Genomic DNA, 57,671 nt, shown 5'->3' with positions numbered 1-57,671 from the left:
TCCACCATGGCGCCGAGACCCACCCGGGCGAAGCCGGCGAGCCGCCCGGCCAGCTCCGTGTCGAACAGTTCCGTGGGCCGCATGCCTATCTCGCGGAGACAGGGGAGGTCCTGCCCCGCGGCGTGCAGCACCCACTCCGTACCGGAGAGCGCGTCACCCAGCGCGGAGAGGTCGGGGCAGCCGACCGGGTCGATGAGCGCGGTACCCGCGCCCGCGCGGCGGAGCTGCACGAGGTAGGCGCGCTGGCCGTAGCGGTAGCCGGAGGCGCGCTCGGCGTCCACGGCGACGGGGCCGGTGCCGGCGGCGAAGGCCGCGACCACCCGGTCCAGTTCCGCGGGGGAGGCCGTCACGGGGGGAATGCCCTCACGGGGCTCCAGCAAGGGGACCGGCGCGTCATGGACGGGGGCGTCCGGGGGAGCGCCCCCGGGAATGCGCAGCGTACGGTCTTCTGCGGTCTCTTGGGCGTCGGTCACCGGTCCAGGGTATCCATGGATCGCGGACGCCCGCCGACGGAACGTTCCGTCGGCGGGCGCGGCAGGCCGGAAGGCGGTGGGGAAGGGGGGCGGGCGGGGCTCAGTGGATGATCCCCGTGCGCAGGGCGACGGCCACCATGCCCGCGCGGTCACCGGTGCCGAGCTTGCGCGCGATCCGTGCGAGGTGGCTCTTGACGGTGAGCGCCGACAGCCCCATGGAGACGCCGATGGCCTTGTTGGACTGGCCCTCGGCCACCAGCCGCAGCACCTCGACCTCACGGCCGGAGAGTTCCCGGTAGCCGCCGGGGTGGCCGGGGGCGCCGGGCGGGCGCCGGTGCATCCGGGCCGCGGCCGCGCCGACCGGCAGGCCGCCGGGGCGGCCGGGGAGGCCCAGGTTGGTGCGCGTGCCGGTGACGACGTATCCCTTCACGCCGCCGGCGAGCGCGTTGCGGACGGCGCCGATGTCGTCGGCGGCGGAGAGGGCGAGGCCGTTGGGCCAGCCGGCGGCGCGGGTCTCGGAGAGGAGGGTGAGGCCGGAGCCGTCGGGGAGGTGGACGTCCGCGACGCAGATGTCGCGGGGGTTGGCGACCCGGGGGCGGGCCTCCGCGATCGAGGACGCCTCGATGACGTCCCGGACCCCGAGCGCCCACAGATGACGGGTGACGGTGGAGCGGACACGGGGGTCGGCGACGACGACCATGGCCGTCGGCTTGTTCGGACGATAGGCGACCAGGCTTGCGGGCTGCTCGAGAAGAACGGACACCAGGCCTCCTGCTGGGGTGCGGGGAAGAGCGCGGTACGAAGGGGTGGGTCAGGGGTGGTCCCGGAGGGGGACACCTGCTCCTTCGGCAGCATTCGGGGGAGGCTTTAGCGAAAGATCACGATTTAGTGAGTAACAATTCGGGCAATTCGAGTAATTCGGACGACTGCTCGATGGTGGGCCGGGGGAGGGGCAGGAGGGCGGGAACGGGCGGGCGGCGTGGCCCGCGCGGCCCGGGCCGGTGCGCGCCGGGGCCGGGCGGTTTCCGGAAAGGGCGTTCGCGAGTGGTCCCGGTGGTACGGCGGCCGAGGACCGGGGGAGAAAGGGCCGGCGGGAGGGGACGGGATGCCGGTCCCGGAGCCGCCCAGGACACCCCGCTGCCGGACGGGATCGGGGCCGGCGGAGCCGGGGCCGGCGGGCGTCGGCGGGGCCGGAACCTCGGCCGGCGGGGCCGGGCGAGGTCGGGGGGCCGGGGGTCAGCGCTGCCGGGGCCCGCGGCGCTGAGGGAGGGTCACCACGGCCGCGTCCACGCCACCCGTGGGCGGCAGGCCGCCGATCTGGCAGAGGAGTTCACACCAGGCGGTGAGATGGGCGCCGGTGTCGGGGGCGCCGCCGCCGTCCTCGCGGGGCGTCCAGGAGGCGCGGATCTCGATCTGGGTCGCCGGGGGCCGGTCGCCCAGCCCGCCGAAGTAGTACGAGCCGGCCAGGGTCACCGTCCCGCTCAGTTCCTGGTGCGCCACCCCGCGGCTGTCGAAGGCGCCCGTCAGCCAGGACCAGCAGACCTCCGGCAGCAGGGGGTCCGTCGCCATCTCCGGTTCCAGCTCCGCCCGGATCAGCGTGACCAGACGGAACGTGCCCTGCCAGGCGTTGTGCCCGGCCGGGTCGTGCAGCAGGACGAGCCGGCCCTCGGCCAGTTCCTCCCCGTCCTGGACGACGGCCGCCTCCACCGCGTGCGCGTAGGGGGCGAGCCGGCCGGGGGCGCGGGCGGGGGTGACCTCCGTCTCGGGGCGCAGGCGCGCGCCGTTCAGCCCGTCGACCGCCTTCCGGAACGCGGCCGGTGTCTCGTCCCCGCCCCCGTGGTCCGGACCGTCCGCACGCTGTCCCTGAGGTCCCTGAGCCGCAGCCATGCCGGGAAGACTAGGCGGAACGGGGCCCGCAGCCGCGCAGGACACCCGGAGCCCGGGGAAAGGTGGCGGCGCCGAGGGGGCCCGCGCCCGGGCCGGGGGGTGAAAGCGGCTGAAATATGGGGAGACGGCCGCGCGGTGCGGAAGGGCCGGGCGGGGAGCGCGGCCCCGGCCGGGCGGAGCGGGAAGGCGGGGAGCCGGGTCCGGCGGGGCGGGCCGCGAGGGGGCCGGCGGAGCGGCGGCCGGGCGGAGCGGCGGGCCCGGCGCGTGCGAAGATTCCGGGGTGACCACCGACCAGCCCCGAGTTCTCCGCTCGGACCGATCAGGGGGGCTCCTGTGACGGGCCAGCAGCACGACACCACCGGAATCACCGAGTCGGCCTTTCTGAAGGCGTGCCGCCGGGAGCCCGTCCCGCACACCCCGGTGTGGTTCATGCGGCAGGCGGGGCGGTCGCTGCCGGAGTACCTCAAGGTCCGCGAGGGCATCGCGATGCTCGACTCCTGCATGCGGCCCGACCTGGTCACGGAGATCACCCTGCAGCCGGTGCGGCGCCACCGCGTGGACGCCGCCATCTACTTCAGCGACATCGTCGTCCCGCTGAAGGCCATCGGCATCGACCTCGACATCAAGCCGGGGGTCGGACCGGTGGTCGACCGCCCGTTCCGCAGCCGCGCCGACCTGGAGCGGCTCCGCCCGCTGGAGCCGGACGACGTCGGCTATGTCAGCGAGGCGGTCGCCATGCTCATCGGCGAGCTGGGCGCCACCCCGCTGATCGGCTTCGCCGGGGCGCCGTTCACCCTGGCCAGCTATCTCGTGGAGGGCGGGCCGTCCCGTAACCACGAGCACACCAAGGCGATGATGTACGGCGAGCCGGAGCTCTGGGCGGACCTGCTCGACCGGCTGGCGGACATCACCGCGGCCTTCCTGCGGGTGCAGATCGAGGCCGGTGCCTCCGCCGTGCAGCTCTTCGACTCCTGGGCCGGTGCCCTGGCGCCCGTGGACTACCGGGACTCCGTGCTGCCCGCCTCGGCCAAGGTGTTCGACGCGGTCGCGGGGTACGGCGTGCCGCGGATCCACTTCGGCGTCGGCACGGGCGAGTTGCTCGGGCTGATGGGCGAGGCCGGCGCCGATGTCGTCGGGGTCGACTGGCGGGTGCCGATGGACGAGGCCGCGCGCCGGGTCGGGCCCGGCAAGGCGCTCCAGGGCAACCTCGACCCGGCGGTGCTCTTCGCTCCCCGGGAGGCCGTCGAGGCCAAGGCCGACGAGGTCCTGGCGGCCGCGGCGGACCTGCCCGGCCACATCTTCAACCTCGGTCACGGGGTGCTGCCGTCCACCGACCCGGACGCGCTGACCCGGCTCGTCGAGTACGTGCAGGAGCGCAGCGCCCGCTGAGCCGGAGCCCGCGGGGCACCGGGCGGCACGGCGGGAGGCCACGGGCGTGGTTCCGGCCGGGCTGCCGGTACGCCCGGCACCGGGGCACCGGGGCGCCGGGAGCACCGTCAGGCGGGGCGCGCGGTGGGCCGCCGGTCAGGGCGGTCCGGGCCCCAGCAGCGTGACGGCCCCGTACACCGCCGAGACCAGCGCCGCGACGGCGCAGATCAAGGTGGCGCGGGCCGGCTGCTGCCGGGCGATCACCACCGCGGCGGGCAGCAGCAGCGGGAACGCGGGCATGATCAGCCGTGGTTTGGAGCCGAAGTAGCCGGAGCCGGCCAGCGAGACGGCCACCACGGTGAAGGAGTACACCAGCAGCGGCAGCGGCTGGCGCTGCCGCACGGAGAGCAGCAGCAGCCAGCCGAGCAGCCCGAGCGCCGCGCACAGGGCGAGCCCGGCCGGGGGATGCGCCCGCAGCTGGAGATGGACGAAGGCGGCGAGCGCCCGGCCCCCGTCCAGGCCGTTGCCCCAGCCCGCCTGCACCGCGAAGTAGCCGAACGGGTCGCCGCGGCGGACGGCCACGTAGAGGGCGTAGAACGCCAGGCCCAGCGGGGCCAGGGCCAGACCGGCGAGCGCCGGCGCGTGCAGCCGCGGCAGCATCCGGCCGGGGATGCCGGCCCGCCAGGAGCGGGCGAGCAGCAGGGCGGCGGGCACCGCGACGGCCAGGACCACCGCCACCGCCGTCGGCCGGGTCAGCCCCGCGAGCGCGGCGAGCGCGCCGGCCTCCGGCCACCGGCCGGTGAGCAGCGCGTACAGGGCCCAGGCGGCGAACGCCGTGAACAGCGTCTCGGTGTACGCCATCGACTGGACGAAGCCGGTGGGGGTCGCTCCCCACAGCGCGGCGAGCACCGTCCCGGCCGCCGGGCCGTGGAGCCGGGCGCCGACCGCGTAGATCCCCCAGGCCGCGACGAGTGAGGCCGTCCAGCCGATCAGCAGCCCCGCGCCGCCCGGCCCCACGGGGACGAGCGCCGACACCAGCCGCTCCAGCGCGGGCAGCAGCGGGAAGAACGCCAGATCCGAGTGGGCCCCGCCGGGGGTGAGCACGGTGTAGCCGTAGCCGTGCTCCGCGATCCGCGCGTACCAGACCGCGTCCCAGCGCCTGCTGAGCACCTCCGGCACGTCCCGGCCGCCGGCCGCCGCCGCCACGGTCAGGACCAGCAGTCCCGTGAGACGCACGGCCGCGTAGGCCAGCAGCGCGGGCGCCGCCTCCCGGGCCGCCGCCTCGACGCGCTCACGGAGGGGCGGCCCGGGACGGACGGCCGGTCGTGCCTGAGTGCGTTCGAGCATGGGGGCGATTATCACCGAGCGGACCGTCCCGGCCCGGCCGCTCGGGGAAATACCCCCGGACGTGGGATGGCGGGGGCGGCGGAGGTGTGAACCCCGGGTGGCGGTGGCCCGAACTCCCTGGTGAGGCGTCAACTCGGCGCCGATCGGCGGGAGGTGGGGCGGAGCCGGCGGGTGCTCAGCCGTGCTGGGCTCCCGGCCGGGAGACGGCTCTCCGTGGGGCCTTTGTCGCGCGTTGTTCGCCGCGTGTTCGCCGTGTGGCCGTCCCCCGCGTCCGCCGGAGGCTGCCGCGGGTGCCGCCGGGGCCCCGTCCGCCGGCCCCGGCCGCCGGGCCCCGGCCGCCGGCCCCGGCGCGGGCAGCCGGCCGGGGCCCGGTCACCGAGGCCGGGGACGCCCGGGACGGGTGCACCCCCGGCCGCGGAGAAACAGTTGGCGGGCCTCCGGACCCGGGGCGGGTACGGCGGCCGGACCGCGGGCACCTCGGCGGATCCCGCCGGGCGGCGCTGGGCCGGGGCCGGTCGCCGGGCGGTCCGGCGGTCCCGGCGTCATCCCGGCGGTCCCGCTGTCGCCTCCGCGTCAGCGGCCCCGGAGGTCGCGGCTCACCTCCGCCGCCGCCCGCCGCGCGGCGACCAGCACCGGGTCCCACACCGGGGAGAACGGCGGCGCGTACCCCAGGTCGAGGCTGGTCATCCGCTCCACGGTCATGCCCGCCGTGAGGGCCACGGCCGCCACGTCCACGCGCTTGCCCGCGCCCTCCCGGCCCACGATCTGCACCCCGAGCAGCCGGCCCGTGCGCCGCTCGGCGAGCATCTTCACCGTCATGGAGCGCGCGCCCGGGTAGTAGCCGGAGCGGCTGGTCGACTCGGTGGTGACGGTCACGAACTGCAGGCCCGCGGCCCGGGCCTCCGCCTCCAGCAGCCCGGTCCGGGCGATCTCCAGCTCGCAGATCTTGCTGACCGCCGTCCCCACCACGCCGGGGAACGTCGCGTAGCCGCCGCCGACGTTGGTGCCGATGACCTGGCCGTGCTTGTTGGCGTGGGTGCCGAGGGCGACGTGGCGCGACCTTCCGGACACCAGGTCGAGGACCTCCACGCAGTCACCCCCCGCCCAGATGTCCTCCCGGCCGCGCACCCGCATCGCCAGGTCCGTGAGCAGCCCGCCGGAGGAGCCCAGGGGCAGCCCCGCCTCCCGCGCCAGGGTGGTCTCGGGCCGGACGCCGAGGCCGAGGACGACCAGGTCGGCGGGGTACTCGCCGTCCTTGGTGCACACCGCGCGGACGCGGCCGTCGTCCCCGGTGCGCACCTCGGTGACCTCCGCGCCCGTCACCGTCTCGATGCCGAACTCGCCCATCGTCTCGTGCACCAGGCGGCCCATGTCGGGGTCGAGCGTGGACATCGGCTGCTCGTCCCGCTCCACCACCGTGACGTGGCAGCCCCGCCGCCGCAGCGCCTCCGCCATCTCCACGCCGATGTATCCGGCGCCGACGACCACCGCCCGCACGCCCTCGGCCCGCTCGCCGAGCGACTCGGCCAGCGCGCGGCCGTCGTCCAGCGTCTGCACCCCGTACACCCCCTGCGCGTCGATGCCGGGGATCTCCGGGCGGAGCGGGCGGGCGCCGGTGGCGATCACCAGGTCGTCGTAGCCGACCCAGCGCTCCGCGCCGGGGCCGGGGTGGTCGAGGTCGCGCACCCGGACGCGCTGCCGCCCGGTCTCGATGGCGGTGACCTCGGTACGGAGCCGGAGGTCGATGTCGCGGGCGCGGTGCTCCTCCGGAGTGCGCGCGATCAGCGCCTCCGGGCCGTCGACGACGCCACCGACCCAGTACGGGATACCGCAGGCCGAGTACGAGGCGAAGGAGGAGCGTTCGAACGCCGTGATCTCCAGCTCGTCCGGGCCCTTCAGCCGGCGCGCCCGCGACGCGGCCGACATGCCGGTCGCGTCGCCGCCGATGATGACCATCCGCCTGGGTGCCGCCATGTGTCGTCCTCTCGCCCGGGGCCTGTGCCCGCCACGGTAGACGGTAGGCCGCCTGCCCGGTCACGCCCGGTGGATGCCCCCGGATGCCCGGATGCCCGGAGACCCCGAGGCCCGGGCGTCCCGGTCCCGGGGGCCCGGCGCGGCGGCACCCGGGGGCGGGATCCCGGGCCGCGTCCGGGGCCGGGAGCCGCTCTGAGAGAGTGGGGGCATGAGCGAGACGGACGACGGGACCGGGGCGGGGACCGGCCGCGGCCCGGCGGCCGGCGGGGCCGGACGCGGCGGTCATGTCGTGGTCGTCGGCGGCGGGATCGCCGGACTGGCGGCCGCGCACCGGCTGCTGGCGGGCGGGGCGCGAGTGACGCTGCTCGAAGCCTCGCCGCGGCTGGGCGGGAAGCTGCTCGCCGGGGAACTGGCCGGGGTGCCGGTGGACTTCGGTGCCGAGTCGCTGCTCGCGCGCCGCCCGGAGGCCATCGGCCTGGCGCGCGCGGTCGGCCTGGCCGAGCGGCTCCAGGCCCCCGCCACGGCCACGGCGGCGCTGTGGACGCGGGGCGCCCTGCGGCCCCTGCCCACCGGGCACGTCATGGGCGTACCGGGTGACATGGCGGCGCTGGCGGCCTCGGGCGTGCTCTCCCCGGAAGGGCTGGAGCGCGCGCGGCGCGAGCCGGAGCTGCCCGTGCGGCCCCTGCCCGCCGGCTCGAACCGCTCCGGCACCCCGGGCACCCCGGGCGGTCCCGGCGGTGCGGTCCCCGGGGAGGGCCGGGAGGGCCGGGACGGCGGCGAGGGGGAGGACCCCGACGTCGCGGTCGGCGCGTACGTGGCGGAGCGGTTCGGCCGCGAGGTCGTGGACCGGCTCGTCGAACCGCTGCTCGGCGGGGTCTACGCGGGGGACGCCTACCGGCTGTCGCTGCGTGCCGCGGTGCCCCAGCTCTACGGGGCGGCCCGCGAGGGGCGGATGCTCACCGGGGCGGTGCAGGAGCTGCGGCGGCGCTCCGGGGCTGCCACCGGACCGGTGTTCCTGGGGATCGAGGGCGGCGTCGGCACGCTGCCGGAGGCCGTCGCCGCCGCCTGCCGGGCCGGCGGGGCGGAGATCGTCACCGGGGCGGCCGTACGGGAGCTGCGCCGCGCCGGGGCGGGCTGGCGGCTGGTGGCCGAAGGCCCGGGCGCCGGGGAGGCGGGTGCCGCCGCGGCCCGCGCGGGCGCGGCCGTCACCCGGCGGTCCGTGCTGACCGCGGACGCCGTGGTGCTGGCCGTGCCGGCCGCCGCCGCCGCGCGGCTGCTCGCCGGCCCGGCACCGGCCGCCGCCGCGGAGCTGAACACCGTGGAGTACGCCTCGATGGCGCTGGTCAGCATGGCCTTCCGCCGTGCCGATCTCGGCGGCCCCGACGCTCTCGCCGGACCCGCCGGACCCACCAGCCTCGCCGGACCCGCCGGACCCGCCCCTGGTGCGCGGGGCAGCGGCTTCCTGGTGCCGGCCGTCGAAGGGCGGGCGATCAAGGCGGCCACCTTCGCGAGCCGGAAGTGGGGCTGGATCGGCGCGGCCGCCCCGGAGCTCTTCGTGATCCGCACCTCCGTCGGCCGGCACGGCGAGGAGAGCGAGCTGAAGCGGGACGACGCCGGTCTGGTCGAGGTCTCCCTGCGGGATCTCGGCGAGGCCACCGGGCTCCGCGCCCGTCCCGTCGGCACCCGGGTCACCCGCTGGCGGGACGGGCTGCCGCAGTACCCGGTCGGCCATACCGGCCGGGTGGCGCGTATCCGTGCCGCCCTCGCGGACCTGCCCGGCCTGCGGGTCTGCGGTGCCGCGTACGACGGAGTGGGCATCCCGGCCTGTGTCGCCGGGGGCACCGCCGCCGCCGAGGACGTCCTCGGCGGTCTGGCCACCCTGGCGCCGGGCACCGCGCCGGGAGAAGGAGAATGAGGGCATGACTGCTGAGAAGAGCCCGAACGCGGGGAAGAAGGCCAAGGACCTCAACGAGGTCATCCGATACACGCTCTGGTCGGTCTTCCGGCTGCGGGACCTGCTCCCGGAGGACCGCGCGGGGTACGCGGACGAGGTCGAGACGCTGTTCGAACAGCTCGCCGCCAAGGACGTGGTGGTCCGCGGCACCTACGACGTCTCCGGCCTGCGGGCCGACGCCGACGTCATGATCTGGTGGCACGCGGAGACCGCCGACGCCCTCCAGGAGGCGTACAACCTCTTCCGCCGGACCCGGTTCGGCCGCGTGCTGGAGCCGGTCTGGTCGAACATGGCGCTGCACCGCCCCGCCGAGTTCAACAAGTCCCACATCCCGGCCTTCCTCGCCGACGAGCGGCCGCGCGAGTACGTCAGCGTCTACCCCTTCGTCCGCAGCTACGAGTGGTACCTGCTGCCGGACGAGGACCGCCGGCGGATGCTCGCCGACCACGGCAAGATGGCGCGCGGCTTCCCGGACGTGCGGGCCAACACGGTGGCCTCGTTCTCGCTCGGGGACTACGAGTGGCTGCTCGCCTTCGAGGCGGACGAACTCCACCGCATCGTCGACCTCATGCGCCACCTGCGCGGCTCCGAGGCGCGGGCCCACGTCCGCGAGGAGGTGCCCTTCTACACCGGGCGCCGCAAGCCGGTCGCCGAACTGGTCGCCGGGCTGGCCTGAGCCACCCGCCGGGCGCCCGCGGCCGGGGCGGTCCGCGCCGGACGGCCCTCCCCGGGCGCCGGGCGGCCCCCGCCACGGCCGTAGGGTCACCGGGCCGGTGTCAGGGCCGGGGCGAGGCGGCGGAGCAGGGCGGCGAGCCGGTGGCGCGGCGGCGGCACGGGGCGTGCGCGCTCCCGCCACCAGCGGTGCAGACGGCGCAGGGCGGCGGGGTCCGGCGCGCCACCGGGGCCCGCGGTCTCCCCGCCGGCTCCACCACCGGTGCCGGTGCCTGCGCTGCTGCGCGTGTCGAGGACGAAACGGGCGAACTCCAGGGCGTCACGGCGGTATCCGGTCACCGGGGGCCGGACCCGCGCGTAGCGGGCGAAGAGTTCCGGGAAGTGGGGCCCCAGGATGCGGGGCAGTTCGGGCGCCACCCGGGCGATCACCCCGGTCCGCTTGGCGACGAGGGCCCGCCGCTGCACGGCCAGCCGCCCCGGGTCGAAGCCCGCGGGGACGGGACCGTCCGCGACCAGCGCCGCCAGCAGCGCCGTCTGCGCCACGGCCAGCCGCAGCCGGGCGGGGTCCTCCGCGTCCGGGTCCCCACCCCGCCCGCGGCCATCGCGCTGCCGGGGAACGGCGTGCCCGGGGGCGGGGCGCCCAGGGTGGGCCGGAGAGGGGCCGCCGGTTCGCCCGCCGGGGGCGGGCCGCGCCGTGGGGGCGGACGCGGGTGCGGGAGACGGCGCCCGGGTCACCGCGGGGGCGGCGGCGGAGCGGGCGCCGGGGGGCTCCGGGCGCTCCCTGCCGGATCTGTACCCACCGCCCCCGTCGGCGTCCCCGGTGCCGGAACCGTCCCTGCCGGTCGCCGTGTTGCCGGGCCCGCTGGTGACGGTGTTGACGGCGGTGTTGACGGCGGCGGTGGCGGGGGCCCGGGGGACCGCCGCGTCCGCCGCCACCGCCGCGGCCAGCCCGGCCGCCTCGGCCGCCGCGGCCAGACCCGCCTGGGCCGCCGCGCTGACGTCCGGCGGAGACGCCTCCCGGACCGGCCGCGGCGCGCGCGCCGGCCGATGGACGGCCGGCCCGGTGGCGTCCACGCCGGCCGTGCGCCCGGTGCCGCCGGTGCCGACCGAGCGGCTCCCGCGGCCCCCGCGGTTCTCGCTGCCCCCGCGGTGCCCGCGGTCCGGAGTGGTGGTGCCGCCCGAGTCCTGCGAGGCGCCCGGGCTGCTCGTGCCGGCCGCGCGGGGGGCGCGGTCGGGACCGCCGCTTCCCCCGCCACGGCCGGTGCCGCCCGTACCCCCCTCGCCGCCCGTGCCGCCCCTGCCTGCCGTGCCGCCCGGGCCGTCGTGTGCGGGAGCCGAGCGCGATTCCCGCCCCCGCTCGTGGGCGGACCGGCCCGGCCCACCGGGGCGGGCGGCGCGGCCGGCACGGGCGGATGTCACCACCTCGCGGATCGCCGCCAGTTCCCGGGCCAGCTCCGCCGGGCCGGGGAAGTCCTCGTCCCGCTCCAGCAGGACACCGGGCGGATCCGCGCGGGCGCACAACTCGGCGAGGATCCCCAGAACCTGGGGCGGCACCGGGTGGGCGTGGCTGTCGTGCCAGACACCGTCCCGCTCGACCCCGCCCGCCACATGGACGTAGGCCAGGGCCTCCCACGGGAGGGCGTCGAGCGCGGCGATGGGGTCCTCGCCCCGGTTGACGTGGTTGGTGTGGAGGTTGGCGACGTCGATCAGCAGCCCGACGCCGGTGCGCTCCACCAGTTCCGTGAGGAACCGGCCCTCCGTCAGCTCCTCGTCCGGCCAGGTGACCAGCGCCGCGATGTTCTCCAGCGCCAGCGGCACGGGCAGCGCCTCCTGGGCGATGCGGACGTTCTCACAGAGCACGTCCAGCGCGTCCCGGGTGCGGGGGACGGGCAGCAGGTGCCCGGCTTCCAGCGGGGGCGTGCCGGTGAGCGGGCCGCCGCCCCGGACGAAGGCGATGTGTTCGGTGACCAGCGGGGCGTCCAGGGCCTCGGCGCACGCGGCGAGCGCGGTGAGGCGGGACGGGTCCGGCCGGTCGGGGCCGCCGAGACCGAGGGAGACCCCGTGCGGGACGATCGTCGTGCCGCGCTCCCGCAGCCGCCGCAGAGCGGCCGGGAGCCGACCGGGGCGGAGGTTCTCCGCGACGGCCTCGACCCAGTCGAGGCCGGGCAGCTCCTCGACGGTGCCGGCGATCTCCGGCCGCCAGCCGATTCCCGTGCCCAGTTCCGCGCGTCGTGTGCCCATCCCCGTGCCTCCTTCGCCCGCCGTTCTCCGCCGGGTGCCGGCCGTCTGCGGGGAGACATCGCCACCGCGCGGGGCGGTGAACCGCGGGAGGGGCGGTTCCAGAGGTTGATTTGAGCTAATCGCCCCGGTGGGCCGGCGCCCCGGACGTCTCCGGGGAGGCCTCGCCGACCCCGGCGAGCGCGGCATCATCCGTATCGGTGACGGGGTCGTCGCCGGTGACAGCGTTCTGCCCGACGGCCGGACCCTCACCGGACGCAGCCGGGCAGGCCCTCCGGGCGGCGGCCCCGGCGCCGGCCGTCTCCCGCGCAGCCGCCGGCCCCGCCCTCGGGGAGGGGCCCCCGCCACGCGCGGTGGACCGCCGGCGCTCACCGCCCTCGCCACGCGCCGGAGAACCCACCGGACGCCGTCCTCCACGGGAACGGACGGTGCGTCCCGGCGCTCCCCGGACCACCCTGGGGGCTTTGACCCGGCGGCTCGCGAGGATGCGGATACGCGGCCGCCGCCCGTGCTCCCCGGGGGGCGGGGCACGGGCGGCGGGCGTGGGACGGGGCGGCAGGGATCGGGGCGGGGGGAGAGGCACGGGTCCGCGGCCGGTGGCGGCCGGTGGTGGCCGGTGGTGGCCGGTGCCTGCGGACCGGGCCGGCGTGGGGGGACGCCGAGGCGGGGACGGGGAGGAGGGATGTGCGGCGGAGGGGTGGCCGGGTGGGTGGTGGGGGGCCACCCCTCCGCCGCAGTGGCACCGCGGTCGGCCGCCCTAGCGGACCGCGGTGCCCGTCTCGGGGCCTACGGGGCTGCGCCGGCGGGTGCTCCGGCGCCGGGGGCGGGCTCGTCGCCCGCGCCGCCGGCCTGACCGTCACCCTGGCCGTTGTTGCCCGCCGAACCGTCGCCCGGGTCGTCACCGGGTGCGGTCGTCTGCGGCGCGGCGGACGGCAGGGAGGTCACGTTGAGGCCCGGGGGCGGCTCGACCGGCACGGGGGAGGCGATCGGGCCCCCGTCGGGCGGCGGTGGTCCGGAGGGGCTGACCGTGTTGGCGTCCGCCTCCTCGGCGGCGATGGTCTCGAAGTCGACCATCCCGGTGTTCTCCAGCATGGTGATGTGGTCCAGCACGGTCACGTTGGCGGCGTCGGCCATGTCACGGACGAGGGTGTTCCGGGTGTTGTGCCGGACCTGGCCGATGACCCCGAAGACCTTGCCGTGCGCCATGCGGAGCAGGTTGGCGAACTTCCGCTGGTACTCCTCGCCCTGGGCCTCGTCCATCTCCCGGAGCCAGCCCTTCTGCTGCTCGGTGGGCTCGTTGGGGAGCTCCACGCCGAGCTTGCCCGCGATGTCCCGGACCCGGCGGTCCAGGTCCGCGTGGCCGACGATGAGATGGTCACCGGCGTCGCGGATGGCCTGCGTGGGGGCCCGCTCCATCGCCTGCCGCCCGGCGGGCAGTTCCCAGAGGCCGGCCAGCCTGACCTTGACCAGGAAGTCGCGGTCGAGCGCCGACAGCGGTCCCCACTTGGTGTTCACCGTGGAGGCGTTGAGATTGGCGACCCCGGTCCCGGACCGGTCTTCGTACGTCCAGATCGGATAGATGAGCACGCCGATCGTCGCGGCGATCGCCACGAGGATGGCGGCGGTTCCATTGATGCGTCGCAAGATGTCTCCTGCCGGGGCGGCGCACTCGTGGAGGCCGGTCCGGACCACCGGTCCGCCGACCGGGGTGCCGCACCGGCCCGGCGCTGACTGTGGTGGACGGGCCAGGTGGTGCCCGCCGTCGGAGGGGAGGTCCCCGGGGCCGGCGGCGTCAGGGGGAGATACGCGGGCGCCGGGAGGGGTGTTCAAATCGCGGCCGTCCGTCTTTCCGCCGGAGCGGGGACGGCGGTCCGCCGCGACGGGCAAGAGGTGTCCTCCGGCGTCACGCCGGTCTCTCCGGGCGGCCGCCCGCGCCGGCCGCCGTCGGCTCGCGGACCGGTCGCCCGTGGCCGGGGCGGTGGCGGTGGGTCCGGTGGGGCGGACCGCCGAGGCCGCACGGGTGGACGGGTGGACAGCCGCGCGGAGGGACGGCCGCGCGGAGGGACGGGTGGACGCGGACAGGCGGCCGGACGGGTGGGCGAGACGGCGTGGGGGCCTCCTGCCGGGATCACGGGACGTCGCGGAGGGCCGGCGCGGAGGATCTCCGCGCGCCTCCCCGGCCCGGGCCGGTGTCTGCCGGCGGCGGCCGGCGGCCGGCCCGGTGCCGGGGCACGACGGCCGGGACCGCCCCCGGGCGCCGTCAGCGGTCGCGGAGCGCCGGGTGGTCCGCGACCACCGTGCAGGTCCCCGGCGCGATCTCCGTGAAACCGGCGTCCCGCACGACGGGGAGCCCGGCGCCGGTGAGTCCGGACCAGTCGCCGGGGGCGGCGGAGCGGACCGCGAGCGGGAAGCCCTCCGCGCGCCAGGCGGCCCGCCCCGCCGGGGTCAGGCCCAGCCAGGCGAGCTGGGCCCCGTGCCCGGCCTGGGCCATCGCCTTGCCCGCGGACATGCGGATCCCGGGGTTCAGCCAGAGCACGGGAAGCCCCGCCGCGGGGGCGGGTGGTGGCTCCGGGTCGTCCAGATCGGTGCCCGAGACCTGGAGTCGGGCCAGTTCTTTCGGCCAGCCGTCGAGCGGTACCGGCGGATACACCCGGACCTCGGCCGCACCGCCGGTGACGGTGATGCCCGGCAGGGCCTCCGCGCGCCGCCACTCGGCGCCGCGCGCCCGGCGCACCACCTTGCGGATGCGCGCGTCCTGCCAGGCGCGCACGGCCGGATACCAGACGCCGTCCGGATGGGCCGCGCGTTCGTCGGAGAGCAGGGTCGGCACCGCGCGGGCCGCGGCCTCCAGCGCGTCGGTGCGGGACGGTGGGGCGGCCTTCTCGATCCGGACCACCAGGGGGAGGACGAACTGGGGTGCGGCGTCCCGGTCGGCGGCGCCGGGGCGGAAGGCGCCGGTGCCCGGGCCGGTCTCGTCACGGGGCCCGGGAGCGGCGCCGGGTACCGGGCCGGTGCCGGCGGCGGTCCGGGGGACGGAGGCCGTCCCCGGACCGCCGGTGGTGCCCGGGCCGGGCCCGGCGGCGGGGCGGCCGTGGGCGTCTGGGGTGGTCATCGGGCCAGTCTGCCAGCGCCGCCCACCGGACCCGGCCAGGCCCCGGACCGAGCCGCCACCGGCGGGGCAGCGGAGCACGGGCGTGGGTTCGGAGCAGCGGCAGCGGCAGCGGTTCGGCGCGGCGGCCGGGGACGGGTGCGTCCGGCCCCGGCTGCCGGCCCCGGGCGGGGCGCCGGAACGGTCCGGAGGGGAGGTTCGGGCACGTGAGCGCAGGCGGCGGCCCGGGCAGCGGTACGGGCCCGGGCACGGCGACCGGACCGGGGCCGGTGCCTGCCCGTCCCCGGCCGGAGGCACCGGCGGGGGACCGGCGTTCCGGTACCGGTCCGGAGGGCGGGTACCCCGGGGGTGTGCCTGCCCGCTTCCGGAGGCCGGCGCCGGAGGGGAGCCGCCGCGTGGCGCGCGGCGGCTCCCCGGTGGTGCGGCGGCTCGCCGGTCAGCCGCGCCAGGGGCCGGTGACGGCGAAGGTCGTCCCCGGCTCGTAGCAGTTGACGTACATCGTGCGGCCGTCCGGGGAGAAGGTGACGCCGGCGAACTCGCCGAACCCCGGGCCGTCGTCGGATTCGATGAGCTGGCGGTTCCGGGCCACCGGGTACACCGTGCCGCGCCGGCTCAGCCCGAAGACGTGCTGGGCGCCCTCGCCGTCCTCGCAGACCATCAGTCCGCCGCCGGGGGCGAGCGCGATGTTGTCGGGTTCCTCGCCGGGCTTCTCGAGGTCCGTGTCCGGGCCGAAGGCGATCACCAGCGTCAGCCGGCGCCGCGCCGGGTCGTAACGCCAGACCTGCCCGTAGTGGTCGGCCGCCGAGCCCTCGTCGCGCTTGGCGTAGCTGGAGACGAAGTAGACACAGCGGCCGCCCCAGTAGCAGCCCTCCAGTTTCTGGGCGTGGGTGATCCCGCCCTTGCCGAAGTCCTGGAAGCGGATCGCCGTCTCCCGGGCCAGGGGGTCTGGCACGGGTACCCAGGTGATCCCGTCGAACTCGGTGCCCGGTTCCTGGACGACGGAGAGGTCCGGCACCCCCGGCACGCGCATGGCCTCCAGGGTGCCGCCCGCCCGGAGGGAGCCGCGGCCGCCGAGGGGTTTCTCCGGGTGGAAGCGGTAGAAGAGGCCGAACGGTTCTTCGAAGGCGTCCTCCGTCTCGTAGACGGTGCCGGTGCGCGGGTCGATCGCGATGGCCTCGTGCTGGAACCGGCCCATGGCCGTGAGCGGGACGGCGCCGGTGCGGCGCGGGTCGTAGGGGTCGACCTCGAAGATGAAGCCGTGGTCCTTCTCGTAGCCCTCCTCGCCCGCGCGGAACTCCGTCTCCTCACAGGTGAGCCAGGTGTGCCAGGGGGTGGTGCCGCCGGCGCAGTTGGTGGAGGTGCCGGCGATGGCGACGTGCTCGTCGCGGACGCGTCCCCGGCCGTCGACCACCAGGGTGGTGCAGCCGCCGAGCGCGACGGGGTCGTAGGTGAGGCCCGGCACGGCCGGTACGCGGATCTTGTCGTCCAGCCGGTTCTCGTGGTTGCGGACGAGGCGGACGCCGTCCCGGCCGGGGCCCGGTCCGGGGGAGCCGGGGGAGCCGGGGGAACCAGGAAAAGCAGCCATGCCGTCGTGGTTGCTGGGGACGGGACCCTCGCCGGAACGCATCGGTTCGCCCTCGCGCGAGAGGACGGTGTAGCGGAACCCGCGGGGGAGGTCGAGCAGGCCCTCCGGGTCGGGGACGAGCGGGCCGTAGCCGTCCCGGCCGGGGCCGGGACCGTGGGCGTCGGCAGTGCCGGCGAACAGTTCCGAGACGGTTCCGGTGAAGGCGATGGCGGCGCCTACGGCCCCTGAACCGGCGAGGACTTGACGGCGTGTCGCGGACATCGGGTTCCTCCCTGCTGGCGGACAGGAATTGACCCGGCCGTGTGTAGCACGCAACCGACTGTTCGGAAACCGGCCACGCCGTGACGATTCTGCGGGCACCGGTACCAGGACCTGTGCCCCTGCCGCCCCGGGCCGTCCCGGGACGGCGGCGGCGACGGCGCCCGGACGGGTGCACGGGGCCACGGGAGGCGGGCAGGAACGGCGGCGGGGTGGCGGGTGCGGCGCCGGACTCCGTGGCCGGGAGCGGCCGGGAGCGGCGGGGAATGGCGGGGAAGGGCCGGGAATGGCGGGGAGGCCCGCGAGCCCTGACGGCCGGGGCCGGGGCCGGGTCCGCGGACGGGGCCCCGCCCCCCGCCGTGGCTCTGTCCCGGCCGCCGACGCGGAGCCCCCGGTGCGCCGGAGCCGGGCCCCGGGCGTCCCGCGGCGGTGCCCGGAGCCGGCCGGCCACCGGTGGCCGGGCTCAGTCCTCCGGCCGCGCCCGGTCCCTGCCCGCCCGGTCCCCGTCCGCCCCGTTCCCGTCCGCCGGGTCCGTCAGCCGCCGGGCGTCCCGGGCCAGCGCCGTCAGCCGGGAGATGGCGCGGAAGTACTTCTTGCGGTAACCACCCTTCAGCATGTCCTCGCCGAAGAGCTGGTCGAAGGGGACGCCCGAGGCCAGCACCGGCACCTCGCGGTCGTACAGCCGGTCGGCCAGGACGACCAGGCGCAGCGCCGTGGACTGGTCCGGCACGGGGTGCACCCCGGTCAGGCAGACCGCGCGCACCCCGTCGGTGAGAGCGCCGTAGCGGCTCGGGTGGACCCGGGAGAGATGGCCGAGCAGGGCGGGGAAGGTGTCCAGCGAGGCGCCGCCGGTGGCGTGCGCGGCCCGCTCCACCTCCTCGTCCGTGGCCGGCGGAGGCGCCTGCGGCAGACCCCGGTGGCGGTAGTCCTCGCCGTCGATCCGCAGCGGGCGGAAGTGGGCGGAGAGGCCCTGGATCTCGCGGAGGAAGTCCTGGGCGGCGAACCGGCCCTCACCGAGCCTGCCGGGCAGGGTGTTGGAGGTCGCGGCGAGCCCGACGCCCGCCTCGACCAGCTTGCCCAGCAGGGTGGAGACGAGCACCGTGTCCCCGGGATCGTCCAGCTCGAACTCGTCGATGCACAGCAGGCGGTGGCCGCCGAGCGTCCGCACCGTCTCCTGGAAGCCGAGGGCGCCGACGAGGTTCGTCAGCTCCACGAAGGTCCCGAACGCCTTCCGCTCCGGCTCGGCGGGCGTGGCGTGCCAGAGCGAGGCGAGCAGATGGGTCTTGCCGACGCCGTAACCGCCGTCCAGGTACACACCGCGGGGACCGGCGGGAGCGGCGGGTTTCCGGCCGCGGCCGAACCAGCGGCGGAGCCCGCCCTCCGGCTCCGGGCCCGGGCCGAGCCCGGCGGCGAAGCCGCTCAGCACCTCGACGGCCTCGGCCTGGCTGGGCTGCGCCGGGTCCGGCAGGTAGGTGTCGAACCGCGCGCCGGCGAACCGCGGGGGCGGCACCATCTCCGCGACCAGGCGCTCCGCGGGCACCCGGGGCTCACGGGAGCAGAGCGACAGCGGCGCCTGCCCGGTCTGCCCGGCGTGCCCGGTCGGCTCGGTCGGCGGGGCGAGCGCGGCGGGCGGGGTGTCCGGGCCGGCGGTGGTCGGGCTGGATGCGGCGGAAGGATGCACGACACACCAGCGTAACCGCACGCCCGTCCGGGCAGGGCCCCCGTCCTGCCGCAGCGCGGTCCCGCGCGCACCGCGGCGCGGGCGCCCCGCGCGGAGGCGGGCCCGGGGCGGAGCTTCCGCCGTCGCCGGCGGTGCCTCGCGCGCCCCGGAACACCCCTCGGCGGGCGTGAAAGACTGCCCGGCATGCGACGCCTGTTCCCCCCGACGGCCGAGTCCGACGCGGCTGACCTGCACGGACCGCACGAACCGCGCGAGCCACGGCCCCCGCACGCCGGGCGTACCTGGGGCCTGGACGAACTCGCCGAGGCCTACGCCTATCCCGGCGAATCCCCCGGCGGATCCCCCGGCGGCTCTCCCGGCGGGACAGGTGGCGGGGCGTGGCTGCGGGGCAACATGGTCGCCTCGCTCGACGGGGCGGCGCACCACGGCGGCCGCTCCCAGCCGCTGTCCTCCACCGCGGACATGCGGATCTTCGGGGTGCTGCGGGCCCTGGCCGATGTCGTGATCGTCGGGGCGGAGACGGCCCGGGCCGAGGGATACCGCCCGGCCCGGGCCCGGGAGGCGTTCGCGGAGCGCCGGGCGGCGCTGGGGCAGCCGCCCGCACCGGCGATAGCGGTGGTCAGCACGGGACTGGAGCTGGACTGGACGCTGCCGCTCTTCACCGCACCGGCGGTCCCCACCCTCGTCCTCACCGGGGAGGCCGCCGCCGCCCGCCACCCCGAGCGGGTCCGGCGCGCGCGGGAGGCGGGCGCGGACGTGGTGACGGCGGGGCCGGGCGAGGGCGTGGACCCGGCGGCGGCCGTGCGGGCGCTCGCCGGGCGGGGGATGGCCCGCCAGCTCACCGAGGGGGGCCCGCGGCTGCTCGGCGGGTTCGCCGCGGCCGGGGTGCTGGACGAGCTGTGCCTGACGGTGGCCCCCGTGGTCACCGCGGGGGCCGCGCCCCGGATCACGGCGGGCCCCGCGATGGCCGTGCCGGAACGATTCGCTCTGGCGTCGGTCCTGGAGGAGGACGGATATCTCTTCACCCGCTACCGGCGGGTGCGGGGAGACGGGCCGGACGCACGGGGATGAATGGCGACCGGCGGGTCACGGGGAGGGGGAGGGGCCTGGGGGCTCGCCCGGGACGCCGGGTGGCGGTGGCCGATCCACCACCGGGGGTTATCGTTCCGCTCGGTCCCGCAGGCCGGACCCGTGTGTACGCACCCCGTGTGAACACGCACGGGGCAGGATGGTTTCTTTAGGGCCTCGGGCCCGCGAGGAAGAAGGGCGCCCCGTGTTCACCTCCGTACTCATGATCGAGAAGCCACTGGTGCCCGCCGACGTGGAGCTCGTCACCACGCTCCACGGCGCGGAACCCGTCGCCTTCGTCGTCCTGATGCAGCCGCACGGCGACCAGGACCGGCTGCTCCGGGCCCTGGACGACGTCGCGCTCGGCGAGCTGGGCCGCGCGGCGCGGGAGACCGCCGAACCGGAGGGGGGCGAGGCCCGTGACCCGGCGGAGCGCGCCCTGGCCGACTCCCTGGAGGCGCTGCGCGCGGCCGGCGCCGAGGCGGTCGGGCAGATCGTCGAGGAACATCCGCTCGACCTGCTGAGAGGCGTCGTCGAGCAGACGGGCGCCGACGAGGTCCTGGTGCTCACCGCGCCCCGCCTGGTCGAGGAGTTCTTCCACCGCGACTGGTCCTCCCGCGCCCGGCACAAGGTGGGTGTCCCGGTGCTCAAGCTGTACGCCCACACCGCATAGGCTGAGGCCGCTTACGCACACCGGGCCCGTCGGGGCCCGCGGCGACCCAGGAGACCAGGAGAAACGCGCATGGCATCCGCTGTCCCGTCCGCCATGGACCGCCCGCACTTCATCGGCATCGGCGGCGCGGGAATGTCGGGGATCGCGAAGATCCTCGCCATGCGCGGGGCACGGGTGGCGGGCAGCGACGCACGGGACTCCGCCACGGCCGGCGCACTGCGCGCGCTCGGAGTCACCGTGCACATCGGGCACGCCGCCGGGCACCTCGCGGACGACGCGAGCTGCGTGGTCGTCTCCAGCGCCATCCGGCCCGACAATCCCGAGCTGGCCGAGGCCGCCGGGCGCGGCCTCCCGGTGATCCACCGCTCCGACGCCCTCGCCGGCCTCATGGAGGGGCTCCGCCCGGTGGCCGTGGCCGGTACCCACGGCAAAACCACCACCACCTCGATGCTCGCCGTCGCCTTCGGCTCCCTCGGCCTGGAGCCCTCCTACGCCATCGGCGGGGACCTGGACCTGCCCGGGTCCAACGCCCTGCACGGCACCGGGGAGATCTTCGTCGCCGAGGCGGACGAGAGCGACCGCAGCTTCCACAGCTACGACCCCGAGGTGGCGATCGTCCTCAACGTGGAGCTGGACCACCACGCCAACTACGCGTCCCTGGAGGAGATCTACGAGTCCTTCCAGGTGTTCGCCGGATGCATCCGGCCCGGCGGCACGCTGGTGATCTCCGCCGACCAGCCCGGCGCGCGTGAGCTGCGCAGCCGCGTGGCCGACGCTCCACGGCCCGGCCAGAATCTGCGGATCGTCACCTACGGGGAGGCCGAGGACGCCGACATCCGCATCGTCAACATCAACCCCCGGGGGCTGACCAGCGATGTCACCGTGCTGCTGGACGGGCGGGCGCTGACCTTCACCGTCTCGGTGCCCGGCCGCCACTACGCGGGCAACGCCGTCGCCGCGCTCGCCGCCGGCGCCGCCCTCGGACTCGCCCCGGACGAACTCGCCGCGGCCCTCGGCAGCTACACCGGCGTCAAGCGCCGCCTCCAGCTCCAGGGGACCGCCGCGGGCGTCCAGGTCATCGACTCCTACGCGCACCACCCCACCGAGATCGCCGCCGACCTGGAGGCCATCCGCGGCAGCGCCGGTGACGGCCGGGTCCTCGTCGTCTTCCAGCCGCACCTCTTCAGCCGTACCCAGGAACTGGGCATCGAGATGGGCGAGGCGCTCACCCTCGCCGACTCCTCCGTCGTGCTCGACATCTACCCGGCCCGCGAGGACCCGGTGCCCGGGGTCACCAGCGATCTGATCATCGACGCGGCCATCGCCAAGGGGGCCGACGCGCGCGCCGAGCACTCCATGGAGGCCGTGCCGGAGCTGATCGCGGGAATGGCCCGGCCCGGTGATCTGGTTCTCACCATGGGGGCCGGTGACGTCACCGAGCTGGGGCCGAGGATCCTGGCCCGGCTCGCGGACTGAGCCCGCTCCGGCCGGGCACCGTCCCACGGACGGACCGGTCCGGCGGGCACCGCCCGCCGCCGGCGGGGAACGTCGGCACCACGCGGTGGCGCGCACCGGCGCCACGGGTGCCGGGCGGCCCCGCGAGCCCCGGCGCCCGGCCGCCGGTACGGAACACAGGCACGAGGAGAGGACCCCGCAGATGCCGTACGAGATCGAGAAGACCGACGAGCAGTGGCGCGCGGAGCTGTCCCCGGCCGAGTACGCCGTACTCCGCCAGGCCGGCACCGAGCCCGCCCACACCGGGGAGTACACCGACACCACGACCGAGGGCGTCTACTCCTGCCGGGCCTGCGGCGCCGAGCTCTTCCGCTCCGGCACCAAGTTCGCGTCGCACTGCGGCTGGCCGAGCTTCTTCGACCCGAAGGACTCCGACGCGGTCGAACTGGTGGAGGACCGCTCGCACGGCATGGTCCGCACCGAGGTGCGCTGTGCCCGCTGCGGCTCGCACCTCGGCCACGTCTTCTCCGGTGAGGGCTACCCGACCCCGACCGACCAGCGGTACTGCATCAACTCCATCTCCCTGCGGCTGGCCCCCGCCGACGAGAGCTGACCGTGCGGGGCTGACGCGCCTTCCCGGACGGGCCCGCGCCAGGAGGGCGAGGGCCGGGGCCGCCGTGTCCGCCGGCGCGGACTCCGCCCGTCCGCGGGGGCGGCGCCGGTGTGCCCGCCCCGTCATGGCGCGGTTCCCCCGAGGGGCCGCCGGTCCGGCGGCGCGCCGCTCCCGGCATCCGCCGGCCGATGGCGCACGGCTCGGCCCGCCGGGGGCACCGCCAGGACCGCCACGGACTCCGGAGGCAGCCGCACCGCGCCGTCCGCCCCCGGCGGGTCGCAGGGGTGCCAGGCGGCCAGCACCTCCGCGTGCGGGGCCGCGGCCGGGATCCGGGCCGCACCGTCGGAGGAGAGGTTGACCACGGTCCGCAGGGCACCACGGGTGAGGCAGAGCCAGCGCGCCTCACGGTCGTAGGTGACGCGAACGGTCGAGAGGTCCGGGCCGGACGGCTCCGGGCGGGACCGGCGCAGTGCGATCAGCTCCCGGTGCCAGGAGAGCAGCCGGGCGTGGACGGCGTGGCCCGGCTCGTCCCAGTCGAGCACACTGCGGTCGCGGGTCGCCGGGGACTGCGGGTCGGGGATCTCCTCCTCGGCCCAGCCGTGGGAGGCGAACTCCCGCCGTCTGCCCCGCCGTACGGCCTCCGCCAGCTCCGGGTCCGGGTGGTCGGTGAAGTACCCCCAGGGTGTACGCGCGCCCCACTCCTCGCCCATGAACAGCATCGGTGTGAACGGGGACATCAGCACCAGCGCGGCGGAGCAGGCCAGCAGACCGGGGGAGAGGCCGGCGGCCCTGCGGTCCCCCAGGGCCCGGTTGCCCACCTGGTCATGGGTCTGGGCGTAGGCCAGCAGCCGGTACGCCGGGGTGGCGCGCGGGTCGAGCCCGGCCCCGTGGGTGCGCTCGCGGAACCCGGACCAGCAGCCGTCGTGGAAGAAGCCCCCGGAGAGGGTCTTCGCCAGGGCCGCCAGCGGGTCCCGGGCGAAGTCCGCGTAGTAGCCCTGGCTCTCGCCCGTGAGCGCGGTGTGCAGGGCGTGGTGGAAGTCGTCGTTCCACTGGGCGTGGATCCCGTGGCCCCCCGGGCGGGGGCCGGTGGTGCGCGGGTCGTTGAGATCCGACTCGGCGACCAGGAACAGCGGCCGTCCGGTCTGCGCCGCCAGCGCGTCCACGGCCTCCGAGAGTTCCGCGAGGAAGTGGCGGGCCCGGTCGTCGCGCAGGGCGTGCACCGCGTCGAGCCGGAGACCGTCGATCCGGTAGTCGCGCAGCCAGGCCAGGGCGCTGCCGAGGAAGTAGGCACGGACCTCGTCGGAGCCCGGGGCGTCGAGGTTCACCGCCGCCCCCCACGGTGTGTGGTGGCGCTCGGTGAAGTAGGGGCCGAACTCGGGGAGGTGGTTGCCCGAGGGGCCGAGGTGGTTGTGCACCACGTCCAGGACGACCCCCAGCCCGTGCCCGTGCGCCGCGTCGACGAACCGCTTCAGCCCCGGTGGACCGCCGTACGGCTCGTGCACCGCCCAGGGCGCCACGCCGTCGTAACCCCAGCCGTGGGTACCGGGGAAGGAGCAGACCGGCATCAGCTCGACGTGGGTGACGCCCAGTTCCGCCAGGTGCGCCAGCTTGCGGGCCGCCGCGTCGAAGGTGCCTTCCGGGGTGAAGGTCCCGATGTGCAGTTCGTACAGCACGGCACCGGGCAACGGCCGTCCGTACCAGGGCCGGTCCCAGCGGAAAAGGGAGTGGTCCACGACCGCGCCCATCGCGCCCGGCCCGTCCGGCAGGCGCCGCGCCCGGGGATCGGGGCGCACCGGGCCGCCGTCGAGGGCGAATCCGTAGCGGGTGCCGTCCGCCGCCGGGGCCTCGGCCCGCCACCAGCCCGGGCGGACGGGGTCGCGTTCCATGGCGACCACCGGCCCCTCGGCCTCTCCCACGTGCAGCGCGACGGCTCCCGCCGCCGGCGCCCACACTTCGAAGTCCACGGCCTCTCCTTCCCCTCGGTTCTCACAGCTTCCGCGGCTTCCACAGCTTCCGCAGCTTCCGCGGCTTCCGCAGTCCGCGCACCGTCCGCGGCTTGGGCCATGGACGTGGCTCCCGGCGGTTCCGTGTTCCGCCGGTCCTGCTTCTCCTTCCCCGCCTCGCTTCCGTCGGGCGGCGTCACCGCGCCACCTCCCCACCGTGTCGCCGCCCCGTCGGCCGCGCCCCTCGCACCCTTCGTGCGGTCCTGCGGAGCACCGCCCGCCCGCCACCCGCCGTGATTGCTCGCACTGGACACGTGTGGGCCGCTGATCGGACAATCACCCTTGTGACGCCGTCCCATGAGCTCCAGCCCGGCCCGGACCATCTCCCGCGGGGACCTGCCCGGGTGTCGGACGCGGACCGGGACCGCGCCATCAGCCGGCTCCGGGAGGGCGCGGCGGAGGGGCGGTTGTCCCAGGACACCTTCCTGCGGCGGATGGAGCTGGCCCTCGCCGCCCGGGGGCCGGACGAACTGCGTGCCCTGACCGCCGACCTGCCGAACGAGGGCAGGTTCTCCCGGTTCCTGTTCGGTTCGGTCGCGGCCGTCTCCTCCTTCGGGCTGCGGCTGCGCCGGGCCTGGCAGACCGAGCGGCTGCCGCCGCTGCTGCTTCCCGAGCCTGGTCCGCATCCGCTGAGCATCGGGCGGGAGCCCTCCAACGGCCTGCGCCTCGGCGACCAGACCGTCTCCCGCTTCCACGCCGAACTCGTTTCACGGGCCGGGGTCTGGATCCTGCGCGACCTCGGCTCCGCCAACGGCACCTGTGTCAACGGGCGCCGGGTGACGGACACGGCCGTGGTGCACCCGGGTGATCAGGTGAGCTTCGGGCGGCTCTCCTTCCGCCTCACCGCGCGCTGATGCCCGCGGCCGGACGCCGCCCCGCGCCGAGCGCCGGTGCAGCCCCCGCCCGGCCAGGGAGAGGAAAGCCTCGCCGACCACCTGCCCGAGGGGGGACCGGGACGGTATTCGCCGGTCCGGTCCCCTGGGTCCGGTCTCGTGGCGGGCCCCGAGCCGTCCCTCTCCCAGAATCTCCGAGATCCTCGGCCCCACCAGGTGGACCCCCAGCACCCGCCCCGAACGCCCCGTTATGACCTTCATCAGGCCGGACGGGCCGGCCGCCCCCGCCGTGCCCCCGGCCGTCAGCGGGGCCGTGCACACCTCCACCTCTGCGTACCGCTCCCGGGCCTGGCGCTCCGTCAGGCCGACCGAGGCCGCCTGCGGACCGGCGTAGGTGATCCGCGGGAGAGCCGCGTAATCCAGCGGCGGCGGGGTGAGCCCTGCCAGGGTCTCGGCGACGAACACCCCCTCGGCGAAGGCCGCGTGCGGCAGGTCCGGGGAGGGCGGGGGCAGCAGGTCCCCCACGGCGTGGATGCCGGGCACCGCCGTCTCCAGCCGCGCCGGGTCCGCGAGCGGCAGGTGCCCCCGCGCGTCGGTGGCCAGCCCCGCGGCCGCGAGCCCCAGCCCGTCGGTCACCGGGATCCGGCCCACGGCGACGAGCAGACGGGCGACCCGGCGCTCCAGGGGCCGGCAGCGGGCCGGGAGCACCACCGTTCGCACCCCGTCGTCGAGCGGAACGGCGCGCTCCAGCCGGGCACCGGTCAGCACGGCGATGCCGCGCTCACGGAGCCCGTGCTCCAGGGCGCGACCGAGGTCGGCGTCCTCGCCGGGCAGCAGCCGCTCCGCCGCCTCCACCAGCAGGACGTCAGCGCCCAGCGAGCGGTGGAAGGACGCGTACTCGACTCCCGTCCGGCCACCGCCCAGCACCAGCACCGACCCCGGGGCGGCCGGTACGAACAAGGCGTCGTCCCCCGTGACGATCCGCCGCCCGTCCGGCGGCAGCCCGGGCAGCGTGCGCGGACGCGAGCCGGTCGCCAGCACGACGCCCCGGCGGGCCCGGTACTCCGTGACGCCCACCCGGACCGTGCGCGGTCCGGTGAGTGTGGCGGGGCCCCGCGCCACCCGCACCCCGGCGCGGGCCAGTTGTCCCGTGATGTGGTGGTGGGCGCGGGCGGCGAGATCGTCCCGGGTGAGGGCCAGCGACTGCCAGTCGAGCGACCCCAGGGCGGGGGGTTCCCCCCACCGGCGGCGCGCCTCGGCCATGTCGTCGAGCAGCTCGGCCGTGTGCAGCAGGGTGCGGCCCGGGAGACGGCCCCGGTGGAGGGGCCCGGTACCGAGCGGGTCGTGTTCGGCGAGGAGAACGCCGAGACCGAGGGCCGCCGCGCGCAGGGCCGCGCAGTAGCCGCCGGGCCCGCCGCCGATCACGACCACGTCGGTCTCGGTGTCCGCGTCCGTGTCCGGATGCTCCTTCCCGGAAACGCCCTCGGACAGGCCCTCGGGCGCGGACTCATGCGCGGGTCCGGACGCCCCGTGCCCCCCATACCCACCTGACGCCGCGGCCGCCCCGGCCGGTCCGCGTGCGCTCCCGTATGGGCCGGACGGGCTCCCGGACGCGCTCCTGTGCGTGATCTCGTGCGTGGCGCCGGGGCCGCCGGGCCGGGTCGCGGGCCGGGCTTCGGGCCCGGTCTCGAAAGTGTTCTCTGGCATGGGCCAAGCGTCCGCCTTTCGAGGTCCATGAGTCCAAGGTAAGGAATTCATATGGATCATGACTGTTTTTCATTGTTTCCGCCGGGCCGTGCGGCCGGCCGGCGGCGGCGCACCCGGAACTCGATGCCCACCGCGGGAGTTGACCGGGGCGAAGCTCACGGCACAGGGGGGAACGATGGGCAGCCTGCGGCAGATGGAGTACTTCGTCACCGTCGCCGAGGAGGATTCCTTCACCCGCGCGGCCGAGCGGCTGCACGTCACGCAGTCCGCCCTTTCCCACCAGATCAAGGCGCTGGAGCGGGAGACCGGGGGCCCGCTGCTGGAACGGCTGCCGCGCGGGGTGCGGCTGACGCCGATGGGCCGGGCCTTCCTGCCGCACGCCGAGCGGGCCGTGCGCAGTGCCGGGCAGGCCCGGCGGGCGGCGCGCGCGGCGGCCGGCGCGGAGGGGGGTGAGCTCCATGTGGCGACGGTCCATCCGCTGGCGGTCGGGGTGCTGCCGGAGGTCTTCGCCCGCTGGGGCCGGGAGCACGGCTCGGTGACGCTGGTGCTCCACGAGTACGCGGGCGAGGACGAGCTCCGCGAGCAGCTGGAGCGGGGCGTCGCCGATCTGGCGGTGGGCCACCGGCCCGCCGGGTGGCGCGGTCCCGTGCTTCCCGTGGGCCACGAGGAGCTGGCCCTGGTGGTGCCGCCCGACGACCCGCTGGCGGAGCGGGGCACCGTCCGGATCGCCGAGCTGGCCGGCCGCCGCTGGGTCCGCTGCGGTATGGAACCGGTGGTCGACGGGGTCCCGTTCATCGACCGGGCCTGCGCGGAGGAGGGGTTCACACCCCGCACCGCGGTCCGTACCCGGCACACCTCGGCGGCCGTGCGCATGGCCGCCGCCGGCGCCGGGATCGCGGTGGCGCCCACCCACGCCGTCACGACCGGCGGATGCGCGCTGGTCCGGCTCGAACCGCACTGGCGGCGGGCGGTGACCGTGTTCTCCCGGGTCGAACTGGCGGGCGCCGCGGCCCTCTTCGCGGAGCTCGTGGCGGAGTGCGGGGTGCCCGGCCCCGAGACGTCCCCCGCCGGCCCGGCGGCCGCGCCCCCGGCCCGCTCCGCGCCGTCACCCGCCCGGTCTCCCCGGGCCGCGCCGTCCCGGGCGGCAGCGACGGCAGCGGGGGCTGCGGAGGCTGCGGAGGCGGCGGCTTCCGGGGAGCCGCCCGCTTCCGCCCCGCTCCCGGAGGTCACGCCGCCCACGGATACGCCGCCGCCCACGGGCACCTCATCACCCACGGGCGCCCCACCGTCCACGGCCGCCCCGCCGCACCGGCCCCTCCCGCCGTCCCCGCCCGGCGCGCGTGGCTCCCACCCCGGGAATCCCGTCAGGCCCGGGTCAGCAGAGCCACCGGCCACCCGCCCAGCACCTCCCGGAGCGGAGGGGCGTCCCGCACCTCCGCGGCCGTGAGCCGGTTGCGCCACCGCCCCGGGGGCAGCGGCAGGCGGGTGTCCCGCCAGCCGCCGGAGCGTTCCAGCAGCCGGGGGAGCCGGGTGGTGACGGTGACGGCCCGGCCGGCGCGGGCGAAGGCGAGGCAGTGCCCCGCCGCCGCGCCCTCGGCCGGCAGGGCCGCGTACCCGCCGTCCCGGCCGAACCAGTCCGGGTGCTCCCGGCGCAGCCGGAGCGCGGCCGCCGTCAGCCGCAGCTTCTCCTCCGGCAGGCCGCTCGGCGGCCGGCCCTCGTCGAGCCCGGCCAGCTCCGCCGCGGCCGGCCGGAAGGGCGCGCGGTTGTCCGGGTCGACCAGCGCGCGGTACTCCCGTTCGGTGGACTGGTAGACGTCGGGGACGCCCGGCATCGTCAGGTGCACCAGTGCCGCGCCGAGGATGTTCGCGCGGACGTGCGCGCCCAGCGCGCGGGCGAAGGCCACGGCCGCGGGATGCGGGGGGCCGCAGGGCCCCGCCTCGGTGAACGCCCGCACCGCCTCCTCGTACGCCGTGTCCTGCTCCGTCCAGGTCGTGCGCAGGGCCGCCTCGCGGACGGCCTTGAGCACGGCGGGGACGAGCCGGTCCGCCGGCAGCGGCCCCGCCAGGCCGTAGCCGAAGCCGAACGCGGTCTGCCAGGCCGTCCAGGCCACATGGGCGTCCGGGGGAGCGGTCCCGGTGGACCGCGCCGTCTCCTTGGTCAGCAGTTCCACCAGCTCCGCCCACTCCAGCGGCGCCTCGGACAGCACCGCGATCCGGGCGCGTACGTCGGCGCTGCGCTTGGTGTCGTGGGTGGAGAGCACGGTGCCGGTCTCCGGCCGGTCCCGCTGGATCCGCGCGCAGTAGGTGTGGAACGCGGCCGGGGACACCCCGGGCTCCCCGGGCTCGCCGCCGACCTCCGTGGCCGAGAGCAGGGGCGTGTAGCGGTAGAAGGCGCGGTCCTCCACGGCCTTGGCACGCAGCGCGGACGAGGTCTGGGCGAAGCGCGCGCAGAACTCCCGGTGGTCGCGGGAGCCGCCCGCGGTCCCCAGCGCCAGGTCCCGCACCAGGTCCACCGTGGCGGCCTCCTCCACCGTTCCCTGCACGGGCCCGGCTGTGCCCCTGGGGGCCCCGGGCGCCACCGTGAACGCCGTCCGCGCGGCGCGGGCCGCCCCGGCGAGCATCGCCGCGTCACCCTCGGGCACGGCCTTCCCGGGCGCGGTGTAGGGGCGGTAGACCGGGACCCGCAGCAGCAGTTCGCGGATCGCGGTGCGCAGCGCCCAGGGGGCGTGGTCGCGCAGCTCCGGGTCCCGCTCGCAGATCCGGCCCGCGGTCCGGGTCAGCGCCGCCACCTCGGCGGCCAGATCGTGGGTCACCACCTCCCGTGCGGCGCACGCAGCCGTGGCCTCCCACGCGCCGCCCCGTTCGGCGGGGAGCCCGGTCGCGTCCCGGTGGAGGGCGGCCAGTTCGCGGGCGCCCGCCGGGTCGGTGAACAGGCCGTCGGCGTGGCGCAGCGCGTCGTAACCGGTGGTGCCGGCCACCGGCCAGCTCGGGGGCAGCTCCTCCGCACCGGTGAGGATCTTCTCCACCACCGTCCAGCGGCCACCGGTGGCCTCCCGCAGCCGCCGCAGATATCCCTCCGGATCCGCCAGCCCGTCCGGGTGGTCGACCCGGAGCCCGTCCACGACGCCCTCGCGCACCAGGCGCAGGATCGTCCCGTGGGTGGCCGCGAAGACCTCCGGGTCCTGCACGCGTACCCCGATCAGCTCCGAGACGGTGAAGAAGCGCCGGTAGTTCAGCTCGGTGCGGGCCAGCCGCCACCAGGCGGGCCGGTACCACTGGGCGTCCACCAGTTCGGGCAGCGGCAGGCGCTCCGTGCCCGGGCGGACGGGGAACTCGTGGTCGAAGTAGCGCAGGACGTACCGGTCGCGTCCGCCGTGGTCACCCCGTTCGCCCCGGCGGCCCCGCGCGCCGTGCTCACCCCGCTCGTCGTGCCCGCCGTTCCGGACGAGGCGGAAGTGGCGCAGTTCCGCCCCCAGCCGTCCGCCGAGCACGGGCAGCAGGATCCGCCCCCGGCCCGCCCCGGGGGTGCCCGCCGCCCCGGCCGCCCAGTCGATGTCGAACCAGCGCGCGTACGGCGAGGAGGGCCCGTCCCGCAGCACCTCCCACAGCGCCCGGTTGAGGCGTTCCGGCACCGGTACCGCCATGTGATTCGGCACGATGTCGACGACCAGCCCCAGGCCGTGCGCCCGCGCGGTGGCCGACAGCCGCCGCAGCCCCGCCTCGCCGCCCAGCTCGGCCCGTACGGCGGAGTGGTCCACCACGTCGTAGCCGTGGGCCGATCCCGGCACGGCCTCCAGGACGGGGGAGAGGTGCAGGTGGGAGACGCCGAGCGAGGCGAGATACGGGACGGCCGCCTCGGCCGCGGCGAAGGTGAAGCCGGGCTGGAGTTGCAGCCGGTAGGTCGAGGTCGGGACCGTGGCGGACCGGGCGCCGGATCCGGGGCCGGACACGGGGTCGGGCACAGCGGCGGACCGGTCGGCGGAGGGCGCCGCCGCGGCGGGACGGCCCGCCGGGAGCGGGTGCGGCACGGAGGTCATGGGAACGGTCTACCCACCGGAGCGCCCCCGGCGCCCGCCGGACGGCGCATCCGGGCCACCACGCGCGGGACCGGGCCCGGCGCGTCTCACGCGGGGCGCCGGAGCACCGTCAGGCTGCGGTCGACGAGGGACAGCTTGTCCCCCGCCCGGACCTTGCGCCCGGTGCCCGGATCCAGGGCCCGGGGCACGGCCGTGTCCACGACGACCTCCCACTGCCGTCCGTGGTTGACCGGCACGGTGAAGTCGATGGCCGTGTCCCCGGCGTTGAACAGCAGCAGGAAGGAGTCGTCCCGGACCGGCTCACCGCGCGGGCCCGGTTCGGAGATGGCGCCGCCGTTGAGGAAGACGGTGAGGGACCTGGCGTGCGCCGCCTGCCAGTCGCGCTGGGTCATCTCCTCACCCTCGGGGGTGAACCAGGCGATGTCGGAGAGATCGTCGTGGGTGCCCTCCACCGGCCTGCCGTGGAAGAAGCGGCGACGCCGGAACACCGGGTGGTCGCGGCGGAGCCGGACCATCGCCCGGGTGAAGGCGAGCAGATCCGGGTCGGTGGTCCCCGCCGCGGGCCCTCCGCCGTCCCCGGTACCGCCGTCGCCGTCCGCACGGCCCTCGGCGTCCCCACCGCCCCCGCCGTCCCCCTGCCCCACCAGACCCGGCCAGTGCACCCAGGACAGCTCGCCGTCCTGGCAGTAGGCGTTGTTGTTGCCGTGCTGGGTGCGGCCGAACTCGTCGCCGTGGCTGAGCATCGGGACACCCTGGGAGAGCATCAGGGTGGCGAGGAAGTTGCGCTGCTGGCGCGCGCGGAGCGCCAGGACGTCCGGGTCGCCGGTCGGCCCCTCGGCGCCGCAGTTCCAGGAGCGGTTGTGCGACTCGCCGTCCCGGTTGTCCTCGCCGTTGGCCTCGTTGTGCTTGGCGTCGTACGACACCAGGTCGCGCAGGGTGAAGCCGTCGTGGCAGGTGACGAAGTTGACGGAGGCCAGGGGGCGCCGCCCGTCGCTCTGGTAGAGGTCGGAGGAGCCGGTGAGCCGGGAGGCGAACTCGGCGAGGGTGCGCGGCTCACCCCGCCACAGGTCGCGCACGGTGTCGCGGTACTTGCCGTTCCACTCGGTCCACAGCGGGGGGAAGTTGCCGACCTGGTAGCCGCCCTCGCCCACGTCCCACGGCTCGGCGATCAGCTTCACCTGGCTCACCACGGGGTCCTGCTGCACCAGGTCGAAGAACGAGGAGAGCCGGTCCACCTCGTGGAACTGGCGGGCGAGGGTGGCCGCGAGGTCGAAGCGGAAGCCGTCCACCCGCATCTCCGTCACCCAGTACCGCAGCGAGTCCATGATCAGCTGGAGGACGTGCGGGCTGCGCATCAGCAGGGAGTTGCCGGTGCCGGTGGTGTCCATGTAGTACCGCGGATCGTCCGTCAGCCGGTAGTACGAGGCGTTGTCCAGGCCGCGGAAGGAGAGGGTGGGGCCCAGGTGGTTTCCCTCGGCCGTGTGGTTGTAGACCACGTCGAGGATGACCTCGATGCCGGCCTCGTGCAGCGCCCGCACGGCCGACTTGAACTCCAGCACCTGCTGGCCCCGGTCGCCCCAGGAGGCGTAGGCGTTGTGCGGGGCGAAGAAGCCGATGGTGTTGTAACCCCAGTAGTTGGCGAGTCCGGCGTCCACCAGCCGGTGGTCGTTGACGAACTGGTGTACGGGCATCAGCTCCAGTGCCGTCACTCCCAGCTCCGTCAGATGCTCGATGACGGCGGGGTGGGCCAGGGCCGCGTAGGTGCCGCGCAGCTCCTCGGGGAGGGCGGGGTGGAGCATCGTCAGGCCCTTGACGTGGGCCTCGTAGAGCACGGTGTGGTGGTACTCCGTGCGGGGCGGCCGGTCGTCACCCCAGTCGAAGTAGGGGTTGATGACGACCGACGCCATGGTGTGCGGGGCGGAGTCCAGGTCGTTGCGGGTGTCCGGCTCGCCGAAGTGGTAGCCGTAGACGGACTCGTTCCAGTCGACCGCCCCGCTCACCGCCTTGGCGTACGGGTCCAGCAGCAGCTTGGCGGAGTTGCACCGGTGCCCGTGCCGCGGCTCGTACGGGCCGTGCGCCCGGAAGCCGTACCGCTGGCCCGGCATGACGCCGGGCAGGTAGGCGTGGCGCACGAAGGCGTCGGACTCGCGGAGCTCGACCGCCGTCTCCGAGCCGTCGTCGTGGAGCAGGCACAGCTCGATGCGCTCGGCGGCTTCCGAGAAGACCGCGAAATTGGTCCCCGCTCCGTCGTACGTGGCGCCGAGGGGGTACGGCTGTCCGGGCCAGACCTGCATGATGTCGACTCTTCTCCTGAACCGGTCCTGCGCCGGGCTCCGTGGGCGGGGCGCCCCCCGGGCGGGAAGAGGAATCCTCGCCCAACCGGCGGCGCTCCGGAACGTTTTCGGCGGATCTCCCGGGAAGGGCGGAGCTTCCTCCTAACGTTTCTCCCCTCTTCTTCTCTTTCCCTCTTCGCCTCTTCCCTTCTTCTGCGGGTTCCCGGCCCCGGGGGTCACCGGGGCCCCCTGGGACGTCTTCCCGGAGACCGGCCGGTTCCACGCGCCCTCCCGCATGCTGTTCTACAGGGCGGAACGAGAACACCTGGGCAGGCGCGGCGTTGGCGCGCCACGGCCCGGACGCGGGCCACCACCACCGTTCCCTCACGGCTCGGCGGGGGCTTCCGGGTGCACCGGCTCCCGCGCACGCAGTAGGCTCCGGTGATCGAGGACCCGGGGGCGGAAGGCGGTGCGCAGGTGAGCTCGGGCGGTTTGGAGCTGCCACCTGGTGACAGTGGTCAGGACGGCGGCCCCGTGGACGTCTCAGGCGTCCCCGGCGGCGCCGACGTCCCGCCGGGCACGGTGTCCCTGGCCCGTCCGATGGAGATCGGGGCGGAGCTGGACTGGGACGCCGAGGTCTGGGACGAGGTGCGCACCCGCGCCCGCCGGGCCGGGCGCGCCTACATATGGCTGAATCTGGTGGAGCAGCGTCTGCGCGCGGTGGTGGCGGCGGTGCTGCGCCCCGTCTACGAGCCGGTCCACGGCGACGAGTGGGTGGTGGCCGCGGCCGGGCCCGCCGGGCACGAGTGGGTGCAGCGCGCCGTCGCCGTCCGCGAGGTCAGCCGGCGCAAGGGCTATCTGCTCGACCCGGCCGACGACAACGTGCTCAGCTTTCTGACGCTGCCGCAACTCCGTGAGCTGGCGGTGCAGCACTGGCCGTGCTTCGAGCCGTACTTCGACGACCGTCGCGACCTCGAACTCGCCCTGGACGAGCTGGAGGTGGCGCGCAATGTCGTCTCCCGCAACCGCGCGCTCTCCCAGGCGGTGCTGGCGCAGGCGGAGCGGGCCGCCGCCCGGCTGCTCGCCATCCTCGGCAGCGGCGCCGCGACCCCGTCGGCGGGCCGGCTGCCCGTGGACGCCGTCGAGGAACTGGTCGGTGACCGCTACGCGGACGTGGCCGGGGTCCATCCGGACCGGGTACGGCTCCAGCGGCAGCTCCCGGCCGAGGACCTCTTCGGCGGTGCCCGCCGGCTCGACGCCATCGGCATCGGCCTCAACCTGCTGGTGCAGAACTACTCGGGGCGCAGGCTGGTGCGGCTGGCCGAGGCCGGCTGCCGTACGCGGCTGCTCTTCATGAACCCGGCCAGCAGCGCGGTCCGCCGCCGCGAGCGGGAACTCGGCCTGAAGAAGGGCGAGCTGAGCCGTTCCGTGGAGATGAACATCCTGCACATGCGGCGGGTGCGGGCCCGGCTGCGGGACACCGGCGCGTTCCAGATCAACGTCTTCGACGAGACGCCGCGCTTCACCGCCTACCTAGTCAACGGGGACGGCCCCGACGGGCTGGCCGTCGTCCAGCCCTACCTGCGGCGGGCCCGGGGCATGGAGGCGCCCGTGTTCGTGCTGCGCGGCGGGCGGCGGCAGACGGTGCGCCACGACCCGGCGGAGCGGGAGCACGGGCTGTTCGACACCTACCGTGAGGAGTTCGAGAGCGCCTGGGCCGACTCCCGTCCCGTCTCCTGACGGCCCGGGCCGGCCGCTGTGGCGCCGCGGCGCCGTTCCACCGTGCCGCCGTGCCGGTTCCGGACGGACGCCTGCCGGCGGCACCGCCCCACCGCCCGCCGGGACGCACCGTACGGAACCAGCCATTCCGTTCGGCGGTCCGTCAGACGGGTGTTGTCAGTGCGCGATGGGAAAGTGGAGCACATCGGGGGAGGCACGACACACGAGGAGAGCCGTCATGGGGTGGCACCGCGAAGCGCTGACGGGGTTCGACCTGGAGACGACGGGCACGGACATCGAGTCCGACCGCATCGTCACGGCGGCCCTCGCCGAGCTGAGGCCGGACGGCGGGCCGGGCGCCGTACGGAGCTGGCTGCTCGACCCGGGCGTCCCGGTCCCGGCGGAGGCCACGGCGATCCACGGCATCACCACCGGCCACGCCCGGCGTCACGGCCTCCCCGCCGCGGCCGGGGTCGCGGAGATCGTGGCGGCCGTCGCCGGCATCCTGCGCGCCGGGCGGCCGCTGGCCGTGATGAACGCCCGGTACGACCTCTCCCTGCTGGACCGGGAGTGCCGGCGGCACGGCGTCGCCCCGCTCGCGGCCCGGCTGGGAGGGGCGCCGGGCCCGGTGATCGACCCGCTGGTCCTCGACAAACACGTGGACCGCTACCGCAAGGGCAAGCGCACCCTCCAGGCGCTCTGCGCGCACTACGAGGTGGAGCTGGCGGGTGCGCACGACGCCGGGGCGGACGCCCTCGCCGCCGCCGGGGTGGCCGTCCGCATCGGCCGGCTCCACACCTCGGTCGGCTCGCTGGAACCACCCGCCCTGCACGACCTCCAGATACGCGCGGCGGCCGATCAGGCCGCCTCCTTCCAGCGCTATCTGCGCCGCACCTCCGACCCCGCGGCGTATGTGGAGCGCGCCTGGCCGCTGGTGCCGCCGCAGCGGGAGCGGGCGGGCGGGGACCCGGCCCCGGCGCGGGCCACCGGGCGCGGCGGCGCCCCGCGCCCGGCCTGAGGGGGCCGGCGGCTCCGGCCCGGCGGCTCCGGCCACGGTGCCCGGTGGAGCCGCCGGACCGGTACGGCCCGCCCCGTACGGCCCGCCCCGTGCGGTGCGACGCCGTGCCGCTTCAGGCAACGGGCGCGTCCGCCGCGAGGATCTCGGCCAGTTGCTCGACGACGGCGGGGACCTCCCGCCGGAGGCCGGCCAGGTCCAGTCCGTCGTCGCCGAGGACGGTCAGCAGGGCGCGCTCGCCGACGGCCTGGACGACGACGTGCCGGCCCGCGCTGCGGGCGGTCACCTCCCCCAGCTCACCGCCGCCGACCTCGTGGGCCATGCGCCGGCCGATGCTGTGCGTCGCGGCGGAGAGCGCGGCGACGGATTCGGGCTGGACGGTGTCGGCGTCGGCGGCGACGAGCAGCCCGTCGGCGGTGGAGACGACCGTCTCAGTCACCCCCAGGACCCGTTCCCGCAGGGAGGTCAGGATCTCGACGAGGGGTTCGGGACCGGGAACGGTGGACATGCGGTGCTCCTTGCTCCATGGCACGGTGGCTGGTGGGCGGTCGGTATGGGCCGGTTCAGGGCAGGCCTTGGAGCCCCGCGCGCACACGGCGCAGCAGGAGCAGGCCGGGCTGGTGTTCGGCGAGGTCGTCCGGCGGCCGGGGCAGTCCGGAGGAGGCACCGGGCCGACGGGTGATCAGGGGCGGCCCGGGTGGGGCGGTCCGGGCTTCCGCTCCCCGGGGCGGGCGCCCGGCCCGGACCGAGCGGGCCACGGCCAGAGTGCGGCGCTTCGCCGTTCGGCGGCGGCGCGACCTCACTCCGGGACCGTTCGGTGCGGATGGTGGGTTCCCGGGGTGCGCCGGGGGAGGCTCGCCGTGGGGGATGGTGCGGCGCCCGGCTCGTGTTCGGGCCGGCGCGGTGCCGTGCTCGGCCGTTCGCCCGTGGCGGCCTGGGCGCGGAGCAGCAGTCCGAGCCGGTCCATCCGGGCCAGGTCGAGCATCACCGCGTAGGTGCCACGGCCCAGGGCGAAGGCGATGTCGCGAGGGGTGCGGCGGCCGTTGACGACCCGCAGCAGCGTGGCGTAGCGGGGCGGGACCCGCGCGGGGACGTCCGCCGCCGGGAGGACGCGGGACCGGGCGAACTCCGCGGGCGGACCCCACACCTCGGCCAGCAGGGTCAGCCGCCGGGAGGTTTCGTCCGTGACCCGCCGGGGGGTGAAGGACGGTCCCGTCACCGGGCACGGGGCCGCCTCCGTGACCTCCCAGCCGCCCGGCGGGGTGAGCGCCAGCGCGAGGGCGGCGTCGAACAGCGCAGCGGTGCAGGCGATCCGGAACTCCTGCGGGGTGAGCAGGCCCCGCGCGCCGAGTTCGGCCTCCAGACCGCCGTCGTGCGTACCGCCGGCCGCACAGGCGGACCGCCACCCGGCCGCGTCCACCCGGCCGGACTTCAGCAGGATCGATTCTGCGCTGGGTGCGCCCGGGGTCTCCACCGCGACGATCAGGCCCTCGCGGAGATGGACGCTGCCGCCGGGGGACCCGGAGAGGACCACCGTGCCGGTATGCCGCTCCCGGTGCAGCTCCTCCAGCAGACCGGGGACGTTCCGGGGGCCGCCGCCGGGGCCGCCGCCACGGGCGCTCATCGCGCCGCGCCGTCGGCGTAGAGGCCGAACCGGTGCAGAACGAGGGCCAGGTTGGCCTGCTCCCGGTCGAGGGTGGCGGTGAGCAGCAGAGGATCCCCCTGCCGGGGCAGTGCGCGCAGGACGATCTGGTGCCGGGCGCCCGTGACGACGACGCTCTCCAGCTCACCGCGCGCGCCCGCGACGTGCAGCCGGTCACCGATGAGGGTGGCCAGTCCGCTGCACTCCGCGGCGTCCAGATCCCGGGCCCCGGCCTCGCCGTAGGTCAGTCCCGTGACGGCGTCGACGAGGGCGACGCCCCGGACTCCCGGCATGTCGAGCAGATCGAGCAGGGGTTCTTCGACAGCGGACACCGGTGTCCCTTCACTGGCGCTTCACAAGCTGATTGCAAGCACAGTAGTTTATTTCCGAAACGCCAGATCGCTTCTGGCCAACATTTTCTGACGCCGTGCCAGCAGCGCACGGGTACCGCGCGAAGGGCAGGCATGGGCATGGACATCGACACCGCACTCAAGGAAGCCATGGCGATCGACGGAGCGATCGGCGTCGCCGTGGTCGACTACGAGAGCGGCATGTCGCTCGGCGAGCTCGGCGGCGGCAAGGGCCTGGACCTGGAGGTCGCCGCGGCCGGCAACACGGAGGTGGTGCGCGCCAAGGCCCGGACGCTGGCCAGCCTCGGCATGGACGACACGGTCGAGGACATCCTGATCACCCTCGGCGAGCAGTACCACCTCATCCGCCCGATGAGTGCCAACAGCGGGAGTCTCTTCCTCTATCTGGCCCTCGACCGGTCCCGGGGCAACCTCGCCCTGGCCCGCCACTCCCTGAAGCGCATCGAGAACAACCTCCAGATCTGACGGAGTCCGCGGCGGCCGCCGGCGCCCGGCCCGGGGGGGAGCCGAACCGGGCGAGAAGTGCAGGGGCCGGGCGGGACCGGGAGGGAAGGCGCCGCCGCGGCCGGAACACGCCGCCCCGGGACCGGCCGGGGCGGCGTGTCCGGCTCCGCCGGGCACCGGTGGTTCCCCGGCCGGCGGGGCCGGGGCGACCGGTCCGGCCGGGCCCGTCACGGCATGGGGATGATCGCCCCCAGGGCGGTGCCCGTCACGTCCGCCACCGTCGGGCGCACCCCGGCCGTCCGGCACAGCAGTTCCAGACCGTCCTCGAAGGCGGCGTCCTGCGCGTCGTCGGCGCCCATCGCGGCGAGCGCCGCCCGCACCTCGGGGATGGTCGGCTCGGCGCCACCGTTCTCGGAGTGGTCGGCCACCACCTCACCGTCGCGGAACACCCGGAAGGTCGTCGCCCCGCTGAACGCCTCGTACAAGGCCACGGCGAAGGTCCCCCGGGACAGCTCGGCGTGGACGACCCCGGCCCGTCCGTTGTCCTCCACGAGCAGGGTGTGCGGGCCGAGCGCGAAGGCCGCCACCAGGAGGTCGTCGTCCCCGCTGTCCTCGGCCTCGCCCCGCGTCAGCAGCTCGTCCCACGTCCCGGCGGTGATCTGCCCGGGTTCGGCGCCCAGACGGCGGAGCGCCTCGCCCGGTGCCGTGTCATGGATGACGGTCACGCAGTAGGTGAGGTCGCCCGTCAGGGGTTCCAGCCACGCGGTGAAGTCCTCCTCGGGCGCCGTCTCCGGCTCCGGCAGCTCGGGCCCGGCTCCCCCGCTCCCGTCCCGGGACGGCGGGACCGCGGGCGCGGGCTCGGGTTCGTCAACGGGCTCGCCGTTGCGCCAGACCACCGCCCCGTCCGCCCGGCACAGCAGGATCTCTCCCGGCTCCACCCGCAGTTCGTCCGCCGGGCCGGCCTCCTCCCGCACCACGGCGCCGTCCGCACCCCGGATCCTCAGCATGCCGTCCTCATCCAGGCACAGCGCCGCCCCCTCGGCGTCACCCAGGTACGTCCACCAGATCCACGTCCCGTCGTCGGCGATGAGCGCCAGCCGGTGCTCGTCGCGGTGCCCGAGCACCGTGGAGCCGTCGGCGGAGGTGAGGGACCGGCGCAGCAGGGTCTGCCCCCGGCGGAGCACCGAACCGCGCGCGACGGCCGGGCCCGCCTCCGCGCAGGACGTGTGGGCGTCGATCGCCCAGACCTCCGTGCCGCCGGCGTCCAGCAACGCCACCCGGCCGTCGTCGCGGACCACGAGCCGGCTGCCGCCCGCGCCGGCGGTGCCGGAGCTCCACACCGCGGCGCCCCACACGTTCCGCACGGTCAGCTCGCCGTCGCCGGTCAGCTCGGTCCAGCCGGGCCCGGCCCAGTCGGTGCCGGCCGACCACACCACGCGCAGGGTCGCGTCGCAGTACAGCACCAGATTGCCGTCGAACCGGTGGGTGAGGGTGTGCGCGCCGGAGGCGGAGGTCAGGGACTGGTTGCGCAGCCGCCCGCCGGCACCGAGTTCCGGACCGGCATGCCCGTGCGGCTCGGCCGGGGGCAGGTCGGCGCCCTGTTCCCACGATCCCTCGGCCCAGAGCACCGTGCCGTCGGAGTCCTCCAGGCAGAGCGTCCGCGCCCGCGGCCCGGGCCGGCCGTCGTCCGGCAGCATCCGCCAGGTGAGGACCGTCCCCTCCTGCTCCATCCAGCGGACCAGCGGTGCCGGGAGGTAGGAGATCAGCCCACTGCTCTTGTGGTGCCTGCTCAGGCGCAGCGGACCGTCCTGCTCGCGGGTGACGGTCCGGCGCCACTTGGCCGTCTCCCGCACGAGGAAGGTGTCAGCCGTGATCGCGGCCACGGGCGCGGAGTTCCGCAGCGGGCGTGGCTCCACCGGGCCGCTCCGGGAGGTGTAGATCCGGGCTCCGTCGCCGTTGAGCAGCTCCAGGTCACCGGTGTCGGTGAGGATCAGTGAGCGGGCCCCCTCCGCCGCGATCGGCGAACGCCAGACCGTGCGGAGTTCGCCGGGTGCCTCGACCTGCACCGCGTCCCGGTCCCCGAGCAGCAGGTCTCCGGCCACGGGCCGCCCCTCCTCGCCCGCCCGCCACACGGCCCCGCCCGTGTGCGTGTCCAGGACGATCGCGACGCCCTCCCCGTCGTAGCACAGCTTGTAGCGGCCGGACGGCGACAGCAGGGGCTCGTCCTCCCGCAACCGCTCGAACTGGATCAAGTTCCGCATCGTTTCCTCTTCGTCCGCCGGGTGAACCGGCCGCTGACTTCCGACGCCGCAGATCATGCCGCCGGGTACTGACAGCGCCGGGAGCCGCGAGGGACGGGGGCGGTGGTTCCGCCCCGGGCCGGTGCCCTGCCGGGCGGCCGCCGGCCGCCCTGACGGGCCCGGGAGGCGGGGACGGGAGGGCGGAGCGGGGTGCCCGTCCGGCGGTCAGAAGGGGTGCCAGCGCACCTCGGTGTCGCCGTCGCGCAGGGAGCCCACACGGCGGCGGAACTCCGCCAGCGCGGCCGGATTGCCCGGCGCCTGCTGGGCGACCCACGCGCAGCTCGCCGTCTCCCGGGCACCGCGCAGCAGGGCGCACCCCTCCCACTCGCGGACGTCCCAGCCGTAGCCCCGGGTGAAGGCCGCGTACTCCTGGGGCGGGAGCCCGTAACGGTCCAGGGAGAGCGCCATGACCACCAGGTCGTGCTCACGCAGGTCGTGGGAGAAGGTCTCCAGGTCCGCCAGGACGGGGCCGCCGGGGCCGATGTGGACGTTGCGGGGGAGCGCGTCACCGTGGATGGGGCCGGGCGCCCGCCGGGGCCGCAGCCCGGCCACCGCCCCGGCGAAGTGGTCGCGCCGCTCCCGGAGGAAGGCGGCGTCGGCGGGGTCGATCGCGTCCCCGGCCAGCCGCAGCCAGCGTTCGACGCCGCCGAGGAGGTCGCGGCGGGGGAGGGGGAACGGCGGGTCGGGCAGCGCGTGCACCGCCGTCAGCAGGGTGGCGAGATCGGCGGCTCGGGGCGGGCGGACGGCCTCCGGCAGCCGGTACCAGAACGTCACCGGGTGACCGTCGACCAGCCGGGCCTCCGGCTCCGCGGGCCGCACGGTGGGCACCCCCTGGTCCGCGAGCCAGCGGGCGACGCGGAGTTCACGGCGGGCCCGGTCCAGCAGTTCCGCGCTGCGGCCGATCTTGACCACCGGGCCGTCGTCCCCCAGCGCCAGGACGGCGTTCTCCCCGAACGCCAGCAGCGGGCCGTCCGCCGCGGCCCCCGGATGCCCGGCCGCCGCCAGCACCTCGCGGGCGCGGCGCTCGCTGAACACCACCGCGGCTCCCGTCCGCCGTGCCGGGTCCGTCACCGTCGCCTCCGCCGCTCCGCCTCGTCACTGCCCGTCTGCCGCGGACATTCTCCCAGCCCGGCCGGTCCACCGGACCCCGGGCCCCGGCCGGCGGGCGGGGGGAGGGCCGGGAGGGGACGGCCGCCGCCTCGTGGACACCTCGCGGGCGGTCCCGCCGTCCGGAGGCTTCGCGCCACGGTGGGGTGGGCTACGTCACGTCCGCGGAAGCGCGCCGTGCCGCGGGCCCGGGAGAGCGCTCCGGCGCCCGCCGGGACGGCCCGCCGGGCGGCACCGCGAGGGCCGTGCGACGGCCGCGTGCCGAGAACGTGACCGTCTCCCGGGAACCGGCACCGGCCTGACGGCATCTCCCAAGGTGCCGCTCACCGCCGGGCCGCAAGTGCGCCGAACCTGTCACATGCATGGACAGTGACACCCAAGAGGACCCGTACCCGTAGGTAAAGGTTGTACGGCGCATAGCTTGTACTTCTGGCGAAGTCCTCCTTAACGTGAGGTGAACCACCCACCCACACCGGAGAGTTGGCCATGCGCAGAAACATTCCACCGCTGGCGGAGGTGCGTCGCACCACCGAGAAGAAGCGCGACGCGTGGTGGACGGTGCTGCTGGTCGACCCCGTGGCCACCCCGCTGGTGCGGTGGACCGCCATGTGGACCCGGATCACCCCGAACCAGATCACCTGGTCCGCGCTCGTGCTCGGGCTCGGCGCCGCGGCCTGTTTCGCCGCCGGGAGCTGGGGCTGGCTGGTGCTGGGGGCCCTGCTCTACCACCTCAGCTTCATCCTGGACTGCATGGACGGGAAGCTGGCCCGGCTCACCGGCACGGGCACCGTCTTCGGCGCCTGGCTGGACTACGTGTTCGACCGCGTGCGCGTGCTCGCCTGCGCGATAGCCCTGATGGGCGGCCAGTACTCCCGCACCGGTGACGTCGTCTTCCTGTGGCTCGCCCTCACCGTGGTCTTCCTCGACATGCTGCGTTACGTCGACGCCCTCCAGATCTTCAAGATCCGGCACGGGATGCGGAAGCAGATCAAGGCCCGGGCGCGCGCCGCCCGGCGGGCCGACGACGACCGGCGCGTCTCCTTCATGGAGGACCTGCTGCGGGAGAACCCGGAGGCCGACTTCGACCACGAGGACCGGACGCGCGCCGACGACGGCCCGGCCCCCGAGGCGCGGGAGGGCGAGGAGACGGCCGCCGTCCCCGCCGACCGGCCCGAGGGCCCGGTCATCGACCTCCACCAGGAGTTCAAGAGCCGCTTCCCCTGGTACGGCCGGTTCCGCAACCTGCTGCTGCGCCACCGCATCCGCACCCACCTGGTCAGCGGGATCGAGTTCCAGATGGCCGTCTTCATCATCGCGCCGGCCGCGGGCGCGGTCGCCGCGGTGACCATCGGCGCCGCAGCCCTGCTGCTCGTGTTCGAGCTGGCCATCATCTACAAACTGCTGCTCTCCACCCGGGACTTCACCCGTACCATCGCCTCCTTCGACGAGGCGGCGGCGGCCGCGGAGGCCCTGGCCACCCCCGGGGACGGCGCCCCGGCGGCCGTTCCGGGGCCCCGCCGGGCGTCGACCGTGGGCTGACGGTCCGCGCGGCGGAGTGACGCGCCGCTCCCTCCACGGCGGAGGGGGTGGCGCGTCGCCGTGCCCCGTTCCCTCCTGCCCGTCCTCCCGCCTTCCGTTCCGGCGGCCGGGGGGCGGGCCGGGTCCCGGCGCCGCGCCGGCCGGACCGCACCGCCCGGTTCCCCGAGCGGCGGCCCCACGGCCGCCCCGTCCCGTAGCGTTCCGGCCATGGTGACGACATACGCGGCCCTGCTGCGGGGCATCAACGTGGGTGGCGCGCGGAAGGTCCCGATGGCGGACCTCCGGGCGGTGCTGACCGGGCTGGGGTACGGGCGCGTCCGCACGCTGCTGCAGAGCGGCAACGCCGTCTTCACGGCCCCGGACCACCGCGACCCGGGCCGCCTCGCGGCCGAGGTGGAGCGGGCGCTCGCCGAGTGGTTCGGCTTCCCGGTCGTGGTGGTGGTCCGTACCGCCGGGGAGCTGCGCGCGGTCGTGGCCGCCAATCCCTTCCCGGACGCCGGTGCGGAGCCGGCGCGACACACCGTCACGTTCCTGTCCGGCCGGGCCGACCCGGACCGCCTCGACGCGGTGGATCCCGCCCTCTACGCCCCCGACGAGTACCGCGTGGCCGACGGCGGCCGGGAGCTGTACGGCCGCTTCCCGGACGGCCTGGGGCGCAGCCGTCTGACCCCGCTCCTGGACCGGCGCAAGCTCGGTGTCGAGGCGACCACGCGCAACTGGGGCACCGTCACCAAGCTGCTGGCGCTGGCCGAGGAGTGACGCGGAGGCGGCGGCGCGGGGTGAGCGGCGGGGCGACGAATCACCTCCGAGTGTCAACCTCGGGTTGACGGTCGCCGAAGTGTCAACCTAAGGTTGCCTCATGACGGAACCCGTACGCATGACGCATCCCGTCCGGCTGGACGACCTGATCGAGGCCATCAAGAAATCGCACGCCGACGTGCTGGAACAGCTCTCCGGCGCGGTCGTCGCGGCGGACCATCTCGGGGATGTGGCCGACCATCTGATCGGCCACTTCGTGGACCAGGCCCGCCGCTCCGGCGCCTCCTGGACGGACATCGGCCGCAGCATGGGCGTGACCCGGCAGGCGGCCCAGAAGCGCTTCGTCGCCAAGGGAGAGGGCCAGGACCTCGACCCCGGCCAGGGATTCAGCCGGTTCACCCCGCGGGCGAAGAACGTCGTGGCGGCCTCGCAGGAGGAGGCCCGGGCGGCCGGCAACGCCACCATCGGCCCCGGGCACCTTCTTCTCGGCCTGCTCGCCGAGGGGCGCGGTATCGGGGTGCTGGCGATCACCGCGCAGGGCGTCGAGCCGGACGCCGTGCGGCAGGCGGTCACCGGCGGCCTGCCGCCGGCGGCCGGCGAGGTGCCCGACCTCATCCCCTTCGACGCCGACGCCCGCAAGGTGCTGGAGCTGACCTACCGGCAGGCGCTCCGGCTCGGCCACAACTACATCGGCACCGAGCACATCCTGCTGGCCCTGCTCGACGCCGAGGACGGCTCGGGCCCGCTCACCGCCCTCGGCGTCGAACAGGCGGCCACCGAGGCGGAGATCGCCCGCCTCGTCGCGGCGGCCGCCGCCTCCTTCGCGGCCGGCGCGGCGGACTGACCCGGGGGCGCCGGGCCGCGCGCCGTCCTCCCGTCCCCCTCCGCGCCGCCGGTCCGAGGGCCGCTTCGGGGGCCCTGCCCGCCCGCGAGAGGATGCCCTCCGTGCCGCCGGGCACGGCGGGGGACGGGACACCGGGGAAAATGCCGAAAATGCCGAAAAAGGGAAAAGGGGCGGGATGCGGGCGCTGTTGTCCACGACCGGTACGCGGGGCGAGGTGCAGCCGCTGGTGGCCCTCGCCCTGCGGTTGCGGGAGCTGGGCCAGGAGGCGGTGATCTGCGCGCCGCCCGACTTCCAGGAGTGGGGGGAGGCGCTGGGCATCCCCTGGGTCCCGGCCGGGCCGGAGCTGCGGGGCACGGCGACACCGGCCGCGGCGGTCCCGCCCCCGCCCGGCCTGCGGCAGCGCATGATCCACGGCATGGTCGCCGACCAGTTCGAGGCGGTGGGCGCGGCGGCCGAGGGGTGTGACGTGATCGTCGGAGGTGGCCCGATGGCCCTCGCCGCCCGGTCGGTGGCCGAGCGGCGGGGCGTCCGTTACGTCCACGTCGCGTTCGCCCCCGTCACCCTGCCCTCGCCGCACCACGCGCCGCCGCCCATGTTCGACCTGCCGGAGGAGGAACCGGCGGACGGGGCGGCGGGCAACCGGGACCTGTGGTCCCGGGACGCGCGGCGCTGGAACCGCCTGTTCGGCGCGGCGCTCAACGCACAGCGCTCGGCTCTCGGCCTCGCCCCGGTGGACGACGTGAGCCGGCACCTCGTCTCCGGCTCCCCGTGGCTGGCCGCCGACCCGGTCCTGGCCCCGTGGCCCGGACCGTCCGTGCCGGAGGTCTTCCAGACCGGCGCGTGGACCCTGGTGGACGACCGGCCGCTCCCTCCCGAGGTGGAACGGTTCCTCGACGCCGGCGACCCACCGGTCCACTTCGGGTTCGGCAGCGTCCGCGCCCCCGTGGGCATCGCCGACACGATGATCGCGGCGGCCCGGGCGGTGGGCCGCCGCGCGATCCTCGCCCGCGGCTGGGCCGGGCTCTCCCTCGGCGGGGCGGCGCCCGGCTGCCTGGAGATCGGCGAGGTGAACCAGCAGGCGCTGTTCCGCCGGGTCGCCGCGGTCGTCCACCACGGCGGCGCGGGCACCACCACGACGGCCGCCGCGGCCGGCGTGCCCCAGGTGGTCCTCCCCCAGCTGTTCGACCAGTTCTACTTCGCCGGGCGCGTCACCGCGCTCGGCGCCGGCGGCGCCCTCCCGGCCGGGCGCCCGGCGGCCGGCTCCCTCACCGCGGCGCTGCGCGACGCGCTCGGTCCGCGCACCGTCGCGGAAGCCCGGGACCTGGCGGACCGGATCCGCACCGACGGCGCCCCGGCCGCGGCGCGCCGGCTGGCCGGCGGGTGGTGACACCCGCCCCGTCCGAGGCGGGACACGGTCCCCGCCGGCCCGGCGCGCCGCCCCCGCCTCAGGTCGAGGTCCGTCCGTCGATCGACTCGCGCAGGATGTCGGCGTGCCCGGCATGCTGGGCGGTCTCGGCGATGACGTGCAGCAGCACGCGCCGGACGCTCCACTTCGCGCCCGGCTCGTGCCAGGGCGCCGCCGGCAGCGGGTGCGTGGCCGAGAGGCCGGGAACGGTGGCGACGATCCGGCCGGTTCGCGCGGCGACCTCCTCGTAGCGCCGGATCACCCCGGCCACCGTCTCGTCCGGGGCCATCCGGAACTCCGCCACGCGGTCGGTCATCCAGCGCGGCAGTTCGCGCGCGGTGCCGTTCATGATCTCGTCCCAGGTGACCCCCTCGGGCAGGTCGTAGCGGAACGCCGGCGAGCCTTCCAGGACGAAGCGCAGCCAGGACTCCTCGGTGGCGGCGACATGCTTGACGAGGCCGCCCAGGCACAGCTCGCCGACGGCCGGACGCGCGGCGGCCTGCTCGTCGGAGAGCCCGCGCAGGGTGTGCGTCAGGGCCGACCGCGCGATCGCGAGTTCGGCGAGCAGATCGGCCCGTTCGGGGTCCAGGGCGGGGCGGGGCCCGTCCGGGGTGGTGGCGTGGGCCGTCGAGGTCACAGAGGTCACTGGGGTCACAGGGGTCACGGCGATCCGGTCCTTCGGTCGTTCGGGTCGGTGCGGGACCGCCGGGCCCGGCGATCCGCGGACGTACGGAGGGACCCTCGCAGGGGTAGCGGCCGGATTCTGTCCGCTTCTCCCGGCGAGGGCGGCAGGATGGAGCCGTGCCGAAGACCTCCGCCCGACTGCTGCTGTTGCTCTCCCTGCTCCAGGCGCGCCCCGAGTGGCCGGGGCGCGCGCTGGCCGAGCGGCTGGAGGTCAGCCCGCGTACCGTGCGCCGCGACGTCGACCGGCTGCGCGGACTCGGCTATCCGGTGACGGCCGTCAAGGGCCCCGACGGCGGCTACCGGCTCGACCCCGGCCCGCGGCTGCCGCCGCTGCTCTTCGACGACGAGCAGGCCGTCGCCCTCGCCGTGGCGCTGCGGACGGCGCCCGTCAGCGGGGCCGGGATCGAGGAGGCGGCGGCGCGCGCGCTGAACACCGTCCGGCAGGTCATGCCCGCGCGGCTGCGCCACCGCGTTGACGCCCTGCGGATCACGGCCGTCGAACGCGTCCCGGACGCCGCGCGGCCGCGGGCCGACCCGCGGGTCCTGGTGGCGATCAGCGCGGCCGTCCGGGACCGGGAGGTGCTGCGCTTCGGCCATGTCCCCGTCCCCCCGCCGGGGGACAGCGGCGGCGGGACGGGGGAGCCCCGGCCGCGCCGCGCCGAACCCCACCACCTCGTGACCTGGGGCGGGCGCTGGTACCTGGTCGCCTGGGACCTGGACCGGGAGGACTGGCGCACCTTCCGCGTCGACCGGATCACCCCGCGCACCCCGACCGGCCCCCGCTTCACCCCGCGCGCCCTGCCCGGCGGGGACGTGGCCGCCTTCGTCGCCGACCGCTTCCAGGGCACCGGCGGCTTCGGCGCGCGGCTGTGCCGGGGTGAGGTGATCCTCCGTCTGCCCGCGCCCGTGGTGTCCGCCTACGCGGGCGAGGGCCTCGTCGAGGAACTCGGGCCGGACCGCTGCCGACTGGTCCTGACCGCCTGGTCCTGGCCCGGACTGGCCTCCGTCATCGGGCAGTTCGACGGCGACATCGAGGCCGCCGCCCCGGCCGAACTCCGGGACGCCTTCGCGCGCCTGGCCCGGCGTTTCGCCCGGGCCGCGACCGGCGCCCCGGCGGGCGGCGAGGACGGGGCGGGGCCCACGGCGGCTGACCGGTGAACGGGCCGTGCGTCCCCCGGCCCGGGTCGGTCCGGGGTGGGAGCGGTCCGGGGCGCGCCGGGTGACGCTCCGGACCGGCGGCCGGCCCGGCGTGGCGCCCGCGGCACGGGTGCCTCGGCGGCTCGGGTCCGGGAGCGGGCGCCGGGCCCCGGTCAGGCGCTGAGCGCTCCGAGCGGCCCGTGTCCCTCCGGGTGCCCGTCCCGGTGCCCCGCCCGGCGGGCCTCGTCGTAGCGGGTCAGCACCAGGGTGGCCAGCCGCTCGTCGGCGCCGAGGACCTCCGCGAGGACGTCCGCGCCCGCCTCCCGGGCCCCCGCCGCGATGCGGTCGGGCAGCCGGCCGGGGGCGAGGACGTAGGGGGCCACCGCCACCCGGCGGGCGCCCTCCGCGCGCAGGGCGCGGACGGCGTCCGCCGTGCCGGGTGGCGCGGCGGAGGCGAACGCGGGCCGCACGGCGCACCAGCCGGTGCGCCGCCACTCCCGCGCGATTGCTGCGATCACCGCGATCGCCTCCGGATCGGAGGAGCCGGCCGAGGCCAGCACCACGCCGGTGGAGGCGCGGTCGCCCGGGCGCACCCCCGCTTCGGACAGCCGTTCCTCCAGGGTCGCCATGAGGAGCGGTGAGGGGCCGAGCACGCCCGCCTGGGTCACGGCCAGGCGCGGCAGCCGGGCGCGGACCTCCCGCAGGACGCCCGGGAGGTCCGACGTGGCGTGGAAGGCCCGCGTCAGCAGCAGGGGGAGGACGACCACCGCACGGACGCCCTCCGTGTGCAGCCGGGTGAGCAGCCCCTCCACGCCCGGGGTGCAGAAGTCCAGGTAGGCGGTCTCCACGCGGAGGGCGGGGCGGAGTGCCCGGACCCGCTCGGTGAGCGCCGTGACGGTTGCCGCGTGGCGCGGGTCGCGGCTGCCGTGGGCGACGATCACCAGGGTGGGACCGTCGGACGGCGCGGTCCCGGCGAGCGGCACGCGGGTGACGGACGCGCCGATGGCGGGTGTGCCGGTCACCGGGGTGGGCCCGGGGAACGGCGCGCCGGTGCCGGCCGCGGGCGCGGCGCGGCGCGCCGCACGGCCCGGCCGCCCGGCGCGTCCCGTCCCCGGCGCGGTGGAACCGGCGCCGCGGCTCCCGGCGCCCCGGGAGCCGGCGCCGGTCCCGGGGCCCCCGGAGCCGGGGTCACCGCTCCCGGCCTCCTTGGCCCCCGGCACACCGGCCCCCCGGCGCTCTGCCTCGTCCCTCATGCTCAGAAGTCCCAGCCGTCGCCGTCGTGCTCGCCGCCCGGGCCGTTCCCGTTGTTCCCGTCGGGGCCCGGGGCCGCGTCGGGGAAGGCGTCGCCGGACATGCCGGCCGTCAGCGTCGTGCCGTCGGCCGGGTCGATCAGCAGAAACGATCCCGTGCGCCGCGACACCGCGTAGGGGTCGAGCGCGAGGGGTTCGGAGGTGCGGAGCACGACCCGGCCGATGTCGTTGGCGCCCAGCTCGCCCGGCGCCGGGTGGCGCGCGGGGCCGCCGTCCCCGCCGGACTCCGCGAGGGAGAGCCGGGAGGGGATGTCCTTCACGATCGCCTTGACCGTGCGGGTCGTGTGCTTGAGCAGCACCCGGGCCCCCACCGTCAGCGGACGGTCGTGCAGATGGCAGACGGTGGCCTCGACGTCCCGGGTGACGTCCGGGGCCGTCGCCGTGGTGACGATCATGTCGCCGCGGGAGATGTCGAGGTCGTCGTCGAGGAGGACGGTGACGGACTGCGGCGCCCAGGCGGCCTCCGCGGGTTCCCCCAGCGCGTCGATCGCCGCGACCGTGGAGGTGCGGCCCGAGGGCAGCACGGTGACCGGGTCGCCCACCCGCAGCACACCCGACGCCAGCTGCCCGGCGTATCCCCGGTAGTCGGGGTGGTCGGCGGTCTGCGGCCGGATCACGTACTGCACGGGGAAGCGCACCGGCTCACCCGCGGGGTCGGTGGTGACCGGCACCGTCTCCAGGTGTTCCAGGACGGTCGGCCCGCCGTACCAGTCCATCGTCGCCGAGGGCGTCACCACGTTGTCCCCGGCCAGCGCCGAGATCGGGATGGCGGTGATCTCCGGGACGCCCAGGGCGGCCGCGAAGGCCGTGAACTCCTCGGCGATCGCCGCGAAGACGGACTCCTGGTAGCCGGCGAGGTCCATCTTGTTGACGGCGAGGACGACGTGCGGCACCCGCAGCAGCGCGGCCACCGCCGCGTGCCGCCGGGTCTGCTCGACCACGCCGTTGCGCGCGTCGACCAGCACCACGGCCAGCTCGGCGGTGGACGCCCCGGTGACCATGTTCCGCGTGTACTGCACATGGCCCGGGGTGTCGGCGAGGATGAACCGGCGGCGCGGGGTCGCGAAGTAGCGGTACGCCACGTCGATGGTGATGCCCTGCTCACGCTCGGCGCGCAGGCCGTCCGTCAGCAGCGCCAGGTCCGGCGCCTCCTTGCCCCGGCTGCGGGAGGCGTGTTCGACGGCCTCCAGCTGGTCGGCCAGCACGGACTTGGAGTCGTGCAGGAGCCGGCCCACCAGGGTCGACTTGCCGTCGTCCACGCTGCCCGCGGTGGCGAACCGCAGCAGCGTGGCGTCCCCACCGTCCGGGAGGCCGGCCGGGCCGGCGGGGTCGGTGTCGGTGCTGCTCATTCCTAGAAGTACCCCTCGCGCTTACGGTCCTCCATGGCGGCCTCGGAGAGCTTGTCGTCGGCCCGGGTCGCTCCCCGCTCGGTGAGCCGGGAGGCGGCGATCTCGGCGATGACGGCCTCGATGGTGCCGGCGCCGGAGTCCACGGCTCCCGTGCAGGACATGTCGCCGACGGTGCGGTAGCGCACCCGGCGCCGCTCCACCGGCTCGCCCTCCTTCGGCCCGCCCCACTCGCCCGGCGCCAGCCACATGCCGTTGCGGGAGAAGACCTCGCGCTCGTGGGCGTAGTAGATGGCCGGCAGCTCGATCCGCTCCCGGGCGATGTACTGCCAGACGTCCAGCTCGGTCCAGTTGGAGAGCGGGAAGACGCGGACGTGCTCGCCGGGGGAGTGGCGGCCGTTGTAGAGCTGCCACAGCTCGGGGCGCTGGCGGCGCGGGTCCCAGCCGCCGAACTCGTCACGCAGGGAGAACACCCGCTCCTTGGCGCGGGCCTTCTCCTCGTCCCGCCGGCCGCCGCCGAACACGGCGTCGAAGCGGTGGGTCTCGATGGCGTCGAGCAGGGGGACCGTCTGGAGCGGGTTGCGCGTGCCGTCGGGGCGCTCGCGCAGGGTGCCCGCGTCGATGAACTCCTGGACGGAGGCGACGTGGAGGCGGAGGCCGTGCCGGGCGGCCGTGCGGTCGCGGAACTCCAGCACCTCGGGGAAGTTGTGGCCGGTGTCCACGTGCAGCAGGGAGAACGGCACCGGCGCGGGCGCGAAGGCCTTCAGCGCCAGGTGGAGCATGACGATGGAGTCCTTGCCGCCGGAGAACAGGATCACCGGCCGCTCGAACTCACCCCCCACCTCGCGGAAGATGTGCACGGCCTCCGACTCCAGCGCGTCCAGGTGGGACAGCGCGAAGGGGCCGCCGGTGCGGCGGGCCGCTCCGGCGGGGCCGCCCGTCGTGGTGGTCGGGGACGTCACGGTGGTCGCGGAAGTCACGGTCAACCCTTCTCCTCGGCGCGACGCCCGGGCCGCTGGGGCGCCGGGGTCCGCGGGACGGTCTCGGATCGGGTGGTCATCAGGTGTGCAGCCCGCACTCGGTCTTGCCGCTCCCGGCCCAGCGGCCGGCCCGGACGTCCTCGCCGGGCTTCACCCGGCGGGTGCAGGGGGCGCAGCCGATCGAGGGGTAGCCGTCGCTCAGCAGCGGGTTGGTGAGCACTCCGTGCTCGGCGGCGTAGGCGTCCACATCGGCCTGCGTCCAGGTGGCGATGGGGGAGATCTTCACCTTCTGCCGCCGTTCGTCCCAGCCGACGACCGGGGTGGCGGCCCGGGTGGGGCCGTTGTCGCGGCGGAGCCCGGTGCCCCAGGCGTCGTAGCGGGCCAGGCCCTCCTCCAGCGGGGCGACCTTCCGCAGGGCGCAGCACAGGTCCGGATCACGCTCGTGGAGCCGCGGGCCGTACTCGGCGTCCTGCTCGGCGACGGTCTGCCGCGGGGTGAGGCTGATCAGGTTGACGTCCATGACGGCCGCCACGGCGTCCCGGGTGCCGATGGTCTCCGGGAAGTGGTAGCCGGTGTCGAGGAACACCACGTCGACACCGGGCCGGACCCGGGACGCGAGGTGGGCCACGACGGCGTCCTCCATGGACGAGGTGACGCAGAAGCTGTCGCCGAAGGTGTCGGCGGCCCAGCGCAGCACCTCCTCAGGGCCGGCTCCCTCGAACTCGCGTGCCCCTTCCTCGGCCAGGGCGCGCAGTTCCTCCGTGGTGCGGGCGGACGGTGCGGTGGTCATGGGCGGGTCTCCCCCTTCGTGGTGGTGGCGGACCGCGTGCCGGTGTCCCGCGGGGTGCCCGGCCCGGCGGTGTCGCCCACGCCGCCCCGGCCGGAGGCGGCCCGGGACAGCAGGCCGAGGAAGGACAGCCGGAAGGCACGTGCGCAGGAGCCGCACTCCCAGGCGCCGTGCCCCTCCTCGGAGGGGCGCAGGTCCTCGTCCCCGCAGTAGGGGCAGTGGAACGGTGCCGCGCGCCCGCTCATGACAGGTCCTCCGCCTCGGCGCGCGCCGCCCAGACGGCGAACGGCTCGCCCTCCTCGCGCTGCTTCTCGAAGCGGCGCAGCACGCGCTCGACGTAGTCGGGGAGTTCGTCGGCGGTGACCTTCAGCCCGCGCACCTTGCGGCCGAAGCCGGCGTCGAAGCCGAGGGAGCCGCCCAGGTGCACCTGGTAGCCCTCGACCTGGTTGCCGTCGCCGTCCAGGACGAGCTGGCCCTTGAGGCCGATGTCGGCGGTCTGGATGCGGGCGCAGGCGTTGGGGCAGCCGTTGACGTTGATGGTGAGCGGCTCGGCGAAGTCCGGCAGCCGGGCCTCCAGCTCCTCGATGAGGGAGGCACCGCGCGCCTTGGTCTCGACGATGGCGAGCTTGCAGTACTCGATGCCGGTGCAGGCCATCGTGCCGCGCCGGAACGTCGAGGGGCGGACCTGGAAGCCCAGCTCCTCCAGCCCGGCGACGAGCGGGTCCACCTGCTCCTCGGCCACGTCGAGGATGATCATCTTCTGCTCGACCGTGGTGTTGAGCCGGTCCGAGCCGTGGGCGGCCGCCAGGTCGGCGAGGCGGACGAGGGTGTCCCCGTCGACGCGGCCGACCCGCGGCGCGAAGCCGACGTAGTAGCGGCCGTCCCGCTGCCGGTGGACGCCCACGTGGTCCCGCCAGCGGGTGACGGGCTCCGCCGGGGGAGGCCCGTCGGTGAGCCTCCGGCCGAGGTAGTCGTCCTCCAGGACCTGGCGGAACTTCTCCGTGCCCCAGTCGGCGACGAGGAACTTCAGCCGGGCGCGGTTGCGCAGGCGGCGGTAGCCGAAGTCGCGGAAGATGCCGGTGACCCCGGCCCACACCTCGGGGACGTCCTCCAGCGGCACCCAGACGCCGAGGCGCTGGGCGAGCTTCGGGTTGGTGGAGAGCCCGCCGCCGACCCACAGGTCGAAGCCGGGGCCGTGCTCGGGGTGGACGACGCCGACGAACGCGATGTCGTTGATCTCGTGGACGACGTCCTGCACGGGGGAGCCGGAGACCGCCGTCTTGAACTTGCGGGGCAGGTTGGAGAATTCCTTGCTGCCGATGTAGCGGCGGTGGATCTCCTCCACCGCCGGGGTGCCGTCGATGATCTCGTCGGCCGCGATCCCCGCCACGGGGGAGCCGATGATCACGCGCGGGCAGTCGCCGCAGGCCTCGGTGGTGGACAGCCCGACGGCCTCCAGGCGCTCCCAGATCGCGGGGACGTCCTCGATGCGCACCCAGTGGAGCTGGATGTTCTGCCGGTCGGTGATGTCGGCGGTGGAGCGCGCGTAGTCGCGCGAGACCTCGCCGATGGCGCGGAGCTGGGCCGTGGTCAGCCGGCCGCCGTCGACGCGCACCCGCATCATGAAGTACCGGTCCTCCAGCTCCTCCGGTTCCAGGACGGCGGTCTTGCCGCCGTCGATCCCGGGACGGCGCTGGGTGTAGAGGCCCCACCAGCGCATGCGGCCCCGGAGATCGTTGGGGTCGATGGAGTCGAAACCGGCCTTGGAGTAGATCGTCTCAATGCGTGTCCGCACATTGAGACCGTCGTCGTCCTTCTTGAACTGCTCGTTGCCGTTGAGCGGGGTGTGGTGGCCCACGCCCCACTGGCCCTCGCCGCGGTGGCGGCCGGTCTTGCGGCGGTTCGGAGCGGTCCTGGTGCGGTCGGGCGTGACGGCCATGGAAGTGGTGTCCTTCTCGGGCTTCTCGGGCTGTTCCGGCGAACGGGATCTTCCGCGGTGAGCCGGGAGCGTCGGAGGGGGTCGGATCACACCCCTGCTGACCTGCGATTCGCCGGAAGCGGACCCTTCGCGGCGCGGCGCGTCCCGCGGCGCTGCGGGGTCGGGGTGGGCACGGCCCCCGGGGAGGGGGCGGTGCGGGGCGCGGTGGTGCTGGGACTGTCAGCCCGCGGGACAGATGGCGCTGGACATGCGGCAGAGGTCGACATGGCGCCGACTCACCAAGGCGATTCCAGCTTCAGACATGCCCAAGAGCGTGCCACGCCGTTCGGACAGCAGTCCATTGTCGTCCGGATCGTGGACATCATTATTCCACTGGGTGAGACGTGTGTGCCGCGGATCACAGCGCCGGCCGGACGGGTGGGGTGCGGTGGGTGGCCGGATCCTTTCGGCGGGGTGGGCCGCCCCGGTCCCGCCGCCGGAGCGCGCCCGGCCGGCACCACGGCGAGGTGCGGGCGAGGCGCGAGGGAGATACGAGGTCAGCGGGCGCCCGGCCACGGACCGGGGGAGGCCACCGGTGCCTCCACCGCGGTACGGGTGTCGTGGACCCGGAAGCCCCGCCGCCGGTAGTTGTCCAGCGCGTACGGCCCGTCCTTGCTACAGGTGTGCACCCACACCCGGGACGTCGGCGGGCGCCCGGGCCAGCGCGTGGCCAGGTCCCAGGCGCGTGCCGTGCCCAGGCTCAGCAGATGGCCACCGAGGCCCCGGCCCCGGAACGCCGGGATCAGCCCGAAGTAGACGATCTCCACCGCGCTGTCCTCGCCGTCCGTGTTCGGGGCCAGTTCGACGAAGCCCGCCGGTGTCCCCCGCTCGTACGCCACCCAGCTCTCCGTGCCGGGCCGCTCCAGCACCTCCTGCCAGCGGGCGTACGGCCAGCCGAGGCGGTCGGTCCAGGACACGTCACCGCCGACCGCCGTGTAGAGGAAGCGGCTGAACTCCGGGGAGGGCACCTCGGCCCGCTCGACACGCGGGGCGCCCGGCGGCGCTCCGGCCGGCGCGAGGTCGGCCGGCGAGGTCTGCTCCAGATACCAGGTGGTCACGGGGGTCACGGGGGTCACGGGGGTCTCGCTCATGCCGGTTCCGTTTCCTCCCTGGGTGTTCCCGGGCTGCGTGGGCCGCGTGGGCTCCGTGGGCCGCGTGGGCCGCGAGGGGGGTGTGGGCCGCGAGGGCTCTCACGCCTCGGCGGGCTTCCCGGCCGTGTCCCGGCCGGTGCGGGACAGCTGCCGCCGCACCTCGGGGACGGCCACGGCCCGGTGCCCACCCGGGAGGCCATCCCATCACGCGTCCCGGTGAGCGCCGTCCCCGGGGTTCCGGGGACCGTCCGCCCGGCGGGCCGTCTCGCGGACGGCTCGTTCCCCGGCCGGGGCCGCCCCCCTGCCCTGCCCGTCCGCCCGCCCCGCGCGTACCGCCCTGATCAGCGGTGCCGTCGAGCGCGGCAGCAACTCGCCGGGCTCGTCCGGGACGAGCAGCCGTACCTCCACACCCTCGGCGAAGCGGTACGGGCGGTGCTCCAGCACCCCGCCGAGCGTGCGCCGCAGCCGGGAGAGTTCCGCCCGTACCGTCACCGTCCGGCCGGGGTCACCGAAGAGGTCGGCGGCGAGCTGGGCAGCGGTGCGCCCCGCGGGCCGGCGGGCCAGCGCGTACAGCAGTTCGGCGTGGCGCGGGCTGAGCGGCTGGGTCCAGCCGCCGGCGCCGCCGGTGACGGCGGCGGTGGGCCGCCCCGGCCGCCGCAGGTCCAGCACCAGGCCGGTGGCCGGGGCCGCGGGCCCGGCGCCCGCCGCGCCGCCGTCGTCCGGTTCCAGCCGGACCAGCCAGCCCTCCGGGAGCGGGTCCACGGCGCACGGGCCCAGGCCGGGCAGCCGGCGGCGGCCGGCGCCGAAGTGCTCCGGCAGCGTCAGCCGCCCCGGTGAGGGCATCCCGGTGACGGCGGCCGTCCAGCCGTCGCGGTCGACGGCCAGCGCCCGGCCGCCGAGCCGGCAGAGGATCGGGGCGGCGATCGCCCTCAGCCGTTCCACGGACTCCAGGTGGCGCTCGCGCAGTTCGCTCTCCGCCAGCCTGGCCACGGAGACGACGAGCCGGGAGGTCGCCGGATGCACCCCGGCCGCGGGCCCGCTGACGTCCACCACGCCCAGCAGCCGCCCGGTGCGCGGGTCCCGCAGCGGGGCCGCGGCGCAGGTCCAGTGGTGGTGGCCGCGGACGAAGTGCTCGGCCGAGTGCACCCGCAGCGGGCGGCCGGTGACCAGCGCGGTGCCGATGCCGTTGGTGCCCACCGCCTCCTCCGCCCAGCTCGCGCCCGGTTCCAGCCCGACGCGGTCCGCGTCGCGCCGCACCCGCGCGCTGCCGTCCCGCCACAGCACCCGGCCGTCGGCGTCGGTGACCACCATGATGTGCAGCGCCGCGTCCGCCACCGAGACCAGCCCCTCGCGGAGCGTCGGCAACACCGTGGCCAGCGGGCTCGCCCGGCGGCGGCGCTCCACCTCCTCCAGCGGCAGCAGCCCGGCCGGCGCGCCCCGGTCGGGGTCGAGGCCGAGCCGCAGCATCCGCGCCCAGGACTCGCCGATGAGCGGGTGGACGGCGGACGGCGGACGGTCCCCGGCCAGCGCCGCGTCCCGCAGCCGGTTGAGGTGGCGGACGGCCTCGCGGGTGCTGCCCCGCCCCGTCCCGGTGGTCCGGGGCGCGGTCCGGGCCGTCTGCTGCGATGTGTGGTCCACGGTGCGGTCTCCGTCACGGAGCGGCCGGTGCCGCGGCACCGGCGGAAGGGTGGCTTCCCTCATGGTGCCGCCCGGAGAGCGGGTACGGGGGCTTCCCCCGCGGAAAACGCGGGAAAACCAGAAACCGCAGGAAGGGCGGGGAACGCGGGAAGGCGGGGCTCGCGGGGAACGCAGAAACGTTCAAGGCACCCCGGTCACCGAGCTCACCGGGATCACGGGAACGCGGCAAAGGTCTGCAACCCGCCGCAACCTTTGCCCCCGTCCGCGCCGCGGACCACAGTGGGGCCGACGCCGCCGCCGCGCACCGGGGTGCCGCGGCGGCGGCGTCCCCGCGGCGGGGGGGGTGCCGTGACGGCGCTGCACCACC

At 76.1% G+C, this 57,671-nt stretch carries 44 protein-coding genes and 3 pseudogenes (1 of these 47 running past the window's edge); 17 read left to right on the top strand and 30 right to left on the bottom strand.

Annotation, left to right across the window (positions count from 1 at the left end):
- The 3 genes from HCK00_RS11115 to HCK00_RS11105 form a co-directional block, all read right to left on the bottom strand.
- A protein-coding gene (locus tag HCK00_RS11115; protein ID WP_168101682.1) for a ribonuclease D crosses the window boundary here: on the bottom strand, nt 1–473 show its 5' portion. 814 nt of this gene lie to the left of the window's left edge; 473 of the gene's 1,287 nt are visible here — the first part of the coding sequence; it begins with the start codon at nt 471–473; the stop codon falls past the left edge of the window.
- Nucleotides 474–573: 100 nt separating this feature from the next.
- A complete protein-coding gene (locus tag HCK00_RS11110) occupies nt 574–1,236 on the bottom strand; it encodes a response regulator transcription factor (protein ID WP_168101681.1) in 663 nt (220 codons plus the stop codon).
- A 473-nt stretch (nt 1,237–1,709) separates the two neighbouring features.
- Entirely contained in the window at nt 1,710–2,360 is a 651-nt protein-coding gene (locus tag HCK00_RS11105; RefSeq protein ID WP_168101680.1) for a DUF3000 domain-containing protein, read from the bottom strand.
- 333 nt (nt 2,361–2,693) lie between these two features.
- On the opposite strand from HCK00_RS11105, the gene hemE reads away from it, so the two are divergent.
- Entirely contained in the window at nt 2,694–3,749 is a 1,056-nt protein-coding gene (hemE, locus tag HCK00_RS11100; RefSeq protein ID WP_168101679.1) for a uroporphyrinogen decarboxylase, read from the top strand.
- A 135-nt stretch (nt 3,750–3,884) separates the two neighbouring features.
- On the opposite strand, the gene HCK00_RS11095 is transcribed toward hemE, so the two are convergent.
- Both HCK00_RS11095 and HCK00_RS11090 read right to left on the bottom strand, forming a co-directional pair.
- Nucleotides 3,885–5,075 carry a putative hexosyltransferase gene (locus tag HCK00_RS11095; protein ID WP_206320215.1) on the bottom strand — a complete coding sequence of 397 codons (1,191 nt, stop codon included), beginning with the start codon at nt 5,073–5,075 and terminating at the stop codon, nt 3,885–3,887.
- 573 nt (nt 5,076–5,648) lie between these two features.
- Entirely contained in the window at nt 5,649–7,049 is a 1,401-nt protein-coding gene (locus tag HCK00_RS11090; RefSeq protein WP_168101678.1) for an FAD-dependent oxidoreductase, read from the bottom strand.
- 208 nt (nt 7,050–7,257) lie between these two features.
- On the opposite strand from HCK00_RS11090, the gene hemG reads away from it, so the two are divergent.
- Together hemG and hemQ are read left to right on the top strand one after the other, a co-directional pair.
- Nucleotides 7,258–8,964, top strand: coding sequence for a protoporphyrinogen oxidase (gene hemG / locus HCK00_RS11085; RefSeq protein WP_168101677.1), 1,707 nt, complete (start codon nt 7,258–7,260; stop codon nt 8,962–8,964).
- 4 nt (nt 8,965–8,968) lie between these two features.
- Nucleotides 8,969–9,679, top strand: coding sequence for a hydrogen peroxide-dependent heme synthase (gene hemQ, locus HCK00_RS11080; protein WP_168101676.1), 711 nt, complete (start codon nt 8,969–8,971; stop codon nt 9,677–9,679).
- An 86-nt stretch (nt 9,680–9,765) separates the two neighbouring features.
- Here hemQ and HCK00_RS28870 read toward each other — a convergent pair whose 3' ends face one another.
- From HCK00_RS28870 to zapE, 6 genes and pseudogenes are all read right to left on the bottom strand, one after another.
- Nucleotides 9,766–10,218 carry an SCO6045 C-terminal-like domain-containing protein gene (locus HCK00_RS28870; RefSeq protein ID WP_512700806.1) on the bottom strand — a complete coding sequence of 151 codons (453 nt, stop codon included), beginning with the start codon at nt 10,216–10,218 and terminating at the stop codon, nt 9,766–9,768.
- An 815-nt stretch (nt 10,219–11,033) separates the two neighbouring features.
- Nucleotides 11,034–11,916, bottom strand: a pseudogene (locus tag HCK00_RS11070) (MbnB/TglH/ChrH family RiPP precursor modification enzyme); the annotation flags it as partial.
- Nucleotides 11,917–12,699: 783 nt separating this feature from the next.
- The gene (locus tag HCK00_RS11065; protein WP_206320214.1) at nt 12,700–13,557 is read right to left on the bottom strand and encodes a DUF4142 domain-containing protein; all 858 of its coding nucleotides are present in this window, start codon (nt 13,555–13,557) and stop codon (nt 12,700–12,702) included.
- Between the two features lie 616 nt (nt 13,558–14,173).
- Nucleotides 14,174–15,025: an aminoacyl-tRNA hydrolase gene (locus HCK00_RS11060; protein WP_240965477.1), complete on the bottom strand. Its 852-nt coding sequence runs from the start codon at nt 15,023–15,025 to the stop codon at nt 14,174–14,176.
- Between the two features lie 433 nt (nt 15,026–15,458).
- Nucleotides 15,459–16,868: an alkaline phosphatase PhoX gene (locus HCK00_RS11055; RefSeq protein WP_168101675.1), complete on the bottom strand. Its 1,410-nt coding sequence runs from the start codon at nt 16,866–16,868 to the stop codon at nt 15,459–15,461.
- 460 nt (nt 16,869–17,328) lie between these two features.
- The gene (gene zapE / locus HCK00_RS11050) at nt 17,329–18,432 is read right to left on the bottom strand and encodes a cell division protein ZapE (RefSeq protein WP_240965486.1); all 1,104 of its coding nucleotides are present in this window, start codon (nt 18,430–18,432) and stop codon (nt 17,329–17,331) included.
- A 297-nt stretch (nt 18,433–18,729) separates the two neighbouring features.
- Here zapE and HCK00_RS11045 point away from each other — a divergent pair, with 297 nt between their 5' ends.
- From HCK00_RS11045 to msrB, 4 genes are all read left to right on the top strand, one after another.
- On the top strand, nt 18,730–19,617 hold the full coding sequence (locus HCK00_RS11045) for a pyrimidine reductase family protein (protein ID WP_168101674.1): 888 nt from the start codon (nt 18,730–18,732) through the stop codon (nt 19,615–19,617).
- Nucleotides 19,618–19,819: 202 nt separating this feature from the next.
- Entirely contained in the window at nt 19,820–20,287 is a 468-nt protein-coding gene (locus tag HCK00_RS11040; protein WP_168101673.1) for an indole-3-glycerol phosphate synthase, read from the top strand.
- Nucleotides 20,288–20,356: 69 nt separating this feature from the next.
- Complete coding sequence (murC, locus tag HCK00_RS11035) at nt 20,357–21,763, top strand: UDP-N-acetylmuramate--L-alanine ligase (protein WP_168101672.1); 1,407 nt, start codon at nt 20,357–20,359, stop codon at nt 21,761–21,763.
- Between the two features lie 181 nt (nt 21,764–21,944).
- Nucleotides 21,945–22,355 (top strand): peptide-methionine (R)-S-oxide reductase MsrB, encoded by a 411-nt coding sequence (gene msrB, locus HCK00_RS11030; RefSeq protein ID WP_168101671.1) that lies wholly within the window; start codon nt 21,945–21,947, stop codon nt 22,353–22,355.
- Nucleotides 22,356–22,477: 122 nt separating this feature from the next.
- Here the strand turns inward: msrB and treZ are convergent, their stop codons facing one another.
- Nucleotides 22,478–24,319: a malto-oligosyltrehalose trehalohydrolase gene (gene treZ / locus HCK00_RS11025; protein WP_168101670.1), complete on the bottom strand. Its 1,842-nt coding sequence runs from the start codon at nt 24,317–24,319 to the stop codon at nt 22,478–22,480.
- A 323-nt stretch (nt 24,320–24,642) separates the two neighbouring features.
- On the opposite strand from treZ, the gene HCK00_RS11020 reads away from it, so the two are divergent.
- A complete protein-coding gene (locus HCK00_RS11020; RefSeq protein WP_168101669.1) occupies nt 24,643–25,212 on the top strand; it encodes a DUF1707 and FHA domain-containing protein in 570 nt (189 codons plus the stop codon).
- 27 nt (nt 25,213–25,239) lie between these two features.
- Here the strand turns inward: HCK00_RS11020 and HCK00_RS11015 are convergent.
- A pseudogene (locus HCK00_RS11015) lies at nt 25,240–26,622 on the bottom strand (FAD-dependent oxidoreductase); the annotation flags it as partial.
- 469 nt (nt 26,623–27,091) lie between these two features.
- On the opposite strand from HCK00_RS11015, the pseudogene HCK00_RS11010 reads away from it, so the two are divergent.
- Nucleotides 27,092–27,958: pseudogene (locus tag HCK00_RS11010) on the top strand (LysR family transcriptional regulator); the annotation flags it as partial.
- 304 nt (nt 27,959–28,262) lie between these two features.
- Here the strand turns inward: HCK00_RS11010 and treY are convergent.
- Both treY and glgX read right to left on the bottom strand, forming a co-directional pair.
- Nucleotides 28,263–30,935, bottom strand: a complete 2,673-nt coding sequence (treY, locus tag HCK00_RS11005) for a malto-oligosyltrehalose synthase (protein ID WP_168101668.1) — start codon at nt 30,933–30,935, stop codon at nt 28,263–28,265.
- Nucleotides 30,936–31,021: 86 nt separating this feature from the next.
- Nucleotides 31,022–33,229, bottom strand: coding sequence for a glycogen debranching protein GlgX (gene glgX, locus HCK00_RS11000; protein ID WP_168101667.1), 2,208 nt, complete (start codon nt 33,227–33,229; stop codon nt 31,022–31,024).
- A gap of 456 nt (nt 33,230–33,685) precedes the next feature.
- Between glgX and HCK00_RS10995 the strand changes: the two genes are divergently transcribed.
- Together HCK00_RS10995 and HCK00_RS10990 are read left to right on the top strand one after the other, a co-directional pair.
- Nucleotides 33,686–34,948: a DUF5919 domain-containing protein gene (locus HCK00_RS10995; RefSeq protein WP_168101666.1), complete on the top strand. Its 1,263-nt coding sequence runs from the start codon at nt 33,686–33,688 to the stop codon at nt 34,946–34,948.
- 217 nt (nt 34,949–35,165) lie between these two features.
- Nucleotides 35,166–35,945 carry an exonuclease domain-containing protein gene (locus HCK00_RS10990; protein ID WP_168101665.1) on the top strand — a complete coding sequence of 260 codons (780 nt, stop codon included), beginning with the start codon at nt 35,166–35,168 and terminating at the stop codon, nt 35,943–35,945.
- Nucleotides 35,946–36,057: 112 nt separating this feature from the next.
- Here the strand turns inward: HCK00_RS10990 and HCK00_RS10985 are convergent, their stop codons facing one another.
- From HCK00_RS10985 to HCK00_RS10975, 3 genes are all read right to left on the bottom strand, one after another.
- Entirely contained in the window at nt 36,058–36,450 is a 393-nt protein-coding gene (locus HCK00_RS10985) for a roadblock/LC7 domain-containing protein (protein WP_168101664.1), read from the bottom strand.
- Between the two features lie 291 nt (nt 36,451–36,741).
- A complete protein-coding gene (locus HCK00_RS10980; RefSeq protein ID WP_168101663.1) occupies nt 36,742–37,566 on the bottom strand; it encodes a hypothetical protein in 825 nt (274 codons plus the stop codon).
- Complete coding sequence (locus tag HCK00_RS10975) at nt 37,563–37,916, bottom strand: roadblock/LC7 domain-containing protein (protein ID WP_311765260.1); 354 nt, start codon at nt 37,914–37,916, stop codon at nt 37,563–37,565. Before HCK00_RS10975 ends, HCK00_RS10980 begins: the two co-directional genes overlap by 4 nt.
- Before the next feature lie 138 nt (nt 37,917–38,054).
- Here HCK00_RS10975 and HCK00_RS10970 point away from each other — a divergent pair, with 138 nt between their 5' ends.
- Nucleotides 38,055–38,420 (top strand): hypothetical protein, encoded by a 366-nt coding sequence (locus tag HCK00_RS10970; protein ID WP_168101662.1) that lies wholly within the window; start codon nt 38,055–38,057, stop codon nt 38,418–38,420.
- 206 nt (nt 38,421–38,626) lie between these two features.
- On the opposite strand, the gene HCK00_RS10965 is transcribed toward HCK00_RS10970, so the two are convergent.
- A complete protein-coding gene (locus HCK00_RS10965) occupies nt 38,627–40,660 on the bottom strand; it encodes a DUF6461 domain-containing protein (protein WP_240965476.1) in 2,034 nt (677 codons plus the stop codon).
- A 204-nt stretch (nt 40,661–40,864) separates the two neighbouring features.
- Nucleotides 40,865–41,770, bottom strand: coding sequence for a phosphotransferase enzyme family protein (locus HCK00_RS10960; RefSeq protein WP_311765259.1), 906 nt, complete (start codon nt 41,768–41,770; stop codon nt 40,865–40,867).
- Between the two features lie 522 nt (nt 41,771–42,292).
- On the opposite strand from HCK00_RS10960, the gene HCK00_RS10955 reads away from it, so the two are divergent.
- The 4 genes from HCK00_RS10955 to HCK00_RS10940 all read left to right on the top strand — a co-directional run bounded on the left by HCK00_RS10955 (nt 42,293) and on the right by HCK00_RS10940 (nt 46,335).
- On the top strand, nt 42,293–43,345 hold the full coding sequence (locus HCK00_RS10955; RefSeq protein ID WP_168101660.1) for a CDP-alcohol phosphatidyltransferase family protein: 1,053 nt from the start codon (nt 42,293–42,295) through the stop codon (nt 43,343–43,345).
- A gap of 207 nt (nt 43,346–43,552) precedes the next feature.
- Nucleotides 43,553–44,104 (top strand): DUF1697 domain-containing protein, encoded by a 552-nt coding sequence (locus HCK00_RS10950; RefSeq protein ID WP_168101659.1) that lies wholly within the window; start codon nt 43,553–43,555, stop codon nt 44,102–44,104.
- 100 nt (nt 44,105–44,204) lie between these two features.
- Nucleotides 44,205–44,948, top strand: coding sequence for a Clp protease N-terminal domain-containing protein (locus tag HCK00_RS10945; RefSeq protein ID WP_168101658.1), 744 nt, complete (start codon nt 44,205–44,207; stop codon nt 44,946–44,948).
- Nucleotides 44,949–45,123: 175 nt separating this feature from the next.
- A complete protein-coding gene (locus HCK00_RS10940) occupies nt 45,124–46,335 on the top strand; it encodes a glycosyltransferase (protein WP_168101657.1) in 1,212 nt (403 codons plus the stop codon).
- Between the two features lie 58 nt (nt 46,336–46,393).
- Here HCK00_RS10940 and HCK00_RS10935 read toward each other — a convergent pair whose 3' ends face one another.
- Nucleotides 46,394–46,999 (bottom strand): DinB family protein, encoded by a 606-nt coding sequence (locus tag HCK00_RS10935; RefSeq protein WP_375781948.1) that lies wholly within the window; start codon nt 46,997–46,999, stop codon nt 46,394–46,396.
- Between the two features lie 155 nt (nt 47,000–47,154).
- Between HCK00_RS10935 and HCK00_RS10930 the strand changes: the two genes are divergently transcribed.
- Nucleotides 47,155–48,195, top strand: coding sequence for a helix-turn-helix transcriptional regulator (locus HCK00_RS10930; RefSeq protein WP_168101656.1), 1,041 nt, complete (start codon nt 47,155–47,157; stop codon nt 48,193–48,195).
- A gap of 152 nt (nt 48,196–48,347) precedes the next feature.
- Here the strand turns inward: HCK00_RS10930 and HCK00_RS10925 are convergent, their stop codons facing one another.
- The 9 genes from HCK00_RS10925 to HCK00_RS10890 form a co-directional block, all read right to left on the bottom strand.
- Nucleotides 48,348–49,157: a sirohydrochlorin chelatase gene (locus HCK00_RS10925; protein WP_311765281.1), complete on the bottom strand. Its 810-nt coding sequence runs from the start codon at nt 49,155–49,157 to the stop codon at nt 48,348–48,350.
- 272 nt (nt 49,158–49,429) lie between these two features.
- A complete protein-coding gene (locus HCK00_RS10920) occupies nt 49,430–50,833 on the bottom strand; it encodes a sulfate adenylyltransferase subunit 1 (RefSeq protein WP_168101654.1) in 1,404 nt (467 codons plus the stop codon).
- A gap of 2 nt (nt 50,834–50,835) precedes the next feature.
- Nucleotides 50,836–51,792: a sulfate adenylyltransferase subunit CysD gene (cysD, locus tag HCK00_RS10915; protein ID WP_168101889.1), complete on the bottom strand. Its 957-nt coding sequence runs from the start codon at nt 51,790–51,792 to the stop codon at nt 50,836–50,838.
- A gap of 97 nt (nt 51,793–51,889) precedes the next feature.
- Entirely contained in the window at nt 51,890–52,600 is a 711-nt protein-coding gene (locus HCK00_RS10910) for a phosphoadenylyl-sulfate reductase (protein WP_168101653.1), read from the bottom strand.
- Nucleotides 52,597–52,842 carry a hypothetical protein gene (locus HCK00_RS10905; protein ID WP_168101646.1) on the bottom strand — a complete coding sequence of 82 codons (246 nt, stop codon included), beginning with the start codon at nt 52,840–52,842 and terminating at the stop codon, nt 52,597–52,599. The genes HCK00_RS10910 and HCK00_RS10905 overlap by 4 nt, the downstream gene beginning before the upstream one ends.
- Complete coding sequence (locus tag HCK00_RS10900) at nt 52,839–54,536, bottom strand: nitrite/sulfite reductase (RefSeq protein ID WP_168101652.1); 1,698 nt, start codon at nt 54,534–54,536, stop codon at nt 52,839–52,841. The genes HCK00_RS10905 and HCK00_RS10900 overlap by 4 nt, the downstream gene beginning before the upstream one ends.
- 219 nt (nt 54,537–54,755) lie before the next feature.
- Nucleotides 54,756–54,839 (bottom strand): putative leader peptide, encoded by an 84-nt coding sequence (locus tag HCK00_RS28450; protein WP_311133484.1) that lies wholly within the window; start codon nt 54,837–54,839, stop codon nt 54,756–54,758.
- Nucleotides 54,840–55,072: 233 nt separating this feature from the next.
- Nucleotides 55,073–55,666, bottom strand: a complete 594-nt coding sequence (locus tag HCK00_RS10895) for a GNAT family N-acetyltransferase (protein WP_168101651.1) — start codon at nt 55,664–55,666, stop codon at nt 55,073–55,075.
- A 204-nt stretch (nt 55,667–55,870) separates the two neighbouring features.
- Nucleotides 55,871–57,367, bottom strand: a complete 1,497-nt coding sequence (locus tag HCK00_RS10890; RefSeq protein ID WP_168101650.1) for a helix-turn-helix domain-containing protein — start codon at nt 57,365–57,367, stop codon at nt 55,871–55,873.
- Nucleotides 57,368–57,671: the final 304 nt, after the last annotated feature.

Source organism: Streptomyces zingiberis (assembly GCF_012034935.1).
Taxonomy (GTDB): domain Bacteria; phylum Actinomycetota; class Actinomycetes; order Streptomycetales; family Streptomycetaceae; genus Streptomyces; species Streptomyces zingiberis.
This window is presented reverse-complemented; position numbering and strand designations above follow the sequence as displayed.

Bases quoted from the DNA above. Each gene is read 5' to 3' on its own strand.
- HCK00_RS28450 (WP_311133484.1), bottom strand. From the start codon at position 54,839: ATGTCTGAAGCTGGAATCGCCTTGGTGAGTCGGCGCCATGTCGACCTC.
- HCK00_RS10895 (WP_168101651.1), bottom strand. From the start codon at position 55,666: ATGAGCGAGACCCCCGTGACCCCCGTGACCCCCGTGACCACCTGGTAT.
- HCK00_RS11055 (WP_168101675.1), bottom strand. From the start codon at position 16,868: ATGTCCGCGACACGCCGTCAAGTCCTCGCCGGTTCAGGGGCCGTAGGC.
- murC (WP_168101672.1), top strand. From the start codon at position 20,357: ATGGCATCCGCTGTCCCGTCCGCCATGGACCGCCCGCACTTCATCGGC.
- HCK00_RS10950 (WP_168101659.1), top strand. From the start codon at position 43,553: ATGGTGACGACATACGCGGCCCTGCTGCGGGGCATCAACGTGGGTGGC.
- HCK00_RS10890 (WP_168101650.1), bottom strand. From the start codon at position 57,367: ATGAGGGAAGCCACCCTTCCGCCGGTGCCGCGGCACCGGCCGCTCCGT.
- HCK00_RS10970 (WP_168101662.1), top strand. From the start codon at position 38,055: ATGGACATCGACACCGCACTCAAGGAAGCCATGGCGATCGACGGAGCG.
- HCK00_RS10910 (WP_168101653.1), bottom strand. From the start codon at position 52,600: ATGACCACCGCACCGTCCGCCCGCACCACGGAGGAACTGCGCGCCCTG.
- HCK00_RS10920 (WP_168101654.1), bottom strand. From the start codon at position 50,833: ATGAGCAGCACCGACACCGACCCCGCCGGCCCGGCCGGCCTCCCGGAC.
- HCK00_RS10955 (WP_168101660.1), top strand. From the start codon at position 42,293: ATGCGCAGAAACATTCCACCGCTGGCGGAGGTGCGTCGCACCACCGAG.
- HCK00_RS11105 (WP_168101680.1), bottom strand. From the start codon at position 2,360: ATGGCTGCGGCTCAGGGACCTCAGGGACAGCGTGCGGACGGTCCGGAC.
- glgX (WP_168101667.1), bottom strand. From the start codon at position 33,229: ATGCAGGTCTGGCCCGGACAGCCGTACCCCCTCGGCGCCACGTACGAC.
- HCK00_RS11045 (WP_168101674.1), top strand. From the start codon at position 18,730: ATGCGACGCCTGTTCCCCCCGACGGCCGAGTCCGACGCGGCTGACCTG.
- HCK00_RS10990 (WP_168101665.1), top strand. From the start codon at position 35,166: ATGGGGTGGCACCGCGAAGCGCTGACGGGGTTCGACCTGGAGACGACG.
- hemG (WP_168101677.1), top strand. From the start codon at position 7,258: ATGAGCGAGACGGACGACGGGACCGGGGCGGGGACCGGCCGCGGCCCG.
- treY (WP_168101668.1), bottom strand. From the start codon at position 30,935: ATGACCTCCGTGCCGCACCCGCTCCCGGCGGGCCGTCCCGCCGCGGCG.
- HCK00_RS10900 (WP_168101652.1), bottom strand. From the start codon at position 54,536: ATGGCCGTCACGCCCGACCGCACCAGGACCGCTCCGAACCGCCGCAAG.
- HCK00_RS10940 (WP_168101657.1), top strand. From the start codon at position 45,124: ATGCGGGCGCTGTTGTCCACGACCGGTACGCGGGGCGAGGTGCAGCCG.
- HCK00_RS10945 (WP_168101658.1), top strand. From the start codon at position 44,205: ATGACGGAACCCGTACGCATGACGCATCCCGTCCGGCTGGACGACCTG.
- HCK00_RS10985 (WP_168101664.1), bottom strand. From the start codon at position 36,450: ATGTCCACCGTTCCCGGTCCCGAACCCCTCGTCGAGATCCTGACCTCC.
- HCK00_RS11060 (WP_240965477.1), bottom strand. From the start codon at position 15,025: ATGACCACCCCAGACGCCCACGGCCGCCCCGCCGCCGGGCCCGGCCCG.
- HCK00_RS10965 (WP_240965476.1), bottom strand. From the start codon at position 40,660: ATGCGGAACTTGATCCAGTTCGAGCGGTTGCGGGAGGACGAGCCCCTG.
- HCK00_RS11090 (WP_168101678.1), bottom strand. From the start codon at position 7,049: ATGGCGGCACCCAGGCGGATGGTCATCATCGGCGGCGACGCGACCGGC.
- hemQ (WP_168101676.1), top strand. From the start codon at position 8,969: ATGACTGCTGAGAAGAGCCCGAACGCGGGGAAGAAGGCCAAGGACCTC.
- HCK00_RS10980 (WP_168101663.1), bottom strand. From the start codon at position 37,566: ATGAGCGCCCGTGGCGGCGGCCCCGGCGGCGGCCCCCGGAACGTCCCC.
- msrB (WP_168101671.1), top strand. From the start codon at position 21,945: ATGCCGTACGAGATCGAGAAGACCGACGAGCAGTGGCGCGCGGAGCTG.
- HCK00_RS11095 (WP_206320215.1), bottom strand. From the start codon at position 5,075: ATGCTCGAACGCACTCAGGCACGACCGGCCGTCCGTCCCGGGCCGCCC.
- HCK00_RS10905 (WP_168101646.1), bottom strand. From the start codon at position 52,842: ATGAGCGGGCGCGCGGCACCGTTCCACTGCCCCTACTGCGGGGACGAG.